We start from the raw sequence: 57,671 nt of genomic DNA on the forward strand, positions 1-57,671 counted from the left end.
ACATAAATGTTACGAACTGGAGTTTTCATAAATCTCATATTTGAAAATAAAATAAACTATTTTAGAAATATGAGATTCTGAAACAAGAGATAAGTCTATGAATAGAAAGAGAATACAAATAATAAAGCCTTGCCAGCCGCTAATTAGACATATATACTTTTGAACTATAATTTATATTATGTAAAATAGAAAATTATAAGAATCTTATGCTGAATCATTCATTATTATAAATTCAGAATAATCTAAACTTCTGCCTCTTTCACTATACAACATAAATTGTATAATTTAGTTTATAAACTGATAAAACTGTAAATTTATAACAATGAAAATCAATCAATTATTTAAAATTGATTCTCAAAAAACTATTTTAAAGCCTTGAATTCAGTAAATCTTAACATTTCTTTAAAATAATTAGATTCTGAGCAAGATGGTTTCATTCTAAGAGTTTATTTTATTATTTTTACATTCAATATTTTAAAAGATATTATACCATATATGAATACAATTGCTGAGCATATTGCAGATTTTTTAAAAGAATACCCGCCGTTTGATAACTTAACTTTTCAGGAATTATCAGATATCGCAACAAATATTCGTGTCATTAATTTAGAAAAACATGCAGTATTGTTTCAAAATAATGATCCGCTTCACGACAGCTTTTATGTTGTAGCTTCTGGAGTCATTAATTTAACAACAATTGCTGATGCCGAGGAAACTCTTATAAACAAATGTCACGAAGGAGATATTTTTGGTTTACGCCCGTTTTTTGCCAAAAATAACTATATGATGACGGCAAAAGCACGCGAAGAAAGTATTGTTTACGCAATTCCTATTGCTGTTTTCCGCCCATTTGTAGCTAATAATTCAGATGTTTTAAATTTTTTACTGGAAAGTTTTGCAGTAAATTCAAGACATACACGAGATAATTCCCGTTCTAACGGAAAATTAGATCCGGACAGTAATTTCATGGATCAGCAGAATGAGATGCAGTATATTCAGTCTCTTTCTTATAATAATTCTCCGTTAACAACAGAATCTCACCATATTGTAAAAGATGTTGCCATTTTAATGACAGAATCTATGGTGGATAATATTGTGATTTGCGAAAAGAATAATCCAATTGGTATTGTAACCCACGCCGATTTATCTTCAAAAATTGCAACCGGACGTTATCCTATTACAGAAACGATTGACAAGATTATGTCTTCGCCGGTTGTTACAGTAATTGAAAATGTTTCTCTGGCCGAAGCTCAGCTTTTAATGCTGAAACATAATGTTTCACACCTTTGTGTGACTAAAGACGGTACAAGTAAATCTGCTGTGAAAGGAATTATTTCTGAGCACGATTTAATTGTGGCTCAAGCTAGTAACCCTGGTGTTTTAATTAAAGAAATTAAGCGTTCGCAGCTTCCAAAAGATTTAAAACAAATTCGTGATCGTTTATCAGATTTAATTCAGAATTCGATTCAGAAAAATATACCAATTTCTCACGTTAGCAATATTGCAAGCGAAATTAACCTTGCTATCATTAAACGTGCGGTAGAATTATCTATTTTAGATTTAGGCTCCCCTCCTGCCAGATTTGCATGGTTAAGTATTGGTAGTCAAGGGCGTAAGGAACAGCTTTTATTGACAGATCAGGATAGTATTTTGATTTTTGAAGATGTTGCTCCGGAGAAATATCGTGAGGTAAAAGATTACTTTTTAAGACTGGCAAAAAGAACAACTGCCATACTTGAAAAAGTAGGTTACGAATATTGTCCAAATGGTCACATGGGAAGTAATATGTTATGGTGTAAGTCACTGAGCGACTGGACAAAACAATACAACAGCTGGATGAATACTCCAGGTGAAAACAGTAACGATTTGAGCAGTATTTTCTTTGATTATGAGATCGTAATTGGTGAAGCAAAAATTGAAGAAGTTATCGAAAATGTGGTATTTAAAAATGCCGTAAACAATACTTTATTCTTTGACTTTTTGGGAAACGATGCTTTAAAAAGAAATTCTCCTCTAAGCTTTTTCAAGAAATTCATTGTTGAAGAAGAAGGTCCGCAAAAAGGAAAATTCGATATTAAAACCCGTGCTTTAATGCCGCTTATTGACAGTGCACGTTTGTTAATTTTGAGCGCAAATATAAAAGGAATCAAAAATACATATTTAAGATTCAAACAATTAGCGATTACCGATTCTAAAAATGCTGAAATATATTTAAGTTGTGCCGAAGCTTTTTTAACGCTTTCAAAATTCAGAACTGTTGAAGGTTTAAAAAATGACGATTCCGGACAATATATTAATTTAAGAGAAATGTCTAAATCAGACAAAGAGAAGTTAAAAAATGCTTTAACCCCGATGAAGGATCTTGAGGAACTTATTAAGAGTAAATTTCAACTTACCCAATTCTCATAAAATATGCTAGACTGGATTAAAAATATCAATAAGGAATATCCGGAATTCTGGAAGGAATACTTAACAAAATTAGAAGCAAAACCTACCAAATACGTGGTTTTGTCGACGGAAACTTCTGGCTTAAACCCTAATAAAGATGTTATTTTATCTTTAGGGGCTTTTTCTGTAATTGACGACAGTATTGTAATTAAAGAGAATTTTGAAGCGGTTTTACTTCAGTATAAATTTCTAGAAGAACACGGAATTTCTAATGAATTCATTATTGAAAGTAAAATGAATAAAATGCCTGAAGCTGAGGCTTTAGAGGCGTTTATAAATTTTATTGGAAATGCAGTTCTGGTTGGTCATCATATTAATTTTGACATTGAAATGCTAAACGCCGCTCTGGAAAGATTAGATTGCGGAAGATTAAAAAATGAAGCTCTTGATATTGATGTTATGTATAGAAAATTAACCGATATTAATGACAAGCAGTTTTCTTTAAACGATTTATGCGAAATTTATAAAATCCCAAAAAGCGACAGGAATTCTTCTGCGGAGGATGCTTATAAAATTGGGCTTTTATTTTTGAAGCTGAAGTCGAGATTGGGAATACGATAATTTTTTCACCATATAAGTTATATAAGAAATTTAAGTTTTGTTTATTAAAGCTTTACACTAACACTACACAATCTTGTCATTTCGAGGAACGGGAAATCTCCGTTAGTTGCTCGACAAAGATTATCGATTTTGTTTGCGGAGTTACTTGCGGAGATTTCTCGTTCCTCGAAATGACAAACAAGATGTAAAACAACGCGATTGTCAGGCTGAGCGAAGTCGAAGCCCGTCATGCAGTTTGCGGAGTTACTTGTGCGATTTCTCGTTCCTCGAAATGACAAAATACATACGATTGTCAAGCTGAGCGAAGTCGAAGCCCTCGCAAAGTGATTCTGCATGACGGGCTTCGACTTCGCTCAGCCTGACATATATTGTGAATATTTTTTTAAACAAAAACACATAAAAAAATGCCTCTTAAAAATTTAAGAGGCATTTTTATAAATACAAGTTTCGAATTAAGAAATTCTAGAATTAAAAATTTCGTCTACAATTTCAGGATTCAATAATGTTGAAGTATCTCCAAAATTAGAATTATCACCTTCAGCTATTTTACGTAAAATTCTACGCATGATTTTTCCTGAACGTGTTTTTGGTAAACCAGAAACGAATTGGATTTTATCTAGTTTAGCGATTGGCCCAATGTGATCAGAAATATATTGGTTAATTTCTTTTGATAAATTCGTTCTGTCTCTAACTTCACCTGTTTCTTTCAGGATTACATAACCATACAAAGCATTTCCTTTAATATCATGTGGGAATCCAACAATAGCAGATTCTGCAACCGCTGGGTGTTCGTTGATTGCATCCTCGATTGGTGCTGTTCCTAAATTATGTCCAGAAACAATTACAACGTCATCTACTCTACCCGTAATTCTGTAATAACCAACTTCGTCTCTTAAAGCTCCGTCACCTGTAAAATATTTTCCTGGAAAAGCAGAGAAATAAGTGTCTTTATAACGTTGGTGATCTCCCCAAATAGTTCTGGCGATTCCAGGCCAAGGAAATTTAATACATAAACTTCCAACTACTTGGTTTCCTTCAATTTCATTACGTTTTTCATCCATTAAAACGGGCTGAATTCCCGGTAATGGCAAAGTTGCATAAGTTGGTTTTGTTGGTGTAACGAAAGCAATTGGCGAAATCATGATTCCTCCGGTTTCAGTCTGCCACCAAGTATCTACAACCGGACATCTTTTATCTCCTACGTGGTCGTTGAACCAGTGCCAAGCTTCTTCGTTGATTGGTTCTCCAACAGATCCAATAACTTTTAGCGATTTTAGAGGATATTTTTGAATATAATCTAAGCTTTCTTTTGCTAATGAACGGATTGCCGTTGGTGCTGTATAAAATTGTGTGATTTTATGTTTTTCGATAATATCCCAAAAACGGCTAAAATCAGGATAAGAAGGAACTCCTTCAAAAATTACGGTTGTTCCGCCATTTAGTAATGGTCCGTATAAAATGTATGAGTGTCCTGTAATCCATCCAATATCTGCCGTACACCAGAAGATATCATTTTCTTCATGGCTGAATACGTTTTTAAATGTATAAGCCGTGTAAACCATGTATCCGGCTGTTGTGTGCACCATTCCTTTTGGTTTACCTGTTGATCCAGAAGTATAAAGAATAAACAAAGGATCTTCGGCATCCATAATTTCAGCAACACTATTGTCAAGAGCGGCATCTAATAAAGGCTGTAACCAAATGTCACGTCCTTCTTTCATTGCAACTTCTGTTTTTGTTCTTTTTACCACTAAAACTTTAGAAACAGATGGACAGGTATCCAAAGCTTCGTCAACAATAGATTTTAAATCGATTGTTTTATTTCCTCTGTAACCTCCATCAGATGTGATTACCATTTTACATTCGCTGTCGATAATTCTGGCAGAAACTGCAGAAGCAGAAAATCCTGCAAAAACTACTGAGTGAATCGCTCCAATTCTGGCACAAGCCAAAACAGAAACTGCAAGTTCAGGAATCATTGGTAAATAAATACAAACGCGATCTCCTTTACGAACACCCTGCTCGCGCAAAACATTCGCCATTTTTGAAACTCGTTCGTATAATTCATTATAAGTTATATGTAAAGCGCTTTCAGACGGATCATTCGGTTCAAAAATGATAGCCGTTTTTTCTCCTCTTTTGCTTAAATGTCTGTCGATACAGTTTTTGGTAATGTTAACCTTAGCGTCAGTAAACCATTTCACTTCGGCATCGGCCATATTAAAATCAACAACTTTTTCCCACTGTTGATACCAAGTAAAATTTTCTTCTGCAATTTTCCCCCAAAATTTTCTTGGCTCTCTTATTGACTTATTGTAATGTTTAAAATATTGTTCTAAATTTTCAATTTTATAATAACTCATAGTTTTGTGGAATTTTTTTTATAAATGTATTAAATCTGCTTCTATTCTTAAAATTATTTAATTCATAAATTTTATATAAAAAAAACATATAATAAATAAAATATACGTTTTTTTTAAAGTTATTCTAAAAAAAGACGATTTAAGAAAAAATCTAAATCGCAAAAAAGGTATGACAAAGAAATTATCATACCTTTTTATTTAACAAATTTCAATAACAATTAATTTTGTAATATCTGCATTACAAATGCTTTCCCTACTTTGAAAATAGCAGCAGCTTTATTAATTATAATAGAAATTTCAACAAGTATATTTTTTGATTAAAAAATATACCCCAATTTTAGGGATCCGCTTCACTTAACTTGCTTAAATAACAGAAGTTAAGTGAATGCAAAATGCATCTATATCTATTTTCTTAATAAGTGCTTACTAATTCAAAATATTAATTTAAAACATTGATACAGAGCAAATTCCACTACATTCGGAATGCGTGGAAATTCCCAATTTTATTATACAATTTTTTTCATTGCTGTCATTGATTCTCTCAACCATGCTCCTACTTCTTCGATAGGATGCTGACGAATTTCTTTATTAACAGCAATTAAAACATTATTGTCTACTCCATTTGAAGTTGAAAATGGTTTTCCGATAATATTTGTTTCTACTTTTTTCATGAATTCAGTCAACAATGGCTTACAAGCGTGATCAAATAAATAACAGCCATATTCTGCAGTATCAGAAATTACACGGTTCATTTCAAACAATTTCTTTCTTGCGATTGTGTTTGCAATTAATGGTAATTCGTGTAATGACTCATAATAAGCAGATTCTTCAATGATTCCAGCCTCTGTCATAGTTTCAAAAGCTAACTCAACACCAGCTTTTACCATTGCAATCATTAAAACTCCATTATCAAAATATTCCTGCTCAGAAATTGGAGCTTCTTGTGGCGCTGTTTTTTCGAAGTTAGTTTCTCCTGTTGCAGCTCTCCATTTCAATAAATTAACATCGTCATTAGCCCAGTCAATCATCATAGTTCTTGAGAATTCTCCAGAAATAATATCGTCCTGATGTTTTTGGAATAACGGACGCATGATGTCTTTTAATTCTTCTGCTAATTCGTAAGCTTCAATTTTAGAAGGATTATTTAAACGATCCATCATATTTGTGATTCCACCATGTTTCAAAGCTTCAGTGATAGTTTCCCATCCGTATTGAATTAATTTTGAAGCATATGCTTTATCGATTCCTTTTTCAACCATTTTATCAAAACATAAAATAGATCCTGTTTGAAGCAATCCACAAAGAATAGTCTGCTCACCCATTAAATCTGATTTTACTTCGGCAACGAAAGATGATCTTAAAACTCCTGCTTTATGTCCTCCGGTTGCTACAGCGTAAGCTTTTGCCTGATCTAAACCAAATCCGTTTGGATCATTTTCAGGGTGAACTGCAATAAGTGTTGGTACACCAAAACCTCTTTTATATTCTTCACGAACCTCAGAACCCGGACATTTAGGAGCACACATGATAACTGTGATATCTTCACGAATCTGCATTCCTTCTTCAACAATATTAAAACCGTGAGAATAAGCTAAAGTCGATCCTTGTTTCATTAATGGCATAATCGCAGTAACAACAGATGTATGCTGTTTATCCGGAGTAAGATTACAAACTAAATCAGCAGTTGGAATCAACTCTTCATAAGTACCTACTTTAAACCCATTTTCAGTTGCATTTTTATATGAAGCTCTCTTTTCAGCAATTGCATCTGCACGCAATGCGTAAGAAATATCTAAACCTGAATCTCTCATGTTTAAACCTTGATTCAAACCTTGTGCACCACATCCAACAATAACAACTTTTTTCCCTGCTAATGCTGAAATTCCGTCTGCAAATTCTGACTGCTCCATAAATTCGCAAACTCCAAGTTGCTCTAATTGTAATCTAAGTGGTAATGTGTTGAAATAATTTGCCATTTTGTTTTAAAATATTTAATGAAATGAAATTTAGTAATTAATTTATTTATAATTGGTTGTGATCGTGTAATATCACATATTAATTCTTTATTTGAAGGTTTCTAACAATGATGAAATCTCCATTTTTTCTTTAGAAACCGAAATTCTTCCCGAACGTACAAATTGCATAATTCCGTATGGTTTGAATTTTTGGTATAATTCTTCAATTTCTGAACGTCTTCCTGATTTTGAAATCACGAAGAAATCACGAGAAACTGTTACAATCGTCGATTGACTGTCTTTGATGATATTTTGAATTTGTTTTTCATCAAACAACAAACTTGAAGCGATTTTAAAAAGTGCATTTTCAAGATAAATGGTTTCTTCATCTGTATGATAAAATGCTTTTATAACTTCAATTTGTTTTTCAATCTGTCCCACAATATTCTGAACCCATTTCTCAGTTGTATTTACTACAATGATAAATCTTGAAACATTCTCTATTTCTGATTCTGAAACATTTAGACTTAATATATTAATGTGACGCTTTAAGAATATTCCAGATATTCTATTTAATAAACCCACGTTATTTTCTGAGTATACCGATATGGTAAATGTTTTATCTTCCATTTTGTTTTTTAGTTTTTTTTGTTTCAAGTTTCAGGTTTCACGTTCTAGAACTTGAAACAAATAAAACTTGAAACATGAAACCTCTTTTTAGCTTAATCTAATTTCTGATACACATGCTCCTGTTGGGATCATTGGGAAAACGTTGTTTTCCTTTTCGACCATGACTTCTAAGAAATAAGAATCTTTTGAAGCAAGCATTTCGGCAACTGCAGCATCTAAATCTTCACGATTGGTAACTTTCTTAGATTTAATATGATACCCTTCGGCAATTGCAGTAAAATTTGGATTAATCATTTTTGTTGATGCATATCTGTTGTCAAAGAATAATTCCTGCCACTGACGCACCATTCCTAAAAATTCATTGTTTAGAATTACAATTTTTACCGGAACCTGAGTCTGGAAAATTGTTCCTAATTCCTGAATGGTCATTTGGAATCCTCCATCACCAATAATAGCTACAACTTCACGATCTGGTCTTCCCATTTTAGCTCCAATTGCAGCCGGAAGCGCAAATCCCATTGTACCTAATCCGCCAGAAGTAATATTACTTTTTGTTGAATTGAATTTAGCATAACGACACGCAAACATTTGGTGCTGACCAACATCTGAAACTATAATCGCATCACCTTTTGAGTGTTTATTGATCATTTCGATAGTTTCTCCCATTGAAAGTCCCGGAGTTTCTGGGTTTAATTCGTCTTTAATAACTGTGTCATATTCTATTTTAGCCAATTCTTTAAACTCATTGTGCCATAAATCGTGTGATTTTGCATCTAATAAGGGTAATAAAGCAGCTAAAGATTCTTTTACGTCTCCTAAAACAGCAACTTCTGTTTTAACGTTTTTATCAACCTCTGCAGGATCAATTTCGAAGTGAATTACTTTTGCCTGTTTTGCGTAAGTAGCTAATTTACCTGTAACACGATCATCAAAACGCATTCCGAAGGCAATTAAAACATCACATTCATTCGTTAGTAAGTTTGGCGCATAATTTCCGTGCATTCCTAACATACCTACATTTAAAGGATGATCTGTTGGCAGAGCTGAAAGTCCTAAAATTGTCCAAGCCGCCGGAATTCCTGATTTTTCAAGAACTGCTTTAAACTCGGCTTCAGCCTGACCTAAAATAATTCCCTGTCCGAAAACTATAAAAGGCTTTTTAGCACTATTGATTAAGGCTGCAGCTTCGGCAACTTTATCTAATTTTAATTTCGGAACCGGAACATAACTTCTAATTCCAGTACATTTTTCATAACTAAAATCTAACTCATCAAACTGAGCGTTTTTAGTAATATCGATTAATACAGGTCCCGGACGTCCGGAACGAGCAATATAAAATGCTTTTGCAATGATTTCAGGAATTTGAGAAGCCTCTGTTACCTGAAAATTCCATTTTGTAACCGGAGTCGAAATTCCGATAATATCTGTTTCCTGAAAAGCATCAGATCCTAATAAATGTCTTCCAACTTGTCCAGTAATACAAACCATTGGAGTTGAGTCGATTTGAGCATCAGCAATTCCGGTAACTAAGTTTGTTGCTCCCGGTCCGGAAGTAGCAATTGCCACCCCTACTTTTCCTGTTGCTCTTGCATAACCCTGAGCAGCATGCGTTGCACCTTGTTCGTGACGTACTAAAACATGGTGTAACTGATCCTGAAATTTATATAATTCGTCGTAAACCGGCATGATTGCTCCTCCCGGATAACCATAAATTAAGTCTACTCCTTCTGCTAATAAACATCTAATAACGGCTTCGGCGCCTGATATCCTAATTGTTCCCATTTGGTATATTTTTTTCTCTCTTATTTCTATTTTTTAAGAAATAGAGATTTACACTTTTATAGTTTATTCCAAAATCTTTTTCATTTTATTGAAATTGATTTTTGAAATTGTAATTGAATGCTAGTTATCGGTAACACATCCTGTTGATGCACTTGAAACCGATCTCGCGTATTTAAGTAAAACTCCCCTGTCAACTTTTAGCGCTGGTTGAACCCAAGCCGCTTTACGAGCTGCATATTCTTCGTCAGATATCTTCAGGTCGATCGTATTTTTCACAGCGTCGATAGCGATTATATCCCCATCTTTTACTAGTGCAATACCACCACCATCATATGCTTCTGGTGTAACGTGTCCTACCACGAATCCGTGTGAACCTCCGGAGAATCTACCATCTGTAATAAGTGCACAGCTGCTTCCTAATCCAGCTCCAATAATCGCTGATGTTGGTTTTAGCATTTCAGGCATTCCCGGACCACCTTTTGGTCCACAACCCCTGATGACGACTACATTACCTGGTTTAATTTTTCCGGCCTGAAGACCTGGAATTACTTCAAATTCACCTTCAAAAACTACAGCCGGTCCTTCGAAATATTCTCCTTCTTTTCCGCTAATTTTTGCTACAGCACCTTCAGAAGCAAGGTTTCCATATAAAACCTGAATATTTCCTGTTGGTTTTAATGCTTTTTGAATTTCATGAATTACTTCTTGTCCGTGTTGTAAGTCTGGAGTTGAAGCTAAATTCTCCGCAACAGTTTTTCCTGTTACAGTTAAACAATCTCCGTGAATCAATCCCACTTTTAACAGATATTTCATTACTCCCGGAATACCTCCTACTTCATGAATATCTTCCATCATATATTTACCACTTGGTTTCATGTCAGCAAGAACCGGAGTTCTATCGTTAATAGCCTGAAAATCATCCAAAGTAATTGTGATACCAACAGAATGTGCCATTGCAATTAAGTGCATAACAGCATTTGTAGAACCTCCTAAAACTGCTACAATTGTAATAGCATTTTCGAAAGCTTTACGAGTCATAATATCTCTTGGCTTAATATCTTTTTCTAATAAAATTTTAATTGCAGCTCCGGCAGCAAGACATTCGTCTCTTTTTTCCTGACTTAATGCAGGATTAGAAGAGCTGTATGGCATACTCATTCCTAATGCTTCAATTGCCGAAGACATTGTGTTTGCCGTATACATTCCGCCACAAGCACCAGCTCCCGGACAAGCGTTTTGAATAACACCTTTAAAATCTTCCGGAGTAATTTCTCCTTTTACTTTTTTTCCTAAAGCTTCAAAAGCAGAAACAATATTTAAAGATTCTCCTTTCCATTTTCCAGAGTGAATAGATCCTCCGTAAACCATCATTGACGGACGGTTTAATCTTCCCATTGCGATTAACGCTCCAGGCATATTTTTGTCACAGCCAGGAATTGCGATGATACTATCGTACCATTGTGCTCCCGCAACTGTTTCTATAGAATCTGCAATAACGTCACGAGATACTAATGAATAACGCATTCCTTCAGTACCGTTTGAAATTCCGTCACTAACACCAATGGTATTAAAAATAAGTCCGACCAGATCTGCATCCCAAACACCTTTTTTAACATCTTTTGCTAAATCATTCAGGTGCATGTTACACGTGTTACCATCGTAACCCATGCTCACAATCCCTACTTGTGCTTTTTTTAAATCTTCTTCAGTTAAACCAATACCGTATAACATCGCTTGCGCCGCTGGCTGAGTTTGATCTTGAGTGATGGTTTTGCTGTACTTATTTAATTCCATTATTGTATTATTTATTTTAATTTTTATTCAAAAAAAAACCTTCCAGTATTTGGAAGGTTTGTAATATAGTTTTTCAATTATATTTATACCATTCCCGATGCAGATGTGCAAAACACATTGACAACAACGACAGAAGTAATAATAATTGAGATTTGCATCTTTATTTTTTTAGTGTTACAAAAGTACGGAAACTTTAAGAACTAAAAAAATAAAATCTCAACATTTTCAATACTTCTTGTTATTTAATTCATAATTTTAATAAAAACTTTAAACTATTGTCGACTGTCCGATATGAACATTGTCATTTCTGAAATATAACAGGTCATCTTTGCTGAAAATAACATTTGAAACAAACTCCCCTACTTCATTTGTACCGAATTTTGAATCTGGTTTTAAATCAACTGTAACTACTTTATATTCAATTGCTTTTTCAATAGCTTTATAAATCACATTTGCTTCTGTAAACAATCCGAAATGTTCTAACAACATTGCTGCAGATAAAATGGAAGCAATTGGATTGGCAATATTTTTTCCTTTTGCCTGAGGATAAGATCCGTGGATTGGTTCGAAAAGCGCATTTTTTTCTCCTAAAGATGCCGAAGCCAATAAACCAATTGAACCTGTAATTACGCTTGCTTCATCTGATAAAATATCTCCAAATAAATTTTCTGTCAAAATCACATCAAATTGTTTTGGGTTTAAGATGATTTGCATGGCCGCGTTATCAACAAATAAAAAGTCTAAAAGAACATCTGGATAGCTTTCGCCCACTTTTTGAACTACTTTTCTCCATAATCTTGAAGTTTCCAAAACATTTGCTTTGTCAACCATCGTTAACTTTTTGCGTCGGTTTTGTGCCGATTTAAAAGCCAAATGTGCGATTCTTGTAATTTCTTCTTCTGAATATTCACATAAATCTGAAGCGTGTGTTCCTTCTTCATTTAATGTTTTAGCTCCAAAATAAGCACCACCTGTTAATTCTCTGAAAATTGTAAAATCTGCACCTTCAATAATTTCTCTTTTTAAAGGAGATGCGTCAACTAATGCTTTATAAGGTTTTATTGGGCGAATGTTAGCAAACAATCCTAATTCTTTACGCAACTTCAATAATCCCTGCTCCGGACGAACTTTTGCATTTGGATTATTGTCGTATTTAGGATCACCAATTGCGCCAAATAAAACAGCATCAGTATTTAAACAAAGATTTAAAGTTTGTTCCGGCAGCGGGTTTCCAGTTTTATCAATGGCGATAGCACCCATGAGCGCTTCTTCAAAAACAAATTCATGATTGTACACTTCGCCAATAGCATATAATGCTTTTTTGGCCTGTGCAATAACCTCTGGTCCAATTCCGTCTCCTGGTAAAACTGCTATTTTCAAATTCATAACGTCTCGTTCTTTATGATTTAAATCTTTATTATTTTTTCTTTTTTCTTTACTCTTTCTTCTATTTTCTTTTTTGACTAGCTTCTGATTAAATCCCCTTCAATTTTCGAAGCTTCAATAATTTGGTGAATATCTGCATCAACAACTTCTTTTTTGATATCTGCAAATTTCAGGAACTCAATATATACAATGTCTAATTGTACTTTAGTCAACTCGTAACCTACTTTTTTAGCACGGTAAGCTAATGCAGCTCTTCCGCTTCTTGCAGTCAAAATGATTGAAGATTCGTTTACACCAACATCAAGCGGATCCATGATTTCGTAAGTCGCTCTGTTTTTGATAACACCATCCTGATGAATTCCAGAACTGTGTGCAAAAGCATTTGCTCCTACAATCGCTTTATTTGGCTGTACAATCATTCCCATACTTTCAGAAACCAAACGACTCATTTCGTTTAATTCTCTTGTATTAATGTTTGTATCTAAATTTAAGTATGGATGCTGTTTGAAAATCATAACCACTTCTTCAAGTGCTGTATTTCCTGCTCTTTCTCCAATACCATTAATAGTACACTCGATTTGTCTTGCACCATTTATTGCTCCTGCAATTGAATTTGCAGTCGCCATTCCTAAATCATTATGACAGTGACATGAAAGGATTACGTTTTCGATTCCTTTTACGTTTTCTTTTAAATATTTAATTTTTGCCCCGTATTCTTCAGGAAGACAATATCCTGTTGTATCAGGAATATTTAATACCGTTGCACCAGATTTAATTACTTCTTCGCAAACTTTTGCAAGGAAAGCATTGTCTGTTCTACCAGCATCTTCTGCATAGAATTCAACATCTTCTACATATGTTTTTGCGTGAGCTACTGCAAATTTTGCTCTTGCAATAATATCTTCCGGAGTAGTTTGTAATTTATGGAGTATATGAGATTCTGAAGTTCCGATTCCGGTATGGATTCTAGGTCTTTTAGCGTGCTTTAAAGCAGCTGCCGCAACATCAATGTCATTTTTTACGGCTCTTGTCAATCCGCAGACGGTTGCATTTTCTACAATTTTACAAATCTCAGAGACCGATAAAAAATCGCCCGGACTTGACACAGGGAAACCGGCTTCGATAATATCAACTCCCATTTTGTCTAGTCGTTCTGCGATAACTAATTTTTGCTTAGTATCTAACTTACATCCTGGGACTTGTTCACCGTCGCGTAATGTGGTGTCAAAAATTTGAACTTTCTCTCTATTCATATTCATTTATTTAATGTAATTTCACATCTTGATAACAAATATATATTGTACAATCGCAGTACGAAATTCATTTTAATGAAATTATACTGTTCATAACACAATTTATAACGACTTAAATATTTAATAATCAATAAGTTATATTATTATTTTTTACAATGGCTAACCATCAAAAAGATTTCTTATTTGTTCTGATAAAATCACTTTCCAAATCTGAAAAAAGGCAGTTTAAAATTTTTGCAAGCCGATTAGAAACAAGTTCGAATACTAAATTCATTGAATTATTCAATATTTTAGATAAGTCTGAAACCTATGATGAAAAGCTGATTTTGAAAAGCGGAATCATCAAAAAAGTACAGTTATCTAACTTAAAATCATACTTATACAAGCAAATTTTAGTCAGTATTCGTTTGAATATTCCGAGCCAGAACATTCGTTATCAATTGCGTGAACAAATTGATTTTGCTGTTATACTATATAATAAAGGTTTGTATAAACAGAGTTTAAAAATTCTGGACAAAACAAAACAGCAGGCTTTAGAAAATGACGAAAAATACATGGCGTATGAAATCGTTGAGTTCGAAAAACTGATAGAATCGCAATATATTACCCGAAGTATTCAGGGCCGCGCCGACGAACTTGTTATTCAGGCCAAGGAATTGAATTACCGAAATACAATTTCAAGTAAATTATCGAACTTATCGCTTCAATTATACGGAATAATGCTGAAAACCGGTTACGTAAAAAGCGATGAAGAGTATAAATATATTGATGATTATTTCAACAAACATATTGCGAAGCTAGACGAAACTAAATTTGGTTTCCGCGAAAAGTATTGGTTTTACAATGCTAATTTGTGGCGAAGCTTCTTGGTTCAGGACTTTTTAGCGAGTTATAAATTTGCTTATAAATGGGTGCAGCTATTTTACGATAATCCGAATATGATTTATCTGAATCCGGTGTTTTTCTTAAAAGGAAATCACTATTTCTTGGAATCGCTTTATATGCTGAAATATACATCGAATTTCAAAAGATATCTTTCGCTTTTAGAAGAAACAATTGAAGATCCTAAATTTCCGGTAAACGATAACATTGCATCACTATCATTTCTATATGTTTACAACAATAAGTTGAATTTACATATTCTGGAAGGTACTTTTGCTGAAAGCGAATATTTGATTCCGGAGATTTTAGAAAAAATAAAACTGCACAGCGAACATCTTGATGAACATCACGAAATGTTGTTTTTCTATAAAATCGCTTCGATTTATTTTGGAAATGAGAAGTACAATGAATGTATTCTTTATTTAGATAAAATCATCAACAACAAGAACTTAACCATGCGTGAGGATTTAATGTGCTTCGCAAGACTTTTGTCTTTAATTGCGCATTATGAATTAGGTAAAGATTATTATTTAGAAAATCACCTAAAAAGCACGTATAAGTTCTTATTGAAAATGAATGATTTACATGAAGTTCAAAAGGAAATCATCAAGTTTTTAAGAAACCTGAACAACTTCTATCCTGCCGATATTAAAAAGGAATTCAAAAAAATGCACGCTCGTTTTGTAGAGCTTGAAAAGAATACTTACGAAAAAAGGGCTTTCTTGTATCTTGATATTATTTCATGGCTTGAAAGTAAAATTGAGAATAGAAAAATTGCGGATATAATTAAGGAAAAGGCGAAGCTTAATAGCCGTTGATTTTAAATTCCAAATTTAAAAATTCCAAATTCCAAATAGTTTACGTTACGACCTTTGTCAAAGTTTAAAACTTTGACAAAGGTTTGTGCGCACAATTACGACGTACTATTTGTCATTTCGACCGAAGGGAGAAATCGCACTCGAAACTCTACAAAGATTGGCGATTCTCTTTACGGAAATACTAGTGCGATTTCTCCCTTCGGTCGAAATGACAAAAAGTGCGTAGAAACTTTGCGCAAACAACAAACCCGACAGGTTTTTAAAACCTGTCGGGTTTACTAAACGCAAAAAATTGAAATTTAAATCGTTTATTCGATTATATTCGAAGTAGTAACATAAAAATCCTTATCAACTTCTACTTTTCTATCTTCATTAGTTGTTTTTTCAGACTGCCATTCTGTTGTTGGTTTTAACCAGGTTTCAACACCATTTATTTTAACTCTTACAGGCATATCAAATTTAGCAACACAATTTGTCCAGTGATATCCGAAAGTTCCATTTTTAAACATGTATTCAAAAACCGGAATCTGTGTTGTAGTCAAATATTGAGCAAAAACTCTGTTGAAATTAATTCCAGATTGTTCGTTTATATAATCCTGAATTTGCTTTCCTGTAACCGTTTGGTGATAGAAAGTTTTATTCATTCCTCTCAAAATCGATTTCCATTTTGCATCATCATTAATTACCTGACGAATCATGTGCAGCATTGAAGCCCCTTTTGGATACATATCTCCAGAACCTTCATTATTTACATCATAATGTCCGATAATTGGCGTATCGTTTTGAATGTTTTTTCTGCATCCAATAATATATTCAGCGGCTGCATCTTTTCCGTAATAATATTCAATAAAAAGGCTTTCAGAGTAATTTGTAAAACTTTCATGTACCCACATATCAGCAATATCTTTGTACGTAATATTGTTGGCAAACCATTCGTGTCCAGACTCATGAATAATGATAAAATCAAATTTTAAACCCCAGCCGGTTCCGCTTAAATCACGTCCTAAATAACCGTTTTTATATTGGTTACCGTACGTTACTGAACTTTGGTGTTCCATTCCTAAATACGGAACTTCAACTAATTTATAACTGTCTTCATACCAAGGATAAGGCCCAAACCAGTTTTCAAAAGCTTTCAGCATTTTTGGAGCATCTTTAAACTGCTCTTTTGCCAAAGTTAGATTATCTCTTAAAACATAATAATTACAATCTAAATCGCCTTTTTCTCCTTTATAAACCTCAGAGAAATTAACGTAATCACCAATATTAATGTTTACTCCGTAATTATTAATTGGGTTTGAAACATACCAATTAAAGGTTTTCGTTCCGTCTTTTTCTTTTTTAACGCTTTGTAACCTTCCGTTAGAAACATCCGTTAAATCACCCGGAACATTCACGCTGATTAACATATTTTCTACTTCATCATACATATGATCTTTGTTTGGCCACCAAACGCTGGCACCTAAACCTTGGCAAGATGTAGCAATAAAATCTTTTCCGTTTTTATCTTTTTTCCAGGAAAATCCTCCGTCCCACGGCGCTCTCACCGCTTCTTTTGGTTTTCCTTCAAAATAAACTACGATTTCTTTGGTATCGCCTATTTTTTGCTCAGCTGTTAATTGAATAAAAAAAGCGTTTCCATCTCTTTCAAATTTTAATTCTTTTCCATCCTGAGTTACTTTGGAAATCTGCATAGGTTCCTGTAAATCAATCTGCATTTTACTATTATTCTTTAAAATTGAGTAATTCTTAAGAACTGAATAACGAACTGTGTTTGATCCAGAAATAAATTTTTCTTTAGGATTAACTTTTACATCAAGATGATAGTATTTTAAATCCCACCACGCTCTTTCTTTTGTAATGCTTCCGCGTAAAGTATCCTGATGTGTAAAAACTGTTTCTCCTTTATTAAGAAGTCCTTGGGCATTGGCAGTAAAACCAATTAAAAAAGCAGTAAAAATGCTTCCGAAGTAATTTTTCATTAGTAAAATGGTATTATTTTGAAATCAATCTGCAACAAATGTAAACATTCGGATTAAGATTTCTAAAATTTTATGATTTCCTGATAAAAAAACAAACCCAATAAATAAGAAATTTATTGGGTTTCAATTTTTAATTATTTTCCGAAGTTTAATTGGTAATATTAAATTCTGTCACGTAAAAGTTTTTATCTACAACCAAAGTAGATTTATCATCCTTTACATTTTCTGCTTTCCAGTCTGTTGTTGGTTTTAACCACGTTTCAACACCGTTTAAAGTAACTTTTAAAGGAAGATCAAAATTCTCTACACAATTGATCCAGTGATAAACCAATTTTTGATTTTTAATATAATATTCAAAAGTTGGAACCTGAGCCGTTCTTAGATACTGATCAAAAACCGGACTAAAATTGATTCCTGACTCTTTACTTATATAATCTTCAATTTGTTTTGTAGTAACTGTTTGATGGTAAAAAGTTTTATTCATTCCTCTCAAAATCGATTTGAATTTGGCATCATCATTTATAACCTGACGAATCGTATGAATTATATTTGCACCTTTTGGATACATATCGCCAGATCCTTCAACATTTACATCATAATAGCCAATAATTGGTTTTTTATTGGTAATCACTTTTCTAATTCCTCTTATATATTCATTTGCGGCGTCTTTTCCGTAATAATACTCAATAAAAAGTGATTCAGAATACGTTGTAAAACTCTCGTGAATCCACATATCTGCAATGTCTTTATAGGTAATATTGTTTGCAAACCACTCATGTCCAGACTCGTGAATAATAATATAATCAAATTTTAATCCCCAGCCTGTTCCGCTCATATCGTTTCCTTTATAACCATTTTGATAGTCATTTCCGTAAGTCACAGAACTTTGGTGTTCCATTCCTAAATACGGAACTTCAACTAATTTATAACTGTCTTCGTAAAACGGATAAGGTCCAAACCAGCTTTCAAAAGCTTTCAGCATTTTTGGTGCATCCTGAAAATGTTTTTTAGCAATTTCAAGATTATCTCTCAAAACATAATAATTACAGTCTAAATCGCCTTTTTCTCCTTTAAATTTCTCAGAAAAATTAACGTAGTCTGCAATATTGATATTGACACCGTAATTATTAATTGGGTTCGAAACATACCAATTAAAGGTTTTAGTTCCGTCTTTTTGTTTTTTTACGCTTTGTAATCTTCCGTTTGAAACATCGGTCAAGTGCCCCGGAACATTCACGCTGATTAACATATTTTCGACTTCATCATACATATGATCTTTGCAAGGCCACCAAACGCTCGCGCCTAAACCCTGACAAGATGAAGCGATGAAATCTTTTCCGTTTTTATCTTTCTGCCAAGTAATTCCTCCGTCCCACGGCGGTCTAACAGCTTCTTTAGGCACTCCGCCAAAAGAAACTATTATTTCTTTAGTTTCGCCAACTTTTTGATTTTCAGTTAAAGTGATGAAGAATGCATTCCCGTCTCTTTCAAATTTTAATTCTTTTCCGTTTTGCGTTACTTTCGTAATCTTCATTGGTTCCTGCAAATCGATCTGCATTCTGTTATTTTCTGTTAAAACAGTATAACGTACCGTATTTGAACCTGTTATTGTTTTATCTGCAGGATTTACTTTTATATCAAGATGATAATATTTCAAATCCCACCAGGCTCTTTCTTTTGTAATGCTTCCGCGTAAAGTGTCCTGATGTGTGAAAACGGTTTCAGACTTATTCATAAGTCCTTGAGCATTGGCAGAAAAACCAATTAGAAAAGCTGCTATAACACTTCCAACGTATTTTTTCATTATAAATTAAGTTTTTGAATTAGTTATAATATTAGTATATTTTTTTAATTTATGTTACAGATTTGTATTCATAAACAGTATTGTTTTTTTATTTTAGCTAAAATTTACCAGTTTTATGAAATTTAGCTCGTTTTTATACCTTTTGATATTCTTTTATTCAATACATAATTATTCCCAGACATTTCCTGTTTACAAAACAACCGATAAAATAACAATTGACGGAGATTTAACCGATTGGAAAACACCTTTTTTAGGTCCGTTTGTAATTCATAATTCCGGTGAAAAGGCTACTCAAAATACAATGGTTTCACTTTCGTGGAATGATGAAAACCTTTATATCGCCTATCATTCTATAGATTCGAAAATAGTTGGAAAGGCTCAGAAAAAAGATTCTAAAATCTATGAAGCTGATGATTTAGTGGAAGTTTTTATTGATCCTGATGGTGACGGAAAAAACTATCTTGAAATCGGCGTAAATGCTTTTTCTACCAATTATGATATGCTTATAAAGTGTATTTCGCCCGAATGTGGAGGCTGGAAAACGGCAATGAAATTTGATATTGAAGGATTAGAAGCTGTCAGCAAAATAATTCCCGAAGGTTTTGATACCGAAATTAAAATCCCTTTTTCAAGCTTAGAAAAAATAGAAAATGGAAATTTCTCTAAACCAAAAATGGGTACAAAATGGAAAGCCAATACTTTTAGAATTGATTACGGTAATACAACCGAATATCTTGCTTTACAGGATTATAAAAGTTTGAAATTTGGATTTCATCACCCGGAAGAATTTGCGGTTTTTGAGTTTGTGGAGTAAGCTTTGTGAGATGGCTCGCGGATGACACGGATTCGCTATGCGAAAGCGCGGATATATACGGATTTTTTTCCTTTTTTTGTTAATCGCCAGACTGAGCGAAGTCGAAGTCCCGTTTGCTGAATCACTTTGCGGGACTTCGACTTCGCTCAGTCTGACAAGATTGGGTTATAACAAACTTTGTGTTACTTCTGACGTTTCTTTAAAACATCAACAACGTCATTCAATTGAAAACCTTTTGCCTGCAATAAAATCAAATAATGAAAAAGTAAATCAGCGCTTTCGCTAAGAAATAAATCATCGTTATCATCTTTTGCTTCTATGACAACTTCTACAGCTTCTTCACCAACTTTTTGGGCAATTTTATTGATTCCTTTTTCGAATAAAGAAGCTACATAACTTTTCTCAGAATCGGCATTTTCCCTACGCGTTTTGATAGTGTTTTCCAGTTGAGAAATAAAACCGTAGTTTTCTTTGTTTTCTTCCTGCCAGCAAGTATCTGCACCCGTGTGACATGTTGGCCCGACAGGTTTTGCCTGAATTAAAAGCGTATCGCCGTCGCAGTCATTTTTAATACTTATCAAGTTTAAAAAGTTACCACTCTCCTCGCCTTTTGTCCAAAGTCTTTGTTTAGATCGACTGAAAAAAGTTACTTTTTGTGTTTCTATTGTTTTTTGAAGCGATTCTTCGTTCATGTATCCCAGCATCAAAACATTTTTAGTTTCTGAATCCTGAATTATTGCTGGAATTAATCCGTGTGAGCTTTTTATATCGTGTTTCATTTTAATTTTAGATTTTAGATTTTTGACTTTAGATTTTAGATTCTGAACTCTTATATTATTTTATTCTAATTTTTACTTACTTGAATTTCTTCAAATTTTTGTATTAATATGTTCTTCAACTCATTAAAAGATATTTTGAGTCCATTAACTGAAATACTAACAGGAGAGCCTGATTGCTTTAAATTCATTTTTATCATATTCCTTTTAATCACATTAGTTTCTTTACTTATATAATCTTCAGGATTTTTAAGATAAATTTTAATGAATTTTTGATTTACAACTGTAATTTCTTTAATTGCATCAATGTCTTCCCATAAAATTCTCCCAAGCGATACTGCTGATGAATTATCTATAATTCCAATAGCATCAATAACAACGACTGGTTTTTTATCAAATAACTTTTTTGTACTGAAATAGATTCCAAACAATCCCATGAATAGACCTAAAATTGAAGCAACATTTTTTATTATAAAATTATTAACGATTACATTGCGAACAGTAGGCTGATATACTAATATCCAAAGGCTGACAATTAAAAATAAGATTGAAAAAAACAATAGTTTTATCAATTTACCCGTACTTCCAAAAACTTCTATACTTTCTTTATCTTCCATAAACAATTATTATCTATCTCTCTAAAGTCTAACTTCAATACCATTATTCCTAAGCTCTTGTTTTAAAGCTTTTATCTCAATTTCTTTAAAGTGAAAAACACTCGCTGCCAAAGCGGCATCTGCTTTTCCTTCTTTAAAAGAATCTACGAAATGCTGTATGTTTCCGGCTCCGCCCGAAGCAATTATCGGAATATTAATTAAGGTTGATAATTTAGCCAAAGCTTCGTTTGCAAAACCATTTTTCGTTCCGTCATTGTCCATTGATGTGAATAATATTTCCCCCGCACCACGTTCTGCAACTTCTACAGCCCAATCGAATAAATTTAGTTCAGTTGGTACTTTTCCGCCCACTAAATGCACAATCCATTGTCCGTCGATTTGTTTAGCGTCGATTGCGACTACAACACATTGACTTCCAAATTTCTGCGCCAAATCATTAATTAACTGGGGATTTTTTACTGCCGATGAATTTATCGAAACTTTATCTGCTCCGTTATTCAGCAGAATTTCAACATCTTCAACAGACGAAATCCCGCCGCCAACTGTAAACGGAATATTGATTTTTTCCGCTACACTTCGCACCATATTAACCAACGTTTTACGTCTTTCTTCTGTTGCCGAAATATCCAGAAAAACCAATTCATCCGCTCCTTCTGCTGAGTAAATTTCTGCTAATTCTACAGGATCTCCTGCATCACGCAAGTCAACAAAGTTAACGCCTTTCACGGTTCTTCCGTTTTTTATATCTAAGCAGGGTATGATTCTTTTTGCTAACATTTTTTTGTTGTTTCACAGAGATCACAAAGATAGCGCAGAGATTCGCAAAGATTTTTTTTAGTGAATCTTTGTGTTTTACTTCGTGCTTCTTTGCGAAATAATCTTATTTATTTAAAATATAATTTTCAAGTTGCTTTAATGTAATTCTTCCTTCGTAAATCGCTTTTCCAATAATAGTTCCTTCGCAGCCTAATTCTGCAAGTTTTGGTAATTCATCAAAAGTTGAAATTCCGCCCGAAGCAATTAGTTTTACTCCGTTTGCTTCTTCTAAAATTTTACCATAAAGATCGAAACTTGGACCTTCAAGCATTCCGTCTTTTGCAATATCAGTGCAAATAACATACTGAATTCCTTTAGTTTGATAATCCTGAATAAACGGAATCAAATCTTCATTTGAATCTTCTAACCAACCTGAAACCGCTATTTTCTCCTCTTTTGCGTCAGCGCCTAAAATAATTTTATCCGAACCATATTCTGAAATCCATTTTTCAAAAATAGCTCTGTTTTTTACCGCAATACTTCCGCCAGTAATTTGATTTGCACCGCTTTCAAAAGCAATTCTCAAATCATCATCCGATTTTAATCCGCCACCAAAATCAATTTTTAAGTCCGTTTGTGTTGCAATTTGTTCCAAAATCTTATAATTGACAATTTTGCTTGATTTTGCACCGTCTAAATCTACTAAATGCAGATACTCAATTCCGTGCGCTTCAAATGATTTCGCTACTTCAAGCGGATTTTCATTGTAAATTATTTTGGTATCATAATCACCTTTGGACAAACGAACACATTTTCCGTCAATGATATCTATGGCTGGTATTATTCTCATGTTTTTATATTTTAGATTTCTGATTTTAGATTTTAGATTCTAAAAATTGAAATTGATTTTTGATATTGTAATTGATATTTTGATTAGAATTTGGGATTTAAGAAATTGGAATTTTAAAATTTACATTTTTAAGAAATTCTCTAAAATCTTTTCTCCCACTTCACCGCTTTTTTCTGGGTGAAACTGGGTTCCGTAAAAATTGTCTTTTTGTAAAGCCGATGCGTATTCTAAGTCATAATTCGTTGTTGCAATGGCTTCTGGACAATTTGGAGCATAAAAACTATGAACCAAATACATAAATTCATTTTCCGGAATAGCTGCAAACAAATCCGATTTTAAGTTATAAATCTGGTTCCATCCCATTTGCGGCACTTTTACCTGATTTGAAAACTTTACAACATCAACATCAAAAATCCCTAAACCTTTTGTATTTCCTTCTTCAGATGAATTGCACATCAACTGCATTCCAAGGCAAATTCCCAAAACAGGCTGTTTCAAAGTCGGAATCAAACTGTCTAAACCGCTTTCACGAAGCTTTGTCATTGCTGAACTTGCTTCACCAACGCCAGGAAAAATCACTTTATCTGCCGCCTGAATTTCTTCTGGATTATTGCTCAAAACGGCTTTAAAACCCAATCTTTCAATAGCAAACATAATGCTCTGAATATTTCCTGCTCCGTAATTTATAATTACTATTCTCAATTTATTTTAGATTTTAGATTTTAGATTTTAGATTTCTCTTCAATCTTACAATCATTTAATACTATTATTTTATTTTACAGATCCGTATAATGAGCTATCATTTTGTTTACCAATCCGTTTTTATTAAAAAACATGACTTCAATTGCCATTTTATTCATCACTGATTTGTAATAAAGTGCTACAGAATCAACTCCCGAAGTTACTTCAACCAATTCAAAATGCAAATCTGGAATTTTATGTAAAGCTTTCTCCCAATATGCCCTGACTTGCTCTTTTCCTTTCAACGAACCGCTTTCGATTCCCGCAGCGAGTTTTATCATTGGTGTCGTAATTTCAATATCTTCAGAATAATGTTTCATGATATCTTCTAAATCATGAGAATTCCAGGATTCTATCCAGGCTTTTGCAAATTTATCAGCGTTCATATTTTTTTGGTTTGTTTTGTTTCAGGTTTCAGGTTTCAAGTTCTCTACTTAACGTGAAACCTCAAACTTGAAACTTGAAACAATTACACTTACAACATCCCCTTCGTTGAAGGCAAAATCATTTTTTCGGTATCTCTTTTTACGGCTACTTTTATGGCTTTTGCAAAAGCTTTAAAAATGGCTTCGATTTTATGATGTTCGTTGATTCCTTCTGCTTTGATATTTAAATTGGCTTTTGCGCCGTCTGTAAATGATTTGAAAAAGTGATAGAACATTTCTGTTGGCATTTTTCCGACCATTTCACGTTTAAATTCGGTTTCCCAAATCAACCAGTTTCTCCCGCCAAAATCAATCGCAGCCTGTGCTAAACAATCGTCCATTGGCAAACAGAATCCGTAACGCTCAATTCCTAGTTTATTTCCTAACGCTTTTGCGAAAACTTCTCCTAAAGCAATTGCAGTATCTTCTATTGTATGGTGTTCATCAACTTCTAAATCGCCTTTTACAAGGATTTCTAAGTCCATTTGACCATGACGCGAAATTTGATCTAACATATGATCAAAAAAAGCAATTCCGGTATCGATTTTACTTTTTCCAGTTCCGTCAAGGTTTAAGTTGATATAAATATCGGTTTCATTTGTTTTGCGGGTTATGGATGCAGAACGCGCTTCTAGTTTCAAAAACTCATAAATCCTTTTCCAATCTGTTGTTTGCAGGATAATTGTATCGTCTAATTCCTCACGTTTTGATGAAATTTCATTACTTCCAATTCCATCTGTCATATTCATAAAAATTGCTTTTGCACCAAGATTTTTAGCCAATTCAACATCAGTCAAACGATCTCCTAAAACAAAAGAGTTTTCTAAATCATATTCTGGATTGTTTAAATATTTAGTTAACAATCCGGTTCTAGGTTTACGTGTTGGGGCATTTTCTTCAGGAAACGTTCTGTCAACAAAGATTTCATCGAATACAACGCCTTCGTTTTCAAAAGCTTTTAAGATAAAATTTTGCGTTGGCCAAAACGTATTTTCAGGAAAACTATCTGTTCCTAAGCCATCCTGATTGGTTACCATTGCCAGTTCGTAATCTAATTCATTGGCAATTTTAGCCAGATATTGAAAGGCTTTTGGATAAAATTCCAGTTTATCTAAACTGTCTAATTGGTAATTTTCAGGTTCTAAAACAATCGTTCCGTCACGATCGATAAAAAGTACTTTTTTCATATATTTTTATTTTTTCTGCCACAGATTAAAAGGATTAAAAATGATTTTTTTGTTTGCCACGAATTACACGAATTAACACGAATTGAATTAGTGAAAATTCGTGCAATTCGTGGCAAAAAACCTAAACACAAACAAAATAAAAAATAATCCGTTTAATCTGTGTAATCTGTGGCCTATAACTTTTCTAATTCAACAACTTTAATTCTTTAATTACAGCAGCATTTTCTTCTTTTGTCCCAATTGTAAAACGAAGACAGTTTTCACATAAAGGCTGTGTTGTTCTGTTTCGAATTACGATTCCTTTTTCAATTAATTGATTGTATCTTTTGTTCGCGTCATCCACTTTTGCCAGAATAAAATTAGCTTCTGTTGGATAAACTTTCTCTACAAAATCAACTTCAAGTAAAACTTTAAGTAATTCTTCTCTTTGTTCAATAATAGAAACTATTTCCTGTTTTATTTTTTCAGAATCTTTTAAACGTTCTTTTGCTCTTTGCTGTGTCAATTCGTTTACGTTATACGGCGGCTTTATTTTATTCAAAACCGAAATAACAGCTTCTGATGCATAACAAATCCCTAAACGAATTCCCGCCAAACCGTACGCTTTTGAGAGAGTTTGTGTGATCACCAAATTTGGATATTCGTCAATTTCTGTAAGCCAGCTTTCTTTTTCCGAAAAGTCAATATAAGCCTCATCAATAACCACTAATCCTTTAAAATTTTGAAGCAGTTTTACGACGCTTTCATCAGAAAAAGAATTTCCGGTTGGGTTATTTGGAGAACATAAAAAGATGATTTTTGTGTTTTCATCAACAGCTTCCAGAATCTTTTCAACTTGTGGCTGAAAATCATTTGTAAGCAGAATTTCTCTGTTTTCAATCGCATTTATGTTCGCCAAAACGCTGTACATTCCGTATGTTGGCGGAAGCGTAATAATATTATCCGTTTTTGGTTCACAGAAAGCCCTGAAAATCAAATCCAAAACTTCGTCACTTCCGTTTCCTAATAAAATCTGACTTTGTTTTGTGTTATTATTTTTAGCTAAAATTGCTTTAACCGAATTCTGCTGCGGATCCGGATAACGGTTTACGCCATTTTGAAACGGATTTTCATTGGCATCCAAAAAAATCATTTCGGCGGTATCAAAATCTTCAAACTCATCTCTTGCAGACGAATACGGTTTTAAAGATTTTACGTTTTCACGTGTAATTGTGTTTATATCGAAAGTATTCATTTTCTAAGTTTTGCTCCTGCAAGGTTTTCAAAACCTTGTAGGTATTATTCATTAAGGTTATAAATCGAAAATTTATTTAAACCTACGAGGTTTTAGAAACCTCGCAGGACTTCAGACGAAGTGTTACTGCGTTTTTATGCGCTTGTAAACCTTCGGCTTCAGCCATAATTTCAATCGCTTTTCCAATATTTTGAATTCCTTTTTCTGATATTTTTTGAAAAGTCATTGATTTCATAAAACTATCCAGATTTACACCACTGTAATTTTTAGCATAACCATTTGTCGGCAAAGTGTGATTCGTTCCAGAAGCATAATCTCCGGCACTTTCAGGAGTATAATTCCCAATAAAAACCGAACCCGCATTTACGATTCCGTTGCAGTAAAAATCATCATATTCTGAGCAGATAATAAAGTGTTCCGGACCATATTCGTTGATTAAATCTAAAGCGATCTGATCATTTTCAACAAAAATTAATTTTGAGTTTTCGATTGCTTTTATGGCGATTGCTTTTCTTGGAAGAACTTCTAACTGCGATTGAATTTCTTTTTCAACTTGGTCAATTAATTTTTTAGAAGTCGAAACTAAAATTACCTGACTATCTGTTCCGTGTTCTGCCTGCGATAATAAATCTGATGCCACAAAGGCTGGAACGGCAGAATCATCGGCAACAATTAACAATTCTGATGGTCCGGCCGGCATATCGATTGCAACTCCAAATTGTGTTGCCAATTGTTTAGCAACGGTTACAAACTGATTTCCGGGACCGAAAATTTTATAAACTTTTGGAATTGATTTTGTCCCAAAGGTCATTCCTGCAATTGCCTGGATTCCGCCTACTTTTAATATCTTAGTTACACCGCACAAATTGGCAGCATACAAAATCGCCGGATTTATTTTTCCTGTTTTATCTGGAGGCGAACACAACACAATTTCTTTGCAGCCTGCAATTTCAGCCGGAACTGCCAGCATTAAAACAGTTGAAAACAAAGGCGCTGTTCCGCCCGGAATATATAATCCTATTTTTTGAATTGGTCTTTTTTCCTGCCAGCAATTTACACCTTCAATAGTTTCAACTTCTATCCTTTCTGTTTTTTGAGTGCTGTGAAACTTGTAGATATTGTCTTTTGCTAATTGAATTGCTTCTTTTAATTCATTCGGAATCAATGCAATTGCTTCATTTACTTCTGCTTTAGTAACTTCATAATTCTCTAAAGTTATTCCGTCAAAAATTGAAGTGTATTTTGCTACGGCTTCATCTCCTTTTTTCTGAACTTCTCTGAAGATTTCTTTTACCGTAACTTCAATATCGTCAATTGTTTGGGTTGGTCTTTTTAATATTTCAGACCAGGTATCTGGTTTTGGATTGTCTATCTTATTCATGCTTGTATTTTTTTTAACCACTAAACTTTGTGTTTATTTTTTACCGCAAAGTTCGCAAGGTTTTTTACTGTTCTTTATCTTAGAAAACGCTAAGTTCGCAAAGCTGTTGCCGAGAATTGGAATTTGGAATTTAAAAATTGGTATTTTGCTTTTACAATACCATTTTCTCAATTGGGCAAACTAAAATTCCTTCGGCTCCAACTTCTTTTAATTGGTCGATTACGTCCCAAAAAGTATCTTTATCAATTACAGAGTGAACACTGCTCCAGCCTTCCTGCGCTAATGGCAAAACGGTTAAACTTCTTAAAACCGGAAGGATTTTTCCAACTGCGTCGATTTTCTCGTTTGGAATATTCATCAAAATATATTTTGAATTTCTCGCTCTTAAAACCGATTGTATTCTGAATTTTAAGGTGTCGATGTGCTTTTGAATTTCAGGAGAAACTTTTGGTGAAACGGCAAGAACTGCTTCGCTTTTTAAGATAACTTCTACTTCTTTTAAGTTATTTTTGAATAAGGTACTTCCGCTTGAAACGATATCGACAATTGCATCGGCAAGACCAATATTTGGTGCGATTTCTACAGAACCTGAAATTTGGTGAATATCTACTGTTAACCCGAAAGAATTGAAATATTCGTTAACTGTATTTGGGTAAGAAGTCGCGATTCTTAAACCTGCTAAATCCTGAATTGAATTGTATTCGAAGGTTTTAGGTACGGCAACAGAAACTTTGCATTTTGAAAATCCTAATCGCTGTACAACTTCAATTTCTTTTCCTTTTTCTACTAAAAGGTTGTCGCCAACGATCGCTAAATCTACTACTCCGTCAATTAAATACTGCGGAATATCTGAATTTCTTAGGTATAAAACTTCAAGAGGAAAGTTTGAAGCTTCGGCTTTTAACTGATCGATTCCGTTGTTGATTGAAATACCGCAGTCTTTTAGGATTTGAATGCTGTCTTCGTTTAAACGACCCGATTTTTGAATTGCAATTTTTAAAGTACTCATTTTTCTTTTTTTGTTAGATTAATAGTTTGAGTACAAAGAATTGGTTATAAAAAAACCCGTTTGATGTACTCAAACGGGTTTTAAAATATGATGATTTACATGCATACCATTAACACATCGCTTGAGAGCAATAATGAAAATGATGATGATGTAATTGATTTGAAATCATTGTTTGGTTTGTTTTATAATTCTTTGATTCGGTTGCAAATATACTAGTTAATTTCATAAAAAAGCAATTTTTAATATAACTTAACGATAGTTTATTGTTAAAAAAAATCTGAAGTACTGTTTTTATTGAAAATTTTTAATTTACGAAAACGTTTTCCGAATCTTTGTTGAAAGCCAAAATTACTGTTGTTCCTACTCCTATCTCGCTTTCAATTTTAAATTTAACATGAAGCAGTTCCGTAATTCTTTTTACTATAGAAAGTCCCAGACCAACTCCTTTAATTTCTGGATGTTCTGTATAATTGGACCTGAAAAATGGGTTAAAAATCATTTCTAAATCTTCTTTGGCAATACCAATTCCGTTATCAGAAATTTTACAAACTATTTTATTGTTTTCTTTAAATAGCAAAATCGAAATTTCTCCATCTGGATTTGTATATTTTACTGCATTTGAAATAATATTTCTAAGAATGGTAATGATTAAAAAATAATCAGACTGAATATAAAAATCTGTTCCGGCATCAAATTTTACATCTAGTTTTTTACTTTTTATTTTCTCAGAATTCAGGGTTAAAACATCTAAAATTATCGCATTTAAATATACTTTTTCTGTATTAATCTGCTGCTTTTGATTATCAAATCTGGCCATTGTTAAAAGCTGATCTACGAGCATATTCAAATGATCAACTTCATTTATACAATAGTTTATTTTATCCTCGTATTCCTTATTATCTCTGGGTTTACGAATAAGTACTTCAAGTGTTCCTTTAATAACGGTTAAAGGCGTTCTTAACTCGTGTGAAGCATCAGAAGTGAATTGTTTTTCACGTTCAATAGCATCTTCAATTCGGTTTAATAAATTGTTTATGGTTTTGGAAAGTGTATACAATTCATCTCGCGTTTTAGGCAGCGGAATCCGCGCTTTCAAATTATCTTTTGTAATAATTTTTGAGGTATTAATTATGGCATTTATAGGCTTAATACTTCTTCCTGCAAAAAATCTGGCCAGAAAAAACAACACTATTAAAATCGCTAAAAACGATAAAAACATGATATCAAATAAGTTGTTTAATACCAATTTTGAGTCTGACAGCGACATTGCTACAATAATATAGCCTATCGGTTTGTTCTGAACATTTAATTTAACCTGAATTTGCCGAATGGCATTATTCCCCATTTTGGTATCAAACAATTCATAATCTTCTACAGAATCATGAAATTCAAGTACTTGTGTCTTTAAATTTGGTGCTTTTTCAATAATTTTTTTATTCAAATCTAAAAACTCCACAAAAACAGGATTTACATCTACTGTATTGTGTTCACGCTCTTCCCATTCTTCTTCATCAATAAGAATTACTTTGCCATTTTGTACTTTAATTTCTTCTAAATGGTTTTTAATTTCAACTTTGATATTTTCGTCGATGTGGCTGTAAACAGTATGTTTTACGATAGAATATATAACCGAAAAAACCACTAAAATCAACAAACCTGTAGTTATAATATAGTTTAAGGCAATTCTGTTTTTAAAGGAAAGCTGGTTCATTTATAAGTCATTAGCGATATAACCTACACTGCGGATGGTTTTGATATAATCTTCTTCTATTTTTAATTTGAGTTTTTTACGAATGGCGTTCATAAAAACATCAATTACGCCGGTATCGTATTCAAAATTAATATCCCAAACGTCTTTTAAAATCTGATTTCGTGTGCAGACTTTGCCTTTATTTTGGATTAAATAAGTCAAAAGTTCAAATTCTCTTTGTGTCAAAGCGATTTCTTCATCATTTTTTAAAACAATATGTTTGGAAAGGTCAATTTTAATCGTTCCTAATGAAAGTGTTTCGCTTCCGCCCCTATTTCTAAAATGAATTTTAACCCTTTCTACTAATTCTTCAAAACTAAAAGGCTTTTTAATATAATCATTTGCACCAGCTTTCAATCCTTCTATAGTTTCCTGAACGGTATCTTTTGCGGTTAAAAAAATTATGGGTGTTTTTTGATCTTTAATTCTGATTGCTTTGCATAAATCTAAACCATTGATTTTAGGGATCATCCAATCGAGTAAAATTAAATCAAATTTATGGTTCTGAGTTAATTCAAATGCTTTTGATCCATCATTTGCGGTTGTAATTTTATATCCTTCTTCGCGCAGTCCTTGTTCTAAAAACTGAACAATTCCTAACTCATCTTCAACAATTAAAATGTGCATATCGTATTATTTTGATCCAGGATTAATATCTCTTTTCCTCTTCAAAGATATAGCTTTTAAGACTTTTAACCTCTTAAAATCATAACAATAGGTTAAAATACGTAATCTTAAGCAAACATTAAGTATAGAATAAGTAAGGTAAAAGGGGAACTTCATCTGTTGTTAATTAATCGAAATTAATTTTGCAGAAAATAAAATACCATGAGTTCTTTCAAAAAATTATCTCCATTTTATAATCTGGCAATTTTCTATTTTTCTATAAGTTTTATCTTGAGAATTGTTTTGATTTTTCATCCAATAACGCAAAGTTCTTTTAAGTTTTTAGAAAGCTTGAAAATTTTTGGTTTAGGATTACTTTCAGATTTTTTTGTTTTCGTGATTGCCTCGGTTTTTCTTTGGCTGTATCTCATTTTTCTTTCAGAATCTAAATATAGAAAGCCGTATGGGTATGTTATTTTAGGTTTTTTGAGTTTATTACTTTTATATACGGCTTCGGGAAAAAGCATTTTTGACGAATACGGAGGTGCTTTGCCTAGAATTGTTTTGATCTTTATTGGATTAAAAACAATTTTATTTACACTTTTTCTTTTACTGCCAAAATACAGAACGAAGCTAAGATTTTGGCTTTATTCGTTTGTCGTTTTTCTATATGTTTTACTAATCCTGCAAAACGGATTAAGTGAATATTTCTTTTGGAATGAATTTGGGGTAAAATACAATTTCATTGCGGTTAATTATCTCATTTACACTAATGAAGTTATTGGAAATATTATGCAGTCTTATCCTGTAATTCCTTTATTTTCGGCTTTATTTCTGGTTAGCGGGATTGTTACTTATTTTATAGTAAAAAGGTCTAAGGATTATCTTAGCGAAATTCCTTCTTTTACTGAAAAAGTAAAAATCTCTGGAATTTACTGGGTTTTATTTTTCATTTCGCTTGCTGCGATTCCAACTTTGGCGAAGACCGAAAATTCTAAAAATGTATTTGTAAACGAATTGCAGTCTAATGGATTGTATAAGTTTTATCTGGCTTTTGAAAACAACAAATTAGATTACTTCAAATTTTACAAAACACTGCCTAATCAGGAAGCTTTTACTATTTTGAAGAAACAATTTCCGAATATTTCCGGAGAAAATACAATTCAAAAAATATCCAGCGATTCTCTCGAAAGTCATAAAAATGTGGTTTTAATTACGATTGAAAGTTTAAGTGCCGATTTTATGAAAACCTATGGAAATCAAGAAAATATAACGCCGTTTCTAGACAGTTTATCTCAAAAAAGCCTGCAGTTTACGAATTTATATGCTGCCGGAAACCGAACTGTACGCGGACTTGAGGCTGTTACTTTATGTCTGCCACCAACTGCCGGAGAAAGTGTTGTAAAACGTGAAGACAATAAGAACAAATTTTCTACCGGTTCTGTATTTAAACAGAAAGGATATAACGTGAAATTTATGTACGGCGGAGATGCTTTTTTTGATAATATGCAGGATTTCTATTCTGGGAACGGTTATCAAATTGTCGATAAATCTAGCTTTTCTCCAGAAGAAATCACATTTTCAAATGTTTGGGGCGTTTGTGATGAGGATATGTACAACAAGGCTATTAAAGTGATGAATGCTGAAGCTGGAGAAAATAAGCCTTTCTTTAATCATATTATGACGGTGAGTAATCACAGGCCTTTTACTTATCCAAACAATAAAATTGATATTCCGGGCGATATTAAATCTCGTGACGGCGGTGTAAAATATACTGATTATGCGCTTAAAAAATTCTTTGATATGGCTCGAAAACAGCCGTGGTTCAACAATACTGTTTTTGTAATTGTTGCTGATCATTGTGCTTCGAGTGCGGGAAAAACAGAGCTTCCGCTTGATAAATACAGAATTCCGGCTTTTATTTATACGCCGAATGAAAAACCTGAAAAATGCAATAAATTAATGTCACAAATTGATCTTATGCCTACGCTTTTCGGTTTATTGCATTTTGATTACGACAGTAAATTTTTCGGACAGGATGTTTTAAAACCTTCGTATAAACCAAGGGCTTTTATTGCTACTTATCAGGATTTGGGTTTAATAAAGGATAATGTTTTAACTATTTTATCGCCTAAACAAGAGGTAAAACAATTTGCTTTAAAATTAGATCCAAAAGATAGTGTTTCATCTGATTTTCAGGTTGAGTACGATGAAATGCCATTGAAAAAGCACAATGTAGATTTGGTTAATGAAACTATTTCTTATTATCAATCTGCTTCGTTTTTGTTGAAGGAGAAGAAATATCAGAAGTAAAAATTTCAATTCTGAAATTCCAAATTCCAAATGTGGTTGATGGCACGCAGATTTGGCAGATTTAAACAGATTTTTTTATATCCGTTCTTGATATACTGGACGTAGACGCTGCTGTGCGTCTCTACATAATCGTTGTGTGTAAAATATATTGATATGAATTGATTGACATGAATTGATTGACATGAATTGATTGACATGGATTGATTGACATGGATTGATTGACATGAATTGATTGACATGAATTGATTCACATGAATTGATTCACATGAATTGATTCACATGAACTAATCGTAGAGACGCACTGCAGTGCGTCTACGCAATCTAAATCGACAATTTAAATCAAAATTTGAAATTCCAATTTTTGAAATTCCAACTAAAAACAAAAAGCCTCAAATTCTAAATGAATTTGAGGCTTTAACTTGAAACTTTAAACCTGAAACAAAAATTCAATCATTCTGATTTTTCAATCCGAATAAATCTCCTTTTTTAAACAATAATAAATCGTCTTTTAAAGCTTGATTGTTTCTTTGTGTTACTGCTGGTGAATCTAAATCGCTTAGGTCTGGTTTTCCAGCATTCACCCACGCTGTATACCAAAAACTTGCAGTTGCAGTAATGGCTTTTTTCATTTGGTTTTCAACCATTCCGTTTAACTGATCGTTTAATTTCTTTGCATATTCATCAGAGAAAATTGGAGTATTGTATTTACTTTTCAATACTTTTCCGTCAGCATCCATTTTAAAAACCTGATTCTCCGGCGTTGAAATTCTTAATTTTTTATCGATATCTAATAATGGCTGCGCTAAACTGTGGGTATCGTTGATCATATCCCAGATTGCTTTGTGAACATCTGTGTAATATTCTGCCTGAGGAACATTTAGTTTGTAATTTTTAGCAAATAATTCAGGAAGTCTGCTTTCCCAAAGAGAATGAATTCCTTTTTGGTCGCTCAATTGTCCGTCATGGTTTGCAGAAATATGTAACGGCATGTGCGCATCACCTATATAATGACCTAAATCTGCAGCAAGAAATAAAATTTCTGCTCTGTTTTTATCTTTAAAAGCTTTAGTTAATTTTGCCATCATATCTTCAATATACCAAGGTAAAATTCCGTTATCATTCAGGAATTTAGCATCGTATTTTTTCTTTGCGGCTTCCATTGACTGCGGAATACTGTCAGCAGAACCAAAGTTTTCCATGTCGAAATAATGTCTTGGATTTTCGTCTTTATAATTTAAAGCATATTTACGAATATCCGGGACCGATGCTTCCTGCGTAATAAAATCAATGTGGTTGTAAAAGAAAACCTGAAGTTGTTGTGGTAAAGCCATTACAGCTGCTTTATTAATTCTCTCATGGCCTACAATTCCCCATGATAAAGTAAAAAAACCAATAATTAATGCGAATAATGCGATTAACTTTGGCCTCATTTTGAAGTTTTTCATTTTGTTTTTGTATTTGGAAGGCAAAGTTACCGTATTTAAAGATAATTTAAAAGATTACCCTTGAAGAATATGTTAATTTAACTTTTATAAGTTTTTGAACCATATAAGTGATATAAGTTCATGTTAAAGATTTTTATTTGTAAGTTTGTTAGTGACTTTAGTTTTATAAATATGCGCCATATACATTTATTTTTTTTACTTCTTATTAGTTCTGTTTGTTTCGCTCAAGAAGCTGATATAGAGCTAAAAAATGTTAACGATACTATTCTTAATCCTAAGCGGGTTCTCAAAATGCAAGACCCAATTGACGGGGTAAAAACAATGCAAAAGCTGTTTCCAGGAAAGTTGTACAAGCTTTCTGATCACAATACTTTTATAAGCTGGAAATGTAAAACTTGCAAACCTTTACCTTTTACTGATGTAAATGGCGTTGAAGGTGATCAATTATTTCCATACAGCGAAGGCGTTGCCACCAGACTTCTTGCTAATATTGATTATTCTAATTCTAAAGGAAACCAATTCAAAATCTTGGCTTTTAATCATTCTTATTATGATGCTGACGGTTTACAAACCGGACGTTTTTCTGGCGGTTTATTAGGTTTGGCAAAATTTGCCAAAAATGGTAATGCTTGGGAAATGCGATCTTTTCAACCTGCAGTTGCTGCTTTTGGTGCTTTTTCACAATCTCCAAAACCTAAACTTTTGCAAATTGGTGAAGATCAATATGCATTTACATTATTGCACGTAAATGGTGGTGCAGGCGGTCCTTTTGAAGGTTATCTTTATATTGTTGCTGGTTTTGATGGTAAATATCAGCCAATATTGGAAGCTAACAATTATCAGTTAACCAATGTTTCCAGTATAACATGGTCTGGTTCTTATAGTGTTGTAGATGATGGGGCTAAAAAACATTTTAGAGATATCATTATTAAAACCAGCGGATCATTTAGTAAAGCGGCAAAAGCTGATGATGAGTTTGAAGTTACACCTCCGGATGAAATCGCTGCAATGGCAAAAACTAAAAAATCATTTAATTTTGAGATCGAAAGACGTTTTTCTTTTAAGGGAAAATCATATAAATTGATTGGTAATCCTGTTGTAAAGTTTTCTAATGTAAAATGATAATCTAACATTTTAACCACTAAGACATTAAGTTTATTAAGCTGTTGTCTTTAATTTTTTGTCAAGTTTCATTAAGCAATTCTTTATTGTTTTTGATCTTAATTTTAATTTAGAAAAACAATTGATACTAAACTTAAGCCTGCAATAAATATCCAAAGAAAAACTCCCTGAAGCAAAGGCTTTACTCCTACTGATTTTAAAGTGTTTACATTTAAAGTTGCTCCAATTAAAAACAGCGTAATGGTTAAACCAATTTTAGCCAGATTTACAATATGCGGTGCAATAATCGATACTTGCGGAACGTAAGAGTTGATAAGCATTGCCAAAACGAATAAACCAATAAAATAAGGAATCTTTATTTTTGAGTTTTTATTTTTGAAAATAACGGCTGTTAAAAGTGAAATTGGAATAATCCATAAAGCTCTGGCCAGTTTTACGGTTGTTGCGATTTGCAAGGCTTCTGCCCCATATTTATTGGCCGCGCCCACTACAGAACTTGTATCGTGAATGGCAATGGCACACCATAATCCGAAATCTTTTTGAGACAAATCAAGCTGATGTCCAATAAATGGAAAAGCAAACAACGCAATTGAATTTAGTATAAATATTACGCCTAAAGCAATTGAAGTCTGATTTTCATTTGATTTTATTACAGGAGATATTGCTGCGATGGCACTTCCTCCGCAAATTGCTGTTCCGCATGAAATTAAATGTGATGTTTTTTTCTCGGTTTTAAGCCATTTTCCTAATAGGAAACCAAATATTAAGGTGCTGAAAATTGAAAATATAGTCAATACAAATCCTTCTTTTCCTGCTGAAAATGCGCTTGATGCGTTCATTCCGAAGCCTAAACCTACTACTGAAAACTGCAATAAAAAAGTTATGGCTTTGCTGTTGAATTCTACAAATGGATTTCCGAACACATTCACTATGATAACGCCAAGTAATAAAGCAACTGGCGGGGAAATTATCGAAAATAAACATAACAAGATTACAAGAGCAAAAATTAACTGCTGCAAAAAATGATTTATTTCAAATAAATGTGATGCGGAATGTTGTTTCGTTTTCAAAATAGAGTAATTGATATTTACTCTGCAAAGTTCCGTCGATTAAATGGAAATCGCCAATCGTAAAATACAATCGGCTATAACTTCAAGTTATAATGATTAGCAATATTTTGAATAAACAACTCTGATAAAGGATCAGATTTTCCTAATAAGGTTATAATATAAAAATGTCTTTCGATTGCTAATTTCTCGATATCTAAGACAATTAATTCTTTGTTTTTCAATTCTTTGCTTACTGCATGAATAGACATAAAAGCAAAACAATCTGAGTTTAATAAATATGATTTTATGCTTTCTGTACTTCCTAACTGCATTTCGATTTGCAGGTCAGAGAATTTTAAACCAACGTTTTTTAGGGCAAATTCTATAACTTCAAGTGTTCCTGATCCGCGTTCGCGGGTTATAAATTTCATTGATTTTAAATCGTTTACTGAAATTTCATTTTGTTTTACAAATGGATTATTGCTGTTGCAGACTAAAACCAGTTCGTCTTTTAAAAACGGAATGTATTTTATGGATTGATTTTTTGATTGTCCTTCGACAATTCCAATTTCGATTTCTTTATTGATTAAAGCGTTTTCGATTTGTTCTGTATTTCCGTTTAACAAATTGACTTTTATGTCTTTTTGTTTTTGGTGGAAATGGGCCAAAACTGGAGAAATAATATATTGCGAAATTGTGGTACTTGCACCTAATCGCAGTAAACCTTGGCGTTCGCTGATAAAGGAACTCATTTCAAAATCGATTTCACGGTAAATTTCGAAGATTTCTTTGGTGTGTTTTAGAAGAATTTCTCCGGCTGGAGTTAAAGCGATTTTAGAACCGTTTCGTTCGAATAATTTGGTTTTGTAGGTTTCTTCGAGTTCCTGAATGTGTTTCGAAACTGCCGGCTGTGTAATATACAATTCGGTTGCCGCTTTAGTAAAATTAAGGCGGAGCGCAACGGTGTAGAAAACTTTTAGCCTGAAATCCATATTGTTATTTAATGTGAAACACTAATTTCACGAATTTACACGAAATTAAATTTAGTATAGTTCCTACGGGACAAATTTATTTAATTGATCATATTTTTTCTACCGATATCAAACTCCTAATGGAGTTTACTAATATATTCTCAAAATTTTAACCTAATAATTCTATAGTCCCTACGGGACAAATATTTTGGTTTGATTATATTTTTTTCTACCGACCTGAAACTCCTAACGGAGTTTTTTTTATAATGTTGATCTTTTTGATAAAATTTTATTTAACAAAAAAACAGCAAAAAAATTAACGAAGTAAATCTCGTAGAGATTAAATATCGGTAGAAAAACAATTGTTTTAAATTCAATTTTGTCCCGTAGGGACTTCACATAATAATATATATAAAACTACAACAACCCATTATACTTCCTAACAAACCATTCCGTCGTTAATAAAGCAGCAATCAAAATCAATAACCAAACCCAATCAATTATTGGAGTTTTGGTGGAAATATTTTTCTCGATTGATTTGTATTCTTTGTTTTCTAAAAGTGTATTGATTAAATCTTGTGCTTGATTTTCGAAGAAAGCTTTTCCGTTGGTTTGTAATGCTAATTGTTTCAGTTTTAAAACATCAGGATTTACAAATTGTTTTTCGATATCAAAATCTAAGATTTCAAAATGACTTGAATACGATGTATTTGAGTTTAATTCTTTTACGGTGAAATTATATTTTCCGGCTGTTAATCCTTCTAAGTTTACAGAGAATGAATTATTTCCTTTTAATAAATCGTAGTTTTTAGCTTGTTTGGTTTCGGCATTTGTAACAGTGATTGTTAGTCTTGCTTTTTCGTCAAACTCATAATTTTTATTGAAGTATTGCGCGTTGATTACAATTTCTTCTCCTGAATTATAAAAACTTTCGTGTGTTACTACCAATGATTTTTTTGAAGTTGATGTTGACAAAAACTGAATTATCTTATCTACAAAAACATCGTACTTTTCAAATGACTGATTGTCGATATGACTTTGTAAACGCCATTTCCAGCTGTTTTCTCCTAAAAGAAAAGCAGTTCGTTTTCCTTGATTTTCGGCGAAAGCCAATAAAGGCGCATTGGTAGAAACGTTTCTAATTTTTGAAGAAAGTAAAACGGATACATTTCCGTTTGTTGAAATTGTTCCGAATGCGTTTTGCAATGGCGGGAAGTTTTCAAAACCAATATTATCGATTGCAAATAAATTAAACTGCGATTGAAATTCTGATAAATAATCTTCAACCTGTCCACTCATTTTGAAGATTAAATTGTTTTGCTGCTGATTTAGAAAATTAAAATCGGTGTTGTTTCCGGTTATGATAAAGGTATTTCTTCCGGCTGCTTTATTGTTGTCAAAAATTTGTTTGAAAGCGTAAGTCGGTTGATATAAAACCAAAACCGAAGCTTCTTGTAACAGATTAATATCATTTGGTTTAACCAAGATTACTTTACGCTGTGCATTAACTTCTATAGATCGTTTTAAAGCAGCAATATCCGGGTGATTTATTGCTGAAACTATTGCAATTGTTGATTTTTGATCGATGATTTCGACGGCAAAATTCTTGATATTATTATAGCTGTTTTTCTCTTTTGCGTTTGATGAAATGTTCGCTCTAAAAATCTGTAATCCGACTTTATCTGCTGGTAAAAGCAAATTTAAAGTGGCTGTTTTTTTAGATGGCGAAAAAGAAACTTTCTCTTTTGCTACAACTGAATTTCCCTGCAAAATTGTAAAACCTGCAGTTGTGGTTTTGTCTCCGGCATATTGCAGGAATACTTCAACGGGAAATTTATTTTTGTGGAATGCGTATTTGTTTACGTTAAGCTGATTTATTTTTAAATCAAAAAACGTGGTTGTATCTCCTACAACCAAAGGATAAACTTTATTGGCAGGATCGAATCTATAAACGTAGTCGTTTCCTGTAGTTTGATTTCCGTCGGTAATAATAACGGTTGGGAAAGTCAGATTTTTGTTGATGCTTTTTAAATTCCTGGCAACTTCATCTAAATTGGTTTGTTTTCCTTTGAAATCAAATTTGTCTGAAGTTTTAAATTCGTCGTCAAATTGATACGACTGAATTTCGAATTTTTCTTTTAAAGCTGGATTTGAAATTAGCTTTTGATATAATTCGACTGCTTTTTTATCTGATTTTAAAGCTGTTATTGAACTTGAATTATCAACAGCAATTGCTAAAGGTGTTTTAGTTATTTCGAGCGAACTTTTAGAAATTATCGGGTTTATCAATAAAACCAATAATCCAAAAATGGCCAGAAAACGTAAAAAAGCCAAAAACCAAATCAGATTTGATTTGTTTTTGGCTTTATAAAAGTATTGAAAGTACGACAAACCACCCGCTATTACTAAAGAAAGTAATAATAATAAAATCGTGTTTGTAGTCATATTTATTTAGTATTCAGTAATCAGTTTTTAGTGATCAGCATTAGAAATCGAATTATAACAAATGTGTTCTCTTTATTATTATCAGACTATATTTACTGAATACTTAAAACTGAACACTGCAAACTATTAAGTAAGCATTCCTCCACAAACATTAAGAACTTGTCCTGTAACGTATGCACTCATATCTGAAGCAAGGAAAAGACATGCATTTGCAACATCTTCAGTAGTTCCGCCACGTTTCAACGGAATTCCGTCTCTCCATCCTTTTACTACATCTTCCGGTAATTTTGCAGTCATTTCTGTTTCGATAAATCCTGGAGCGATTGCGTTGCAGCGAATATTACGAGAACCTAATTCTAAAGCTACTGATTTTGTAAAACCAATTGCTCCGGCTTTTGAAGCTGCGTAGTTTGTCTGCCCAGCGTTTCCAGAAACTCCAACTACAGAACTAATATTGATAATAGAACCTGCACGTTGTTTTAAGAAAGTTTTTTGGATTGCTTTTGTCATATTGAAAACAGATTTCAAGTTAACATCAATAACCTGGTCAAAATCAGCTTCAGACATACGCATAAGTAAGTTATCTTTTGTGATTCCGGCGTTGTTAATTAAAATATCAACTGTTCCAAAATCTGCTAAAACAGCATCAACAAAAGCTTGTGCCTCATTAAAATCGGCTGCGTTAGATTGGTAACCTTTTGCTTTAACTCCTAAACTATTTAACTCAGCTTCAAGAGCTTCTGCAGATGCAGCAGATGAACTGTATGTAAATGCTACGTTTGCTCCGTGTTTAGCAAAAACTTCTGCAATTCCTTTACCAATTCCGCGGCTTGCGCCAGTAATGATTGCTACTTTTCCTTCTAGTAATTTCATATTAAGGTATTCGTTTTTATTTTTTGAATTACAAATATAGAGTATTTGGGCGTTTAATAAAATTTGTGATACAAAATTTGATTCAGAATTTTCTTTTTATTGGAAACAAAAAACAGCCCAATAAATTGAGCTGCTTTCTTCAAAATAAAATCAAAACTAAATTTTTTATATGTGATTTTGGTATGTAACAAAATACATAACTCCAAGAACTACAGCCATAAACAACATTCTATAAATGGATGCCTGAAATTCTTTTGTTCCTTCTATTCTGTCTTTTTCCTTTTGCTTTATAAAAGTAACAATCGCAAAAGGTATAATTACTATTATCGAAATATATAGATAATATCTTGTATAATCTGGGTAGAACCATGATACTGCCTGAAGTATTACCCCCATAAAACGAAAATAATATTTATTGGTGTAAGGTACTTTTTCATTGTTTTTTATAATTTAATTAGAAAAAAAACAGCTCAAATGAATGAGCTGCTTTCTCCAAAATAAAAATTAAAACTAAAAATTACTATAATTGATATGTTGTTGTTCTAAAGTTATTCGTAGAACTTGTGACTGTATAAATGTTGTTTGTAAACTGGATTTTAAATGCTTCTTTTTTCAAATATAGTCCTGCTGCGTTGAAGAATTCATCATCAAGATTTTTTAAGAAAGCCGGAGCCGGAATATAAGCTGATCCGTTATCCCATGAATCGTGTGTTAGAATAATACGTTTGTTTGTATCATCTGCACTTGTTGTAAAGTTGTGATAAACGCTTGGTCTTCCGCCTGCGAAACGATATTCGATATAGTTACCAAAAGCTGAATTGAAATAAATTTGAATTCTGGTTATTTTTTGGTTTGCCGGTAATGTAGCATTTGCAGCGTCAAATAATGTTTTAAAGTATGTAGACGTTGTTGGCGCTGTATAAAGGTTTGCAGTAATAAAACTGATAACCATTTGCGGCTTACCATCCAGGAAGTTTTTATAATCATCTGTAATGATCAATGGCTTATTAGAATATTTAATTTCAGCTTTAACTCCTCCAGTTCCAGTTGCTGTAAAGCTTCCGTCAGCATCATTATACACAAAATTTGATAATTTTTGTCCGCCTACTTCTACAGCCGGGCTTACTACAATTCCGGTTGGCGTGTATCCTACACCCATATTGTAGCTTATAGAATAACCAGTTTCAATAGAATTTGACTCTGCAAAACGAGTTACTTCGCTAAAAGAAAAATCGAATTTGTGCGTTGTTGTACCGTCTGTAGTTTCTAATAATCTAAAAAGTGGTCTATCGTCACTTCCAATAACGTTTTGCTCCATTACCAAATTCTGAGGCAATTTTGCCCAGTCATCAGCAGTTGCTTTTACAAAACGAATTTCTGTACCGTTTCTGTTTGCTTTAAAAATAATTTCTCCGTTTTCTTGTCCGTAGTATAAAAACTGAAAATCTCCTAAATATCCTTTTGCTCTTAATGCCGGAATTGGATAATTATCTGACTCAGATAAAAGGTGAATTCTGTTTTTTGTAGTAAATGTTAAACTTACTGTACTTCCAAGCTGAATAGCGTATTCACTTTTGTATACATTAGTATCTGCATCAAAATCAGAAGCCATTTCTACAGTTCCATCTTGTGCAAACTTAAACAAGTGTGTATATCCGCCTAAAACTGTATTATCTGTAAAATAAACTGCTTTCCAACCAAACTGTGATGAAAGTAATGCAGTATTAAGTTCGGATTTTTGATTGTTGATACGCGTTGTAGGCGTTTCGTCAAATAATTGATCGGCATCTGTATTGTTATTACAGCTGCTTAAATGCAGTATCAAAATAGCTGCAAATAAATACTTATATATGTTTTTTATTTTCATGATACTTGTGTTAGTTGTTTATTACAGCAGTTGTGTTTTTCTCAGCTTCGTCTCTTAAAGCATAAAAATCCATGTTGAATGCTTCTTTGAAATATTTTACTACCAAGGCTTCTTTTGTTTTTAATGCCTGATATGCAAAAGGACTTTCGATACCATCTAAAAATGCTTCGTATTCTGCTTTTGTAAAAATTAAAATCATTGAAGCTGTTTCTGCAAAGTCTTCATTAATGTTTGATCTTGCATAAGATGTTATAAATCCGATTTCGTTTGATTCCGGAATATCATAATTATACCAGTCTGCAGTATATCCTACAGGCGTTACTGCAGCCCACGCTTTTTCGTCAAAAGGTTTGTTTTGATTCAAAATGTGGATGTATTCGTGCTGAATTGTATGTATAAATTCTGAAACGTTTGCACGATCTGACTGATCGATATAATCTGTTTCAAACAATGTAACACGTTGTCCTCCTTCGGCTAAACCTAAAGTTCTGGTTCCTACACTGTTTAAGTTTACTCCTCCAACTAAAACAATTTCTCTTGGCGCGATTTTTTTAACGAAATCTGCGCCTCCAATTGTTGAGTAACTTTTTAACCAAATTTCTTCAACAATTACAAGTGCCGGCTGTACTTTTTCGACTAATGGCGGAAATAAATAACGGCTGTTATCTACTGTATTTTGGTTCCATTTGTATTGTACATTAATATTAAATGGGTTTAAATATGTAGTGGTAATCCAATTATCTAAAGCTGTTTTTGTTGGCTGTGTAAAGTCTAACTGGCTTTCTCCCGGCTGATCATCGCTTCCGCATGAAATTAAAGCTGCCGAAACCAAGGCCATAACGATAATTTTATTGTATTTGAATAGTTTCATAAGTTTTTAATTTTAAAGATTATCTAGGATTTAATTCGACACCTGTATTTGATGCGTGCAAAGGAATTTGTATTGCTCTGCGGTTGTCATCTTTTACTAATGTGTTTACCGGTTTGTTTGTTGTTTCGTGATTTACTACGATGTTAAAACGTTTTACATCAAACCATCTCATTCCTTCGTGTATAAAATCTCTACGTCTTGTTTCTGCAATTGCTTTTACATAAGATGTTTGTACTGGCGTCATTGTGTAAAATGGCGTGTACTCATCTGCAATTACCGGATATTTAGCTACCACTTTTGCTTCTGTAAGTTTGTCTGTTGGCACATATCCTACAGTTCTTGTTGATAGAAAATATTCTAACTCGTCGTTTGCTGTTGCAATATTTCCTTTCATTACGTGAGCTTCGATTCTGTTTAAGAAAAACTCATCATTGCTTAATAAAACTTCTGCAACATATGGATCTCCAATTCCTGCTGTTACATTTGAATATTTAAAATACTCATAAAATTTAGGAAGGAATACTGTAATACTGCTGTTTGATGAGTAAAAATTGTATAACCAAGGTTTATTAAACAAACTTGTTGCTGTACCAAAAATATCTGGATATCTTGCTCCCGAAAGGTAAAAACGGTTTGAATAGTAAGATCTGCTTACAATTGAATTTGCTGAAACGATTAATAAATTTGTTTCGGCATCACTGCTTGCGTAAGCTAATCTTTGATCAACGGCGCTCAATAAATCATAAGATGCAAAATCTCTTAATTTTCCAACTGGTTTTGAACCTAAATCGCTTGTTAATTCAAGTACTCTGTCCCAGTCACCTTTTATTAAATAAAATCTGCTGGCAAAAGCTTTTGAAGCGCTTACATTGAAGTGGAATTTTGGTTGTTTGTAATCGTTTGTTACGATTTTTAAACCATCTTCGATATCTTTTTCAATAAAGTCAAAAACTTCTTTTACTGTATTACGTTTGTATTTTGTAACTAATTCAGTTTCTGGTTTTGTAACGTAAGGAATTCCTAAATCTGATGCAGCAGTTGCAGGATTATAACGTTTTGACCAAAGTGAAACTAACATAAAATGAGAATATGCTCTTGCAATTAATGCTTCTCCTTTTTGCGGGTTTAAACTTGCCGGGCTTCCTAAATCTTCAATTGCTTCTAATGCTTTATTAGCGTGTGCAATTGCAGTGTAGCAGGCATCCCAATAGTAAGCCTGAGTGTCTATATCTGTTGTTTCTGTTTGAATATCCCAGTTATAACTTTGCTCATTTTTTCTTAATGTTTCTGGCATTCCGCTGTCAAAAACATTATCTGACATTGTTTCTGCAATATCAAAATAACTCATTTGCGGATAGGCTTGGACTAGTAATTCTGAGATTTTTGCAGGTGTGTCAATTTCTGTTCTGTTATCTGGTTTTTCCGAAAGGAAATCATCGCAGCTAGTAACACTTATTAGTATTAATAGGGATAATGCTATTTTTAAGTTTTTCATGTTTCTGACTATTATAATGAAAGGTTTAAAGTAAAGGTGTATTGAGATGTTACTGGTAAAGCAACTCCTCCAGAATTACGAAACTCAGGATCCTGTCCGTTTAATCTTTTATCAGAGTAAAGTAACCAAGGATTAACTGCAGAACCTTTTAATGTAAAAGTGCTTAGTCCCAATTTTTTCTTGAAATCTTTAGGGAATTCCCAGCTTAATGAAATGTTTTTCAAACGAATGAAATCACCATCTGCAATACGAGCATCTGAATAGTTATATGTATTGTAAGCTCTTGCAAGTGTACGTTCTCCACCGTAATTAGCATTTAAACGTCTGTCTGCAATAACCGGAATATTTGTAAAATTCTCATCTCCAGGATTGATCCAACGGTTTGTAAAATCTTTTGTAAATACTGTTAAATCATCATAAGTACTATCATACACAGGGTTTAAACGAACTTTGTTTCCTCCTGATCCAACAAAAAACACATACAATGACCAGTTTTTATACGTAAAAGTATTTGCTAAACCTATAGATTTGTTTGGTTCGATTGATCCTTCATATTTAAGATATTTTGTAACATTTAAATTATCCTGAAAGTTAGCATCTGTAATATTATTTTCTGCTCCGTCTTGTAAAATAAAAGTTGGAAGACCTTGATTATTTAAACCTGTAAATTGGTAAGAATACAATGAGTTTCTTGGGTGTCCAACTGTGTTTCCTCCGTTTGCATCAATTAAATCGAATGCAGTTGGCGTGTTTTCTAACTTTGTAATTTCCTGGTGGTAAACAGAAAAGTTAAGTGTTGTAGACCATTTAAAATCTTTGTTGTCAAAGTTTTTAGTTGTAATACCAACCTCTAAACCTTTAGTTTCCATATCGGCATTGTTTCCTTGTCTGATTCTTTGTCCTCCAATTCCTGAAGTAATTACATAATCAACTAAGTCAAATGCTTTACGACGATAAACATCTGTTGTTAACTGTACTCTGTTATTGAACATTCCAAGGTCAAGACCAATGTTTGTTTCAAATTGTTTTTCCCAAGTTAAATCACTGTTTTGTAATTCGTCAATTCTAATTCCAGTTTCTCTGTCATCAAGATTGAAACGATCTGTAACATAACTTTTGTAGATTGCCAATGAGTTTGTTGCTGGTCCTGCAGTAGCTGTTAAACCGTAAGAAGCTCTAACTGCTAAAGTATTTACTGATTCTACATTTTTCATGAAGCTTTCTTCGGCAACGTTCCATTTTCCACTAAAAGTATATGTTGGCAACCATCTTGAAGAATCGCTGTTTCCTTGTCTGTTAGATCCGTCATAACGTCCTGTTACAGAAGCTGTATAACGACGATCGTATGTGTATCCAATTTTTCCGAAGAAACCTACTGTTCTTTCTTTTTCTTCATTAAATCCGTAGTAAGAATCTCCTCCGTTAATGATTTTCTCAATGATTCTTGGATCTGTAAAAGCTGTTAAACCTCTGTCATATTGTAAACCTGCAGCTGTAAATTGATCGCTTGTTCTGTCTACAACTCTCATCTCTGTTCCAAATAAACCTTCTACTTCGTGCTTGTCTGCAAAAACATTTCTATAGTTAACACTATTTCTTAAGTTATAAGATGTCATGTCGTTTGTAAATTTCCTTAAGAAACCTCCGTTTGGTAAAACAGAAACTTTTGGCGCTGTTAAATCATTTGGATCCTGGTATAAGAAAATATTCTGATCTCTTACTAGTGTGTTTACACCGTCTTCTCCATCTGGAGTTCCAGCTTTGTAAGCACCCACTACGTTTGAGTTTTCTAAAATTTTATGTTCGCGGCTTGTGTTTGCGTAACGTGCTGAACCTGTTAAGTTATAGGTTAAATGCGGCGTAATTTTATAATCAAGATCTAACTGGAAACGGATATCTTTTACTTCGATTTCCATGTAGTTGTTTTTCAACTCATTGATGATATTCATTTTAGCCCAGTTGTTTCTGTAGTATTCTAAGTTTCCATTTTCGTCATAAGGACGTAATGTTCTGCTTGTATTTAATACATAGTTAAATGGGTTGATATCGAAATCACGAGTTACTTTTCCAAAAACTACATCTTTCTCACTTTCGTAACTTCCAGGAGCTCCCTGATCACGAATAGATGCTAATGTAGATAATGTAATATTCAATTTATCGTTTACATAAAATGTTCCTTTAATGTTACTTGAAATTTGTTTTACATCATCAGCAATTGTCCATCCCGGATCTGTGTAATATCCTAAAGACGCATAGAATGTGTTGTTTTTTCCACCACCAGAAAAACTTAAAGAGTGGTTTTGTGTAATAGATGGTCTAAACAAAACGTTGAACCAGTCTGTATTTGCTAATTCGTATTTTTTTAAGAAATTGTTACGGCTTACAGGATCATTGTTTACTAAATATCCTCCAGTTTCTGGCACGTAAGTGTTGATTGCTCTTCCTAAAATGTTGTAAGCTCCACCGTATCTTCCGTTTACTGTTGAAGGTAAATCTAAATATCCTTTTTGTTCCATTTCTTTTAAAATACTCATAGATTCCTGAGAATTTAAAATATCATATTGGCTGTAGTTTGGCACCGCTCTAACAGTTTGCTCTAAACCGTAAGTAATTTTTAACGGAGCATCTCTGCGACCTTGTTTTGTTGTTACAACTACAACTCCGTTTAATGATCTTGAACCATAGATAGAAGTTGCCGATGCATCTTTAAGAATCTCAATACTTTGAATATCATTTGCATTTAATCCTGCAACTGATGAACTTAATAATGTTTCTGAGTTACCAGATGCTAAATCTGCAAATGACATATTGATGATATCTTCCTGAACCACACCATCAATAACCCATAATGGTTTTGTGTCTCCAAAGATTGAAGATGATCCACGAACTGTAATTTTTGGAGCTGTACCAAATGTTCCTGTAACGTTTTGTACTGTAACCCCTGCCGCTTTACCTTCAATCATTCTGCTTACGTCAACAACACCATCAACTTTTAATTCGGCACCAGAAATTTTACTGATTGCTCCTGTAAAGGTTCTTTTTGATGTTTTTTCGTAACCTGTTGTTACTACAACTTCTTTTAAGTTTTGTCCTACTTCACTAAGTACTACGGTTGGAGTAGTATTTTCTATACCAATTTCTTTCGTGTCCATACCTACGTAAGAAATGATAAGTCCTGTTGAATTTGCAGGCATTTCGATAACGAAATTACCATCAAAATCTGTTAATACTGCTATTTTAGTACCTTTTGCCATAACTGTAGCTCCCGGAAGCGGGCTTCCTGACTGGTCTGTAACTTTACCTTTGATAATTGGACCTGCAGTTAATACTTCAAAAAGTGTATCATGGTTATCAGCACTTGCAAATGGATCTGCACTGGCAGTTTTTTGCAAAATAATCTGATTGCTTACTTCTGAAAATGTAATATTAAATGGAACCAGAACTCTGCTCAATATACTTGAAAGCGTTTCCTGATTGGCCTCTATACTTACTTTATTGCTTAACTGAGGAAGTCTTGAGTTATACGAAAACTTTACATGTGCAGACTTTTCAATTTTAGACAAAGCATTATCAAGAGTCAAATTTTCAACTGTAATTGTAACTTTGGTATCTAATTTCTTTTGCCCATTTACATTATTTGCCACTGCAAAGCTTGAAAACACAAGTGCTAAGACAAACTGAAATAGTGTTATTTTCATGATTCTATGGAGTAATCGTTGTTTAACAACTGGTTTTTTCATAATTTTGATTTGTTTTGATTAATACTGATTCGAGTGTATTTTAAGAAACGTATGAATAACTCTTTACAGAGAGAAATTCGATTTAATGAAGTGTCGATAATGTTACAGCATTTCGGCACTTTTTTTATGGTATTCATTTTTACATAGGCATTTAGTTATTTCTGGTTGAGTTTAGTTTTTGGTTATTATTTTGGTGAAATAAATTACATTTCTACTAAGAAATGAAAGGCTTTACTTCGAAAAATTTATTATTAGAAACAAGGGTATTTTTGGTGCAATTACAGTTACACTAAAAAATATTAATTACAACCGTCTGAGGTAATAATTATTTGGTTCCCATTCATTTCAAAACTGGTATTATTGCCTATGCTTTTACAGACAATCTTTAGTTTTTCTGTTAAAGGCTGATCACTTAATGATGTTGTTAAGTGGCAGTCAGTTAATTTATTTTTTGGATAATCGATATTTACTAAGTAAGCTTGCTCTATTGTTTCAAAAATCTGCGAAACCGGAATATCATTAAATTCAAAACTCAACTGTTCTATATTTCCAACACTTTGGGTTAAAGCTGCATCTTGTGTAATATTGGTGATTTTATTAAACTTTAAGTCGCTTCGCAAAAATCGTAACGCCTGATTAGGCAATAATATAATTTCTTCTTCATCAGATTTAGCAACCAGTTCATTTGACTTTACCTTAACTTTACCGGTGCGAACAAGAATTTCTACATCAGGCTGGTCAGAATAAGCTTTAACTCTAAAACTAGTTCCAACAACCTTGGTAACAATTTCGTTTGCATAAACGAAGAATGGTTTGTGGGGATTTTTACTAATTTCAAAGAAACCTTCGCCGGATAAATACACCTTTCTTTCGTTTCCGGTAAAGATTTTAGGATAACTTAATTTACTGTTAGGCTGCAGTAATACAGAACTGCCGTCTGATAAGGTAATAATTTGAGGTTTGTCAGAATTATTAGTTTGCTCAACTAATCCTTCGCTGTTTTCGTCAATAAGTTCTTTGTAAGTTACAACTGTGCTTTCGGTTTTAAAATAGCTGTTATAAAACCACACAGCCATAAAACCAAAAAATAATGTTGCTGCTACGCCAGACAGAAATCGTCTGCGGAAAAACTTAACTTTTAAATTCTCTAAAGTTTTTTGATTTTCTTTATCTCTAACTTTAATCCAGGTACTGTGCAGCGCTCTGTGAATATCAGAGCTTGAAAGATTATTTTCAGGAACTTTCATTGCCAAAAGCAGTAATCGTGCATCTTCAACTAATTTAGCGCGCTGGCGGCTTTCTAAAGTCCACTCTTCCCAGCCATCTTCATCAATTTTGGATAAAACCCACGATTGGAATGATTCGTCAGATAAAAAATCTTCTATTTCGGTATATTTATTACGTTTTTGCATCTAAAAAATAAGGTTACAAAAACATAGAGGACAGTTATCTTATTATATACTCACCAAATTATGATTTTTTTTAAGTTTTTTTAACTTTTTTTAAAGAGAGCTTGAAAATAGTAGCGTGATTAAGGCAAAACTACCCTTCCATTCTTTGCGAAGAGTCAATAATCCGCGGTGCAGTAAATTACTTGCCGACTGATAATTAACATCCAGCATTTCTGCAATTTGTTCTACAGATAATCCTTGGTGATAGCGCAAATAAAGGGCTTCTTTTTGTCTTGCAGGTAATTCGTTAAGTAATTTGTTTAGGTATGTTACTTTTTCTTTTGCAGCATAATCGTCGTCCAGAAGTTCGTTTTCTACAGAAAATTCTAAAAGAAAAGCAATCGCGTCTGTACTTGCGGTTTTTCTAAAAATATGATCACGTTCATATAAACGCGCAATTCTTTTTCTAACGCTCGATAATAAATAAGCTTTTACCACTACAGATTCCTGAAGGGAATTGCGATAAACCCAAATATCAGTAAAAACATCCTGAATACAATCCTGTACTTTTTCGGCATATGGAGAAAGGGAATTTCCATAATTTACAAGATCACTATAGTATCTTTCAAATAATAATGAAAATGATTTTTCATCTCCATTTATTAAATTATTCCAAAGTGTATTATCATCAACAGCATTGATCGGCAGGATTCGGGTTCTCATATTGTGGGGGCTTATAATTCTGCAAAGGCAATGTTCCTTAATGCAGAGAATACATTATTTTAACATTATCATTTACTTTTGTTCGATAAATATATAAAAGCAAAAACTTAAAAACAATTATTTTACACAAAAGAGACAGTTTCCTAATATAGAAAACTGTCTCTTTTGGTTGATATAACTGGGTTCTTAAGGAAATGTTAAAATTATTGTTCTCCCCAATAACAAATATATTTTTGAATGACTTTACTTACTTTACTAAAATTTAGTATTTAATAAATTTAGAACTTGAAATCCCTTTATTTGTTTTTACCTGTAAAATATAATTCCCTGCCTGTAGTCTTGAAACATCAATATTAGATGTTTTTTCTGCATTTGGAACCGTGATTATCAGCTGCCCTAAAATATCATAAATATTTAAAGTCTTAATTTCAATTGTATTATTTACAGAGATATTTAAAACATCTTTAACCGGATTTGGATATATATTAAAATAGTTCGAAAACTCGAAATCCTGAGTTCCTAATGTTTTAAAAGTTGAAATAGCTTTATTGGTTAAAATTGGAAAATTATAATCGAAATAAATATTAGCTTCATTTGTAAAAGAATCTCCAACTTTTAAGGTTGGTAAGGTTTTAATTTTAAAAGCAATGTATCCATCATTATGAGCATCATCAAAAGGAAGGTTTATTTTTTCAAAGATGAATTCTACTTTATTTCCATTTGAAATTTTAGTGACACACGAGTGACTTGCTCCTGTTGGAACTAATGTAGAAATATCAAACTTAGACAAATCAATTAAATCCTTTACTACGATATTCTCAGCTGGATAAGTTCCCGTATTTTCAAAACGAATTAAATAATGAACATATTCGCCTATTAATTCCGGTTTTATAACGTCGCCTTCTAAACAGGTTTTATCATTCGGATCAAAAGATCCAACTACTGTTTGGCGCAATGCAAAAGAGTTGTCAAGTGGGGTTACATCAACTTGATTTGATGCAATATTTACTGTGTAAATTAAAATATCATTATTGTTTACAGCCGGAATTTCAGTTGGAGAGTTCAAATTAAGAATGATATTAATATCCCTTGCTTCAAAAGGCTTAAGATTAGTAAAACTCCATGATAATTTATTTGCTGTTTGTTCATTAACTAAAGGAGTTGACTCTACTAAATCTAAGATTGCATCATTAAAAACTAAATCTACTACCCCATCCTGTTTAAAATTACCTTTATTTTTATACGTTATTTTATACTTAGCATCAAAACCTGGTCGTGCTGCACCTAAAGGAATTATAGAAACTTCTAAGTCTGCTTTTGGATTTTTTAAACCAACACAAAAATTTTGTATAATAAAATCATCATTAGCAGGAAATTTAAGCTTGATTGATTCAGGAGTAATTGTAAAATAATCTGGATTTGCTAATATAGGTGTTATAGTGTAAGTACCGGCCTGAACAGGTATTTGATAATTTCCTGATCCATCAGAAATTACTCCCCAAGCAGCGTTTCCATTTGTAATATTGTATTTTAAATTTGGAATTAATGAATTTGAAGCATTACATTCAGTATTATCAATATTTACTTTATTATTACCTTTAATTGTATAAAATTTTCCGCCTGGAACAAATGAGCAATATGAACTAACGTTACAGTTTTTATAACCATATTCTTTTACTAAATTTTCTGCGCGTAAAACTCCTTCTTCATCTACACAAATATATTCTAGATTTGGACAAAAACTAAATGTAAATGCACCTCCAAGTACGCTGCCTTTTTTTACAAAAATAGTTGATAAAGGCAAATTATAATCACACTTTAAAGTTTCTAAAATACTAATATGACTAAGTTCTAATGTCGATAAATTATTATTCTCACATTGCAAATATCTCATTTTAATATTATTAGAAAAATCTAAAGAAGAAATTTTATTATTAGTACAATAAAATCTATCCAGATTTTTCAATGTACTTACATCAATCGAAGTAAGTTCATTAAACTCACAATATAAATTAAAAATTTCAGTAGAACCTGTAGTATTTATCGAAGTAAGGTGATTATTATAACTTTGAACGATCTTTAGATTTGTCAGGTTACTGATATCCAAAGATGTTAATTCATTATGTGAACAATTAATACCTTGTAGATTAACTAACCCACTAACATTTAGGCTGGTAATTTTATTGACAGCGCAATTTAAATCAGCTAATGATTTCAAACCTCTCAAATCTAAAGTTTCAATCCTATTGTTATTACAATTTAATGTATAAAGATTAGAAAAATTAAGAATTCCTTCTAAACTAATGATATGGTTTTGACTAACAGAATTATAAAGATCTAGATATATTAAATTTTCAGCTTCGCTTACATCAATTTCACGATCTCCGTTTAAATATTTCCAAGCTTATTTTTTGCTTTAGAACTATTACGATCTATACTCAACAATCTATTCTTAAAATTAATATCAGGGAAATCAATAATTTGCGAATTCGCTGAAGAAAGAAAGCATAAAGTCAGTAATAACAAGTAGTTTTTGATCATAGATTTAATTTGTTTTTGATGCCTAAATATATAAAACCAAAAATTAAAAACCTATCTATCAATAAAAAAAGCCTTACTAAGTATTAGTAAGGCCTTCGAAATTTTATAGATTGAAATCAGCTTAAAAAGCTACATTCCATCTTGGTAATTTTGCATTTTCATCTAAGAAATTTTGCAAAACTTGTCCTTCAACTGCAGTTGGAATTGCTTTTACATCTGCATTAAAAGTTTCATACCAAACTACTTCAAGAACAGAAATATTCTCTAATTTCATTTGAGCCGGCCATGAATATTTTCTTCCTGTTTTAGCAAACTGGTGTCCGTTTACGATTTTGTCATATAATCCTCCATTTTTGCTTTTAAGAGTTCCATCATTTTGAACAGTTCCTGTAGAACCAACCATTATTAATTCTTTTGCATCTCCGTCAATTTCATAAACTACAAAGATTCCAGCACTTCCTTCAGGAGCGTTGCAAACTTCTTCTAAACTATCATTTACAGTAAAAGTAAAACTATTACTTGCTTTAAACTTTTCTAATTCTTTACTCATCGTTTCTTTTTTTAGTTTCTAAGATACTGAGGTACTAAGATTCTAAGTTTTTTTCTTTTTACGCCTCAGTCTTTAAAATGTAAAAAAGTCTCAACAAAATATTGAGACTTTTTTGGAATTTATTATTTTAATAATTGGAATTTATCCAAGTACTTCTTTTACTTTTTTACCAATTTCAGCTGGTGAATCAACAACGTAAATTCCGTTGTCTCTCATAATTTGTTTTTTAGCAGCAGCTGTATCGTCCGAACCACCAACAATAGCACCTGCGTGACCCATTGTTCTACCAGCAGGCGCAGTTTCTCCAGCGATAAAACCAATAACTGGTTTACGGTTACCATCAGCTTTTACCCATCTTGCAGCATCAGCTTCTAATTGACCTCCAATTTCACCAATCATAATGATTGCTTCAGTTTCCGGATCGTTCATTAATAATTCAACAGCTTCTTTAGTTGTAGTTCCAATGATTGGATCTCCACCAATACCAATAGCTGTAGTAATTCCTAAACCTTGTTTTACAACCTGGTCAGCAGCTTCGTAAGTTAAAGTTCCAGATTTAGAAACGATACCAACTGTTCCTTTTTTGAAAACGAAACCTGGCATAATACCAACTTTAGCTTCTCCCGGAGTGATAACACCTGGACAGTTTGGTCCAATTAATCTAGAATTTCTTTCTTTAACATAATTATTTGCTTTAATCATATCTGCTACAGGAATTCCTTCTGTAATAGCAATAATTACTTTAATTCCGGCATCAGCAGCTTCCATAATTGCATCAGCAGCAAAAGCTGGCGGAACAAAAATGATAGAAGTATCAGCTCCGGCTTGATCAACAGCATCTTTTACTGTATTAAAAACCGGACGGTCTAAATGGCTAGTTCCTCCTTTTCCCGGAGTAACACCACCAACAACATTAGTACCGTACTCAATCATTTGAGAAGCGTGGAAAGTACCTTCGCTTCCTGTAAATCCCTGAACAATTATTTTGGAATCTTTATTAACTAAAACACTCATGATATATATTTTATGTAGTTTTTAAAATTGTGTTGCAAAAATAAGGTTTTGTAATGTAATTTGCCTCTTTTATTGTCAAAAAAATATTAAGAAAATTGACTCATTTGATAACCTCTATAAAGCTTATCATCTTTTATTTGCCAAATTGTTGCAAAATGTGCCAATAACATTTCCTCACGCGGATTCTCAATTGTTTTTACATAATGAGAATAACGTACTGAAACTAAGTCATCTTCGGCTAGAATGTGGCTGATTCTAACTTTAGAACGCACATAAGCTCTGCTGAGTTCATTTGTTAATTCAACTATAGCATTATAATCTAACTGAATAAAACCTTTTGTACTGTTCCATTCAATAATTACTTCTGGATGCAGATAAGTTTTTAAAATTTCACTATCAATTAAGGCATCCGACTTATAAAATTTTTGAACAAACTCTTTTATAGACATATTACTTCAATTTATTTAAAATTTCAGGAATCTTTTTGATATTGGCTAATTGTTTTAACTTTTCTCTTGATTCTTCAATTGGAGTTCCAAAATACGACTTTCCTCCTTCAACCGATTTAGTAACTCCGGTTTGTCCCATAATAACAGCCTTCGCTCCTATTGTAATTCCGCTGGTTGTTCCAACTTGTCCCCAAATTGTAACTTCATCTTCAATAACAACACAGCCTGCAATACCAGTCTGTGAGGCGATTAGACATTTTTTTCCGATAACAGAATCATGTCCAACATGCACCTGATTGTCGATTTTTGTACCTTCTTTAATTGTTGTGTCTCCGGTAACTCCTTTGTCAATTGTACAAAGAGCACCAATTCCAACATTGTCTTCAATTACAACTCTTCCGCCAGAAATTAGCTGATCGAAGCCTTCAGGACGTTTTTTATAATAAAAAGCATCTGCTCCTAAAATAGTTCCGGCATGAATAATCACGTTATCACCAATGACGGTATGATCGTAAATTGAAACGTTTGAGTGAATCAAACAGTTTTTTCCGATTTTTACATGATTTCCAATAAAACTATTAGGCTGAATTACAGTTCCTTCTCCAATACTAGCTGAAGATGAAATCGCTACATTTGCAAATTGAAATGGTTTAAAATGTCTCGTTAAAGTATTAAAATCTCTGAAAGGATCATCAGAAATTAAAAGAGCTTTACCTTCCGGGCATTCAACCTTTTTGTTTATTAAAACAATGGTTGCTGCAGATTGTAAAGCTTTGTCATAATATTTTGGGTGGTCAACAAAAACAATATCACCTGGTTCTACAACATGAATTTCGTTCATGCCTAAAACCTCAAAGTTTTTGTCACCAATAAATTCGCATTTAAGCAAATTTGCAATTTCTTCTAAAGAGTGAACTTTTGGAAATTTCATATTTTTATTTCGTTTTTAGTCTCAGTTTTCAGTCACAGTTTTCAATCAACAAACTGAAAAACTGTGACTGAAAACTG

44 protein-coding genes are annotated in these 57,671 nt (G+C 32.8%); 6 read left to right on the forward strand and 38 right to left on the reverse strand.

Annotated elements, in window-relative coordinates:
• Positions 1-495 precede the first annotated feature (495 nt).
• Together FLAPXU55_RS18485 and FLAPXU55_RS18490 are read left to right on the forward strand one after the other, a co-directional pair.
• Positions 496-2,409, forward strand: a complete 1,914-nt coding sequence (locus FLAPXU55_RS18485; protein ID WP_053473176.1) for a DUF294 nucleotidyltransferase-like domain-containing protein — start codon at positions 496-498, stop codon at positions 2,407-2,409.
• A 3-nt stretch (positions 2,410-2,412) separates the two neighbouring features.
• A complete protein-coding gene (locus tag FLAPXU55_RS18490; protein WP_180860062.1) occupies positions 2,413-3,009 on the forward strand; it encodes a 3'-5' exonuclease in 597 nt (198 codons plus the stop codon).
• A gap of 452 nt (positions 3,010-3,461) precedes the next feature.
• Here the strand turns inward: FLAPXU55_RS18490 and acs are convergent, their stop codons facing one another.
• The 7 genes from acs to FLAPXU55_RS18525 form a co-directional block, all read right to left on the reverse strand.
• Entirely contained in the window at positions 3,462-5,372 is a 1,911-nt protein-coding gene (gene acs, locus FLAPXU55_RS18495) for an acetate--CoA ligase (RefSeq protein ID WP_180860064.1), read from the reverse strand.
• Between the two features lie 506 nt (positions 5,373-5,878).
• Positions 5,879-7,348 carry a ketol-acid reductoisomerase gene (gene ilvC, locus FLAPXU55_RS18500; protein ID WP_053474516.1) on the reverse strand — a complete coding sequence of 490 codons (1,470 nt, stop codon included), beginning with the start codon at positions 7,346-7,348 and terminating at the stop codon, positions 5,879-5,881.
• Between the two features lie 87 nt (positions 7,349-7,435).
• Positions 7,436-7,957, reverse strand: coding sequence for an acetolactate synthase small subunit (gene ilvN, locus FLAPXU55_RS18505; RefSeq protein ID WP_180860065.1), 522 nt, complete (start codon positions 7,955-7,957; stop codon positions 7,436-7,438).
• Between the two features lie 87 nt (positions 7,958-8,044).
• Positions 8,045-9,739 carry a biosynthetic-type acetolactate synthase large subunit gene (gene ilvB / locus FLAPXU55_RS18510; RefSeq protein WP_180860067.1) on the reverse strand — a complete coding sequence of 565 codons (1,695 nt, stop codon included), beginning with the start codon at positions 9,737-9,739 and terminating at the stop codon, positions 8,045-8,047.
• Positions 9,740-9,859: 120 nt separating this feature from the next.
• Positions 9,860-11,533 carry a dihydroxy-acid dehydratase gene (gene ilvD, locus FLAPXU55_RS18515; RefSeq protein WP_180860069.1) on the reverse strand — a complete coding sequence of 558 codons (1,674 nt, stop codon included), beginning with the start codon at positions 11,531-11,533 and terminating at the stop codon, positions 9,860-9,862.
• A gap of 267 nt (positions 11,534-11,800) precedes the next feature.
• Positions 11,801-12,919 (reverse strand): 3-isopropylmalate dehydrogenase, encoded by a 1,119-nt coding sequence (leuB, locus tag FLAPXU55_RS18520; protein WP_053474512.1) that lies wholly within the window; start codon positions 12,917-12,919, stop codon positions 11,801-11,803.
• Positions 12,920-12,996: 77 nt separating this feature from the next.
• Positions 12,997-14,172, reverse strand: coding sequence for a 2-isopropylmalate synthase (locus tag FLAPXU55_RS18525; protein ID WP_073482969.1), 1,176 nt, complete (start codon positions 14,170-14,172; stop codon positions 12,997-12,999).
• A 155-nt stretch (positions 14,173-14,327) separates the two neighbouring features.
• Between FLAPXU55_RS18525 and FLAPXU55_RS18530 the strand changes: the two genes are divergently transcribed.
• Positions 14,328-15,872, forward strand: a complete 1,545-nt coding sequence (locus FLAPXU55_RS18530; protein WP_180860071.1) for a hypothetical protein — start codon at positions 14,328-14,330, stop codon at positions 15,870-15,872.
• A 308-nt stretch (positions 15,873-16,180) separates the two neighbouring features.
• Here the strand turns inward: FLAPXU55_RS18530 and FLAPXU55_RS18535 are convergent, their stop codons facing one another.
• On the reverse strand, positions 16,181-17,854 hold the full coding sequence (locus tag FLAPXU55_RS18535) for a M1 family metallopeptidase (protein WP_180860073.1): 1,674 nt from the start codon (positions 17,852-17,854) through the stop codon (positions 16,181-16,183).
• Between the two features lie 148 nt (positions 17,855-18,002).
• On the reverse strand, positions 18,003-19,658 hold the full coding sequence (locus FLAPXU55_RS18540; protein WP_053471460.1) for a M1 family metallopeptidase: 1,656 nt from the start codon (positions 19,656-19,658) through the stop codon (positions 18,003-18,005).
• A 115-nt stretch (positions 19,659-19,773) separates the two neighbouring features.
• Between FLAPXU55_RS18540 and FLAPXU55_RS18545 the strand changes: the two genes are divergently transcribed.
• Positions 19,774-20,472, forward strand: coding sequence for a carbohydrate-binding family 9-like protein (locus FLAPXU55_RS18545; protein ID WP_053471459.1), 699 nt, complete (start codon positions 19,774-19,776; stop codon positions 20,470-20,472).
• A gap of 182 nt (positions 20,473-20,654) precedes the next feature.
• Here the strand turns inward: FLAPXU55_RS18545 and hisIE are convergent, their stop codons facing one another.
• The 12 genes from hisIE to FLAPXU55_RS18605 all read right to left on the reverse strand — a co-directional run bounded on the left by hisIE (position 20,655) and on the right by FLAPXU55_RS18605 (position 31,825).
• The gene (gene hisIE, locus FLAPXU55_RS18550; protein WP_262891002.1) at positions 20,655-21,305 is read right to left on the reverse strand and encodes a bifunctional phosphoribosyl-AMP cyclohydrolase/phosphoribosyl-ATP diphosphatase HisIE; all 651 of its coding nucleotides are present in this window, start codon (positions 21,303-21,305) and stop codon (positions 20,655-20,657) included.
• 11 nt (positions 21,306-21,316) lie between these two features.
• On the reverse strand, positions 21,317-21,865 hold the full coding sequence (locus FLAPXU55_RS18555) for an STM3941 family protein (protein WP_180860078.1): 549 nt from the start codon (positions 21,863-21,865) through the stop codon (positions 21,317-21,319).
• A gap of 21 nt (positions 21,866-21,886) precedes the next feature.
• Entirely contained in the window at positions 21,887-22,642 is a 756-nt protein-coding gene (hisF, locus tag FLAPXU55_RS18560) for an imidazole glycerol phosphate synthase subunit HisF (RefSeq protein WP_180860081.1), read from the reverse strand.
• Positions 22,643-22,745: 103 nt separating this feature from the next.
• A complete protein-coding gene (gene hisA, locus FLAPXU55_RS18565; RefSeq protein ID WP_180860084.1) occupies positions 22,746-23,471 on the reverse strand; it encodes a 1-(5-phosphoribosyl)-5-[(5-phosphoribosylamino)methylideneamino]imidazole-4-carboxamide isomerase in 726 nt (241 codons plus the stop codon).
• Positions 23,472-23,591: 120 nt separating this feature from the next.
• Positions 23,592-24,173 (reverse strand): imidazole glycerol phosphate synthase subunit HisH, encoded by a 582-nt coding sequence (hisH, locus tag FLAPXU55_RS18570; RefSeq protein WP_180860087.1) that lies wholly within the window; start codon positions 24,171-24,173, stop codon positions 23,592-23,594.
• Between the two features lie 74 nt (positions 24,174-24,247).
• Complete coding sequence (locus FLAPXU55_RS18575) at positions 24,248-24,598, reverse strand: nuclear transport factor 2 family protein (RefSeq protein WP_180860105.1); 351 nt, start codon at positions 24,596-24,598, stop codon at positions 24,248-24,250.
• 89 nt (positions 24,599-24,687) lie between these two features.
• Positions 24,688-25,824 (reverse strand): bifunctional histidinol-phosphatase/imidazoleglycerol-phosphate dehydratase HisB, encoded by a 1,137-nt coding sequence (hisB, locus tag FLAPXU55_RS18580; RefSeq protein WP_053471452.1) that lies wholly within the window; start codon positions 25,822-25,824, stop codon positions 24,688-24,690.
• A 184-nt stretch (positions 25,825-26,008) separates the two neighbouring features.
• Complete coding sequence (gene hisC, locus FLAPXU55_RS18585; protein WP_180860108.1) at positions 26,009-27,058, reverse strand: histidinol-phosphate transaminase; 1,050 nt, start codon at positions 27,056-27,058, stop codon at positions 26,009-26,011.
• An 82-nt stretch (positions 27,059-27,140) separates the two neighbouring features.
• Positions 27,141-28,439: a histidinol dehydrogenase gene (gene hisD, locus FLAPXU55_RS18590; RefSeq protein ID WP_180860111.1), complete on the reverse strand. Its 1,299-nt coding sequence runs from the start codon at positions 28,437-28,439 to the stop codon at positions 27,141-27,143.
• Between the two features lie 151 nt (positions 28,440-28,590).
• A complete protein-coding gene (hisG, locus tag FLAPXU55_RS18595) occupies positions 28,591-29,448 on the reverse strand; it encodes an ATP phosphoribosyltransferase (protein WP_053471449.1) in 858 nt (285 codons plus the stop codon).
• Positions 29,449-29,752: 304 nt separating this feature from the next.
• Positions 29,753-31,159: a sensor histidine kinase gene (locus tag FLAPXU55_RS18600; RefSeq protein ID WP_180860114.1), complete on the reverse strand. Its 1,407-nt coding sequence runs from the start codon at positions 31,157-31,159 to the stop codon at positions 29,753-29,755.
• A complete protein-coding gene (locus tag FLAPXU55_RS18605) occupies positions 31,160-31,825 on the reverse strand; it encodes a response regulator transcription factor (protein WP_180860117.1) in 666 nt (221 codons plus the stop codon).
• Between the two features lie 201 nt (positions 31,826-32,026).
• On the opposite strand from FLAPXU55_RS18605, the gene FLAPXU55_RS18610 reads away from it, so the two are divergent.
• Positions 32,027-34,117 (forward strand): LTA synthase family protein, encoded by a 2,091-nt coding sequence (locus FLAPXU55_RS18610; protein ID WP_180860120.1) that lies wholly within the window; start codon positions 32,027-32,029, stop codon positions 34,115-34,117.
• A 446-nt stretch (positions 34,118-34,563) separates the two neighbouring features.
• On the opposite strand, the gene FLAPXU55_RS18615 is transcribed toward FLAPXU55_RS18610, so the two are convergent.
• Entirely contained in the window at positions 34,564-35,562 is a 999-nt protein-coding gene (locus FLAPXU55_RS18615) for a zinc dependent phospholipase C family protein (RefSeq protein WP_180860123.1), read from the reverse strand.
• 291 nt (positions 35,563-35,853) lie between these two features.
• Here FLAPXU55_RS18615 and FLAPXU55_RS18620 point away from each other — a divergent pair, with 291 nt between their 5' ends.
• Positions 35,854-36,684, forward strand: coding sequence for a hypothetical protein (locus tag FLAPXU55_RS18620; protein ID WP_235992099.1), 831 nt, complete (start codon positions 35,854-35,856; stop codon positions 36,682-36,684).
• Between the two features lie 104 nt (positions 36,685-36,788).
• Here the strand turns inward: FLAPXU55_RS18620 and FLAPXU55_RS18625 are convergent, their stop codons facing one another.
• The 16 genes from FLAPXU55_RS18625 to FLAPXU55_RS18700 form a co-directional block, all read right to left on the reverse strand.
• Positions 36,789-37,754 (reverse strand): YeiH family protein, encoded by a 966-nt coding sequence (locus tag FLAPXU55_RS18625; protein ID WP_180860129.1) that lies wholly within the window; start codon positions 37,752-37,754, stop codon positions 36,789-36,791.
• A gap of 74 nt (positions 37,755-37,828) precedes the next feature.
• Positions 37,829-38,725: a LysR family transcriptional regulator gene (locus FLAPXU55_RS18630; RefSeq protein WP_180860132.1), complete on the reverse strand. Its 897-nt coding sequence runs from the start codon at positions 38,723-38,725 to the stop codon at positions 37,829-37,831.
• Between the two features lie 396 nt (positions 38,726-39,121).
• Complete coding sequence (locus tag FLAPXU55_RS18635) at positions 39,122-41,149, reverse strand: hypothetical protein (protein ID WP_180860135.1); 2,028 nt, start codon at positions 41,147-41,149, stop codon at positions 39,122-39,124.
• Positions 41,150-41,275: 126 nt separating this feature from the next.
• Positions 41,276-42,022 (reverse strand): 3-oxoacyl-[acyl-carrier-protein] reductase, encoded by a 747-nt coding sequence (gene fabG, locus FLAPXU55_RS18640; RefSeq protein ID WP_026729795.1) that lies wholly within the window; start codon positions 42,020-42,022, stop codon positions 41,276-41,278.
• Between the two features lie 165 nt (positions 42,023-42,187).
• On the reverse strand, positions 42,188-42,418 hold the full coding sequence (locus FLAPXU55_RS18645; RefSeq protein WP_180860138.1) for a hypothetical protein: 231 nt from the start codon (positions 42,416-42,418) through the stop codon (positions 42,188-42,190).
• Between the two features lie 124 nt (positions 42,419-42,542).
• Positions 42,543-43,889 carry a DUF4302 domain-containing protein gene (locus tag FLAPXU55_RS18650; protein ID WP_180860141.1) on the reverse strand — a complete coding sequence of 449 codons (1,347 nt, stop codon included), beginning with the start codon at positions 43,887-43,889 and terminating at the stop codon, positions 42,543-42,545.
• A 10-nt stretch (positions 43,890-43,899) separates the two neighbouring features.
• Positions 43,900-44,760 carry a substrate import-associated zinc metallohydrolase lipoprotein gene (locus FLAPXU55_RS18655; RefSeq protein ID WP_180860144.1) on the reverse strand — a complete coding sequence of 287 codons (861 nt, stop codon included), beginning with the start codon at positions 44,758-44,760 and terminating at the stop codon, positions 43,900-43,902.
• A gap of 19 nt (positions 44,761-44,779) precedes the next feature.
• Entirely contained in the window at positions 44,780-46,255 is a 1,476-nt protein-coding gene (locus FLAPXU55_RS18660) for a RagB/SusD family nutrient uptake outer membrane protein (RefSeq protein ID WP_180860155.1), read from the reverse strand.
• 11 nt (positions 46,256-46,266) lie between these two features.
• The gene (locus FLAPXU55_RS18665) at positions 46,267-49,995 is read right to left on the reverse strand and encodes a SusC/RagA family TonB-linked outer membrane protein (RefSeq protein ID WP_180860158.1); all 3,729 of its coding nucleotides are present in this window, start codon (positions 49,993-49,995) and stop codon (positions 46,267-46,269) included.
• A 299-nt stretch (positions 49,996-50,294) separates the two neighbouring features.
• Entirely contained in the window at positions 50,295-51,407 is a 1,113-nt protein-coding gene (locus tag FLAPXU55_RS18670) for a FecR family protein (RefSeq protein ID WP_180860161.1), read from the reverse strand.
• Between the two features lie 90 nt (positions 51,408-51,497).
• Positions 51,498-52,109 carry an RNA polymerase sigma factor gene (locus FLAPXU55_RS18675; RefSeq protein WP_180860164.1) on the reverse strand — a complete coding sequence of 204 codons (612 nt, stop codon included), beginning with the start codon at positions 52,107-52,109 and terminating at the stop codon, positions 51,498-51,500.
• A 262-nt stretch (positions 52,110-52,371) separates the two neighbouring features.
• A complete protein-coding gene (locus FLAPXU55_RS18680) occupies positions 52,372-54,327 on the reverse strand; it encodes a DUF7619 domain-containing protein (protein WP_235992100.1) in 1,956 nt (651 codons plus the stop codon).
• Between the two features lie 444 nt (positions 54,328-54,771).
• Positions 54,772-55,200 (reverse strand): hypothetical protein, encoded by a 429-nt coding sequence (locus FLAPXU55_RS18685; RefSeq protein WP_053471431.1) that lies wholly within the window; start codon positions 55,198-55,200, stop codon positions 54,772-54,774.
• 141 nt (positions 55,201-55,341) lie between these two features.
• Positions 55,342-56,214, reverse strand: coding sequence for a succinate--CoA ligase subunit alpha (sucD, locus tag FLAPXU55_RS18690; RefSeq protein WP_053471430.1), 873 nt, complete (start codon positions 56,212-56,214; stop codon positions 55,342-55,344).
• Between the two features lie 86 nt (positions 56,215-56,300).
• Positions 56,301-56,663, reverse strand: a complete 363-nt coding sequence (locus FLAPXU55_RS18695; RefSeq protein WP_053471429.1) for a nuclear transport factor 2 family protein — start codon at positions 56,661-56,663, stop codon at positions 56,301-56,303.
• Position 56,664: 1 nt separating this feature from the next.
• Positions 56,665-57,594, reverse strand: coding sequence for a UDP-3-O-(3-hydroxymyristoyl)glucosamine N-acyltransferase (locus tag FLAPXU55_RS18700; RefSeq protein ID WP_053471428.1), 930 nt, complete (start codon positions 57,592-57,594; stop codon positions 56,665-56,667).
• Positions 57,595-57,671 lie beyond the last annotated feature (77 nt).

Origin of the sequence: Flavobacterium panici (assembly GCF_903819335.1) — a bacterium.
Taxonomy (GTDB): Bacteria; Bacteroidota; Bacteroidia; order Flavobacteriales; family Flavobacteriaceae; genus Flavobacterium; species Flavobacterium panici.

Excerpts from the sequence above, each read along its gene's own strand:
- FLAPXU55_RS18485 (WP_053473176.1), top strand. The coding sequence starts at position 496 with ATGAATACAATTGCTGAGCATATTGCAGATTTTTTAAAAGAATACCCG.
- FLAPXU55_RS18490 (WP_180860062.1), top strand. The coding sequence starts at position 2,413 with ATGCTAGACTGGATTAAAAATATCAATAAGGAATATCCGGAATTCTGG.
- acs (WP_180860064.1), bottom strand. The coding sequence starts at position 5,372 with ATGAGTTATTATAAAATTGAAAATTTAGAACAATATTTTAAACATTAC.
- ilvC (WP_053474516.1), bottom strand. The coding sequence starts at position 7,348 with ATGGCAAATTATTTCAACACATTACCACTTAGATTACAATTAGAGCAA.
- ilvN (WP_180860065.1), bottom strand. The coding sequence starts at position 7,957 with ATGGAAGATAAAACATTTACCATATCGGTATACTCAGAAAATAACGTG.
- ilvB (WP_180860067.1), bottom strand. The coding sequence starts at position 9,739 with ATGGGAACAATTAGGATATCAGGCGCCGAAGCCGTTATTAGATGTTTA.
- ilvD (WP_180860069.1), bottom strand. The coding sequence starts at position 11,533 with ATGGAATTAAATAAGTACAGCAAAACCATCACTCAAGATCAAACTCAG.
- leuB (WP_053474512.1), bottom strand. The coding sequence starts at position 12,919 with ATGAATTTGAAAATAGCAGTTTTACCAGGAGACGGAATTGGACCAGAG.
- FLAPXU55_RS18525 (WP_073482969.1), bottom strand. The coding sequence starts at position 14,172 with ATGAATAGAGAGAAAGTTCAAATTTTTGACACCACATTACGCGACGGT.
- FLAPXU55_RS18530 (WP_180860071.1), top strand. The coding sequence starts at position 14,328 with ATGGCTAACCATCAAAAAGATTTCTTATTTGTTCTGATAAAATCACTT.
- FLAPXU55_RS18535 (WP_180860073.1), bottom strand. The coding sequence starts at position 17,854 with ATGAAAAATTACTTCGGAAGCATTTTTACTGCTTTTTTAATTGGTTTT.
- FLAPXU55_RS18540 (WP_053471460.1), bottom strand. The coding sequence starts at position 19,658 with ATGAAAAAATACGTTGGAAGTGTTATAGCAGCTTTTCTAATTGGTTTT.
- FLAPXU55_RS18545 (WP_053471459.1), top strand. The coding sequence starts at position 19,774 with ATGAAATTTAGCTCGTTTTTATACCTTTTGATATTCTTTTATTCAATA.
- FLAPXU55_RS18555 (WP_180860078.1), bottom strand. The coding sequence starts at position 21,865 with ATGGAAGATAAAGAAAGTATAGAAGTTTTTGGAAGTACGGGTAAATTG.
- hisF (WP_180860081.1), bottom strand. The coding sequence starts at position 22,642 with ATGTTAGCAAAAAGAATCATACCCTGCTTAGATATAAAAAACGGAAGA.
- hisA (WP_180860084.1), bottom strand. The coding sequence starts at position 23,471 with ATGAGAATAATACCAGCCATAGATATCATTGACGGAAAATGTGTTCGT.
- FLAPXU55_RS18575 (WP_180860105.1), bottom strand. The coding sequence starts at position 24,598 with ATGAACGCTGATAAATTTGCAAAAGCCTGGATAGAATCCTGGAATTCT.
- hisB (WP_053471452.1), bottom strand. The coding sequence starts at position 25,824 with ATGAAAAAAGTACTTTTTATCGATCGTGACGGAACGATTGTTTTAGAA.
- hisC (WP_180860108.1), bottom strand. The coding sequence starts at position 27,058 with ATGAATACTTTCGATATAAACACAATTACACGTGAAAACGTAAAATCT.
- hisD (WP_180860111.1), bottom strand. The coding sequence starts at position 28,439 with ATGAATAAGATAGACAATCCAAAACCAGATACCTGGTCTGAAATATTA.
- hisG (WP_053471449.1), bottom strand. The coding sequence starts at position 29,448 with ATGAGTACTTTAAAAATTGCAATTCAAAAATCGGGTCGTTTAAACGAA.
- FLAPXU55_RS18600 (WP_180860114.1), bottom strand. The coding sequence starts at position 31,159 with ATGAACCAGCTTTCCTTTAAAAACAGAATTGCCTTAAACTATATTATA.
- FLAPXU55_RS18605 (WP_180860117.1), bottom strand. The coding sequence starts at position 31,825 with ATGCACATTTTAATTGTTGAAGATGAGTTAGGAATTGTTCAGTTTTTA.
- FLAPXU55_RS18610 (WP_180860120.1), top strand. The coding sequence starts at position 32,027 with ATGAGTTCTTTCAAAAAATTATCTCCATTTTATAATCTGGCAATTTTC.
- FLAPXU55_RS18615 (WP_180860123.1), bottom strand. The coding sequence starts at position 35,562 with ATGAAAAACTTCAAAATGAGGCCAAAGTTAATCGCATTATTCGCATTA.
- FLAPXU55_RS18620 (WP_235992099.1), top strand. The coding sequence starts at position 35,854 with ATGCAAGACCCAATTGACGGGGTAAAAACAATGCAAAAGCTGTTTCCA.
- FLAPXU55_RS18630 (WP_180860132.1), bottom strand. The coding sequence starts at position 38,725 with ATGGATTTCAGGCTAAAAGTTTTCTACACCGTTGCGCTCCGCCTTAAT.
- FLAPXU55_RS18635 (WP_180860135.1), bottom strand. The coding sequence starts at position 41,149 with ATGACTACAAACACGATTTTATTATTATTACTTTCTTTAGTAATAGCG.
- fabG (WP_026729795.1), bottom strand. The coding sequence starts at position 42,022 with ATGAAATTACTAGAAGGAAAAGTAGCAATCATTACTGGCGCAAGCCGC.
- FLAPXU55_RS18645 (WP_180860138.1), bottom strand. The coding sequence starts at position 42,418 with ATGGGGGTAATACTTCAGGCAGTATCATGGTTCTACCCAGATTATACA.
- FLAPXU55_RS18650 (WP_180860141.1), bottom strand. The coding sequence starts at position 43,889 with ATGAAAATAAAAAACATATATAAGTATTTATTTGCAGCTATTTTGATA.
- FLAPXU55_RS18655 (WP_180860144.1), bottom strand. The coding sequence starts at position 44,760 with ATGAAACTATTCAAATACAATAAAATTATCGTTATGGCCTTGGTTTCG.
- FLAPXU55_RS18660 (WP_180860155.1), bottom strand. The coding sequence starts at position 46,255 with ATGAAAAACTTAAAAATAGCATTATCCCTATTAATACTAATAAGTGTT.
- FLAPXU55_RS18665 (WP_180860158.1), bottom strand. The coding sequence starts at position 49,995 with ATGAAAAAACCAGTTGTTAAACAACGATTACTCCATAGAATCATGAAA.
- FLAPXU55_RS18670 (WP_180860161.1), bottom strand. The coding sequence starts at position 51,407 with ATGCAAAAACGTAATAAATATACCGAAATAGAAGATTTTTTATCTGAC.
- FLAPXU55_RS18675 (WP_180860164.1), bottom strand. The coding sequence starts at position 52,109 with ATGAGAACCCGAATCCTGCCGATCAATGCTGTTGATGATAATACACTT.
- FLAPXU55_RS18685 (WP_053471431.1), bottom strand. The coding sequence starts at position 55,200 with ATGAGTAAAGAATTAGAAAAGTTTAAAGCAAGTAATAGTTTTACTTTT.
- sucD (WP_053471430.1), bottom strand. The coding sequence starts at position 56,214 with ATGAGTGTTTTAGTTAATAAAGATTCCAAAATAATTGTTCAGGGATTT.
- FLAPXU55_RS18695 (WP_053471429.1), bottom strand. The coding sequence starts at position 56,663 with ATGTCTATAAAAGAGTTTGTTCAAAAATTTTATAAGTCGGATGCCTTA.
- FLAPXU55_RS18700 (WP_053471428.1), bottom strand. The coding sequence starts at position 57,594 with ATGAAATTTCCAAAAGTTCACTCTTTAGAAGAAATTGCAAATTTGCTT.